Raw genomic sequence first — 57671 nt, 5'->3', positions numbered from 1 at the left:
ACACCAGACGAACCCTTTACTGACGTAAGTGGCAATGGCTATTTGGATGGAACCACCTAGATAACAGAGTTAACTCCTTTGAAGTTAAGTAAAGAACTTACCGCTCCATTTGAGAAATTAGTGACAGACTTTGGAGGAGCGGGCTCAGGCCCTAAAAGGGCTTTCAAACTTGCCAATTACAAATTTGAGGATAGCCTAGCTTCCGGTACAGAATTGGACAATTTTAGTATCCCAGGAGTTACCCCTGGTGCCCACTTTTCTGCCTGGATTAACAATGATATTCCCTCAAATCAATGCAATCCTAACACTGGTTTAAGTCTATCAAGTAGCTCAGGTTATAACATTGCTTACGACGACAATAGCTCTCCTGTAGGAAATGGCTTTGGTTCTGCACTAACGGGTACTGTAGGCAGCAGCGGTACTCTCAATCTAAACGTTAGTTCTGCTAATGGAGGCGCTCGCGGACAAGACAAAGGCAACTACGAAGTTTTTGTCAATGTCTACGACCCAGAAGAATCACCAAGCTTTAGCAATGGAAACAGCGGCGGAGGTGGTGTCAGCAAAGAAATGCGAGGTTTGACTCAACAAAATCCCATCCTTCCTAATACCGCCGAAAATGGTTGGCAAACCTTCAACAAAGTACCAGGTTGCCGATGGTATGACCCCTATACAACCTATGGCTTTGAATTTCAAGCATTAGAAGACACACTATTTACAGAAATACTTGACTTCCCTGTAGGAGAAGATACCGAATTTGCGGTCACAGTTGGAAACGTCTTGTTGGGAAATTTCGGGCCTGGTTCTAGCTTAGACTTTGTTTCCTTACTAGGAAAGCCAGTTTCTAACTTCAAAATTACAGGCATTAGCTCACTAATTGGTTCAACTCCCGAAACAGCATTTCCCATTCAACTAGCTTTCAAGGAACGGGAAGGAAGTTTCAAAATGCGGGCATTTTCTGAAGATGATGCTGAAGCCGTCCCGGAACCTACAACTATATTAGCAGCATTATTAGCAGCGGGCGGATTGGGAACATTCAAAAGATTAAAAAATAGGAAACTCAAACAGCCATGAAGTCTATTTACACTCTCCTATATGCCCTCAGCATCATTTTAATCAACCCTTGGGGAATCAGCAGAGGCGACATCTGGACATCCCCAAAAGTGTTTGTTATTTGGCTAATCATTGGATTCAATATCGCAATTATATCGGAAAAAAGGAAAGCATTAACCATTCCTCAATCCTGGTTTAAATCCATAATGCTATGGGGATTATTCCTCAGTATCGGCGCAATTTCAACTTTAACAAGTCCTTTCCCATTAACATCTTTTCTCGGTCAAGACCAAATGGGAGACGGTTGGCTGTACTGGCTGTTAATCGCTGCCTTCACTCTCAGCAATAGCTTGCTTTTAATCGCGCGCCCGCAACTGATAAATTCGCAATTCCAAGGATTGCTAATTGGTGGCATCATCCTTTCTCTGAGCATCTTTCCTCAAATTATTGACTGGCGGATTGACTACACCGCTACAATGGGTCAACTTATCCGAGATGATGTTCTAGCTAGCAGCATTTTTCAAGGACAGCAACCCATAGGATTGTACTCCCATCGCGGGCACGCATCCATAGTTTTAGCGTTGACGGCGATTACTGCGATTGTCGGTTGGTTTTGGAGATTTACGACTACTAAATTAACTGCAATTACTTTGATTTTAACTGTTCCGGCACTGCTGCTAACTTCTACCCGCAGTGCAATTGTAGCTTTGATTGTTGCCAGTGCTTATTTGCTCGATCGCCCTTATTACAAAATTCTCACCGGCCTAGCCCTGATAGGAGCCCTCGCTGTGGGCATCATGACCGTCAACCGACCCCTCAACTGGCAAAAACCGAGCATCGAACAAGTCATGTCCAGCCGTTCCCCGATGTGGGAACTTGCAGCTAGAGGCATCAAAAAGCGCCCGCTATTTGGATGGGGATTTGACGGATTAGGGATTGCCTATCCCTATCTCAGAAATCCTCAAGTAACTCCTATAGTTGTCAACTTGAACGAGTTTACCTACGACTATATTAACATAAAAGGTGAAATTAGCACCAGAGAAATTCCTACTTATAAAGTTCACAATTTGATTTTGGATACAACGGTTTCACTTGGTGTTTTGGGACTGATTGCTGGCATCGCACTTTGGGGATATTATTTATCTTTAGCGCTCCAATGCTCGATTGACCCGATGGCAGCAGTTGCTATTGCTTATCTGGTTTTTGCTGTGACTTGGTTCGACTGCGCTCAATACGCACATATGGTATGGTGGACGCTCAGTTTTGCTGGAGTTAAACATTTTCGTTTTCCAGATACTGAGAAAAGAAGATTAGATATTTTGCCTAAGTGTTTGCTGGATTGAGAAACCGCAGATATCAGGCAGATAAACACAGATAAACGCAGATGATTGAAGAACTTGAAAGCGATTGAGTGCAAGATATCTAGTCAGGAGAAAGCCGCCAGAAAGCTTGTGCTGTGCAAGGGTAAGATGCGCCCCTGGCACCGGATGAGGTGAGTTGGGGCGCAAGTTTTGTTAGTGTTTTTTAGGATTTTTGGGAAAAGGAATTCCCAATCTTTCGTGAAAAATAAGCTGAGTTTTATAGGTTAAGCGGCGGTTGACTTGTTGGATAATTTTTTCCAAAAGCGCATTGCCGGTTTTTTCTATTAATGGTTGAGACATCGATCGAATAAACTTAGGAAAACAAACTCCCACAGCCAAATCCAGCTTCCAGGTAGCACTGGTAATCGCAGGCGGTAGCTGAGCCCGTTCCGACGCGGGCCAATCGGCGGCAAATTCGTCTGACGGTATCTCTACTAGGTTCATTGCCGATCGAAAATCCACCTCATATCCAGGCGAGGTATAATTCGGAACCGGGATTGTCTTAATCAAATAGCAGCCTTCAGCGTCAGCCGGCAGCAACTCTAAACCGATTCTCGCTTCAACTCGGTAGCCGAAAGCCCCAAAACGCCCGATTAATAGATCGTAGCCGTTTTCGCCGATCGGCTCAGCTTTCATCGGCAAAGCACACTGACAAAACCAACTCTTGTGATTGTTCAAATGCTCAGCCACCGCAGCAGCATCGGCGTACATCTCCATGCTGTCTTCAAAATGGGCGTGAAACCAAATCGGCTCAACTTCCTCTGCTGCATCCGCACTTCCACTTTCGGGCTGTCGGAAACTCGCATCTGGGTAGCAATTTTCGTCAGAAGCTTCAACAGTAGTTTGATATTCAGCGGAATCCTGCTTCATAATATGCTCTCCTGTAATACACGCCAATCGATCGGCTTGGGGATGCGGTAAGGAAGTTTCCTCCCTACAATTGGGAAATAGATTGCAACAAAATTTACCCAAGAACAGCATAACCTGACTTATGAAAGCATTTGTAGCAGGAGCCACAGGCCAGACTGGCCGCCGAATTGTCACAGAATTGGTCAAGCGGGGCATTCCCGTGCGCGCTTTAGTCCGAAATTTGGAGACGGCTAGACAGATTTTACCACCGGAGGCTGAGTTAGTGACCGGGGATGTATTAAATGCGACTTCTCTGGGAGCTGCGATCGGCGATAGTACGGTGTTGCTGTGCGCGACGGGGGCGGCCCCTGGTTTTGACCCGACAGGGCCTTACAAGGTGGATTTTGAGGGTACTAAAAATTTGGTGGAGGCAGCTAAGGCTAAGGGAATTGAGCATTTTGTGCTGGTGACTTCTCTGTGCGTTTCTCAGTTTTTTCACCCGCTGAATCTGTTTTGGCTGATTCTGGTGTGGAAAAAACAGGCGGAGGAGTATTTGCAAAAAAGCGGCTTGACTTATACGATCGTCCGACCGGGCGGTCTCAAAAATGAGGATAATTCAGATGCGATCGTCATGAGGAGTGCGGATACACTGTTTGAGAACAGCATTCCCCGCACTAAGGTAGCTCAAGTCTGCGTGGAGGCGCTGTTTGAGCCGGCTTCTCGCAACAAGATTGTGGAAATTGTGGCGAAGCCGGATGCCCCACAAAAGAGTTTTGAGGAGTTGTTTGCCGGTGTGGTTTGATTGAATTAAGCTTGTTTGGGTTCGGTGCGTCAATCGATTTTAGATTTTAGATTTTAGATTTTAGATTGGGGGATTGAGAGATTGTTCGATTGTTCGATTGTTCGATTGTTCCATCGCTCGATCGATATCTCATATGAGGGGTAGGGTGCGTCAGAGCGACAATAATTTGATTTGAGTCAAAAATTTGGGTTGACGCACCCTACGCCTCTAGTAGAGTGCGTCAGAGCGACAATAATTTGATTTGAGTCAAAAATTTGGGCTGACGCACCCTACGCAAACTAAAATCTCCAATTTAAAATCGACGCTTTGCACCCTGCAGCAATTTTTCGATCGCCAAATCTGACAAAATCTTAATAGTTTTATCATCCGCCGTTGAAATTTCCCTCTCCCAGCATGAAAACTCTCAAGTGGCCAGCTTGGTTCCCCTATCCGATTTCGTGGTTAAGGGCATTTGCTCTCGCCCAGAGTTTTAGTTTTATCCTTCGCAGGGGCATTCCTTTCGCTAGCGATGAAATTGGCTTTCTGACTCTGCTGCTGGCGGCTTGGCTGATTCAGTTACCTTTATTCTTTGTCGCTCACTTTTTCGCCGTCAAAATCTTAAATCCGTTACTAATTATGCTACCTGGCCCCAAGGGGAAAGGACGCAAGTTCAAGCGCGGGCTTACTGGTATGCGATCGCACTTGCGAGAAGGCTTGAATGCTGTTGTAGTGCTTTTTTTTGCGTTTAATCTGGCGCTGTTGCTGCAACTGGCGATTTTTTATTGGCCCGCGCGCGCGATCGATCCGGCTAAATTGTTCGCAGGAATCTCTACTCTGACAAATGTGGCGATTGCGGGTGAATTCGATTTCTGGCTGGTCAAATTGGCGGGGGTTTTATGGAGTTTAACGCTGTTAGCTGCGCCGCTATATCAATACGATTTTCGGGTGCGCCGGAGGCGGCTGGCAAGAAAATTAGCCGAAATTGCGGACATGGAAATGACTTTGCTGGAAGCCCAGAAATGGGGCCGCCGCCAAACTGGTTTGTTGAGGCGATCGGAAATTCAAATCCTCGGATTTATACTTTTAATCGGGGCTGCGATCGGCGGCAGTGTTTTTTTTGTTGCCAATTTGCGGGGAAATTTGCCGTTTTCGCAGTCAGCAAGCGAGGTGAGACAAATGCCACCGCTGGCTATGAAAACTGGCGATCCTTACATTCGAGCTTTGATGCGTACTATTTCTGCTAGCGAGTCAAATGTTTCTCGACCTTATCACGTTATTTACGGCGGCAAATATGTATTGGATTTGAGCCGCCATCCAGACAAATGCGTGAGAATTGTTAACGGCCCGAATCGGGGTAAGTGTACTACGGCGGCGGGCAGATATCAATTTTTGACTACAACTTGGAAGGAGAAAGCGAAGCGCTATCACGCCCGTCGCGCTAATTTTTTATTCTGGGAAGATTACAGTTTTGAACCGGAATATCAGGATGCTGTGGTTTATGCTTGGTTGAGCGATCGCAAGTTTTGGAAAGCTGATATTTCACAGATGCTGCGGCAGGAAAGATTAACTGATGTTTTGCGGATGCTTTCGGGAACTTGGACGAGTTTGGGATACGGCATTGAGAACAATTCTATGAGTTCTAGTTTGCCGAAAGTTTACAAAAAAATGCTGCGGGAAGAATTGGAAAATGCTGGTTCTTAGGTTACATTGACTCGTTCATGATTTTTTTAACTCCGGTAAAAATGCGGTCAGACATTTGTATAATTCTAATCCCGGCCCAGCTTGTAGCGGATAAAGCCGATCGAAATTAATCGGGTTTCCCGGTGCTAATTTCCACTCGGTTTTTTGTGCTGTTTTCGGCGAAATACCGATCGCTACCGTGATGTTCGTAATGCTGTTGTGCTGCGGGATTCCCCGAAAACAGTAGCTTTTTCCGGTGCGTTTGTCGGAGTCGCTACCGGTGATGTATTTATCTCGTTTGCGAAATTGGATTTCTCGAAAAGGTCGATCGAGCGCAAATGAGTCTCGGTAGCGATAGTCTCCATCGGGCAAATTTTGGATGTCGGGTCTGATTTGAGCTATAACGGTGGCTGCACTGAGAGTTAGCATCATTTATCTGAGTTTTTTTTTGCGAAATCAGCGATTTTGGTTCCTGCTGTGGCGCTGCGGGCGATCGGCTTAAACAACTGCAGCCTGTAACAAATTAATAAGAGTTGTTATGCAGTTTAGCTCGATCCCTGTCTATCGTGAATAATTATTTCACGGTTTCATCTCTATTAAAAATTTGCGTAACAATAGAAATATTGAGCAAGCCATGAGAAATCTCACGGGCGCATATCTAGAGATTAATTGAGGATGCTGCTATGTTTAATCTGACGCGAAAAACCAAAAATTTAGGGCCGGCTGAAACCGGAGATTCGGAAATGCGAGGCTCTGTCGCCTCACGGTATCAAAGTATTGGCAGGGCGCGATCGCGAGTTTACAAAGATGAGGCTTTGGTATCTGCCTCCCTGGCCGGACTGCCGGCTCTTTTGGCATCCCTGGAAAGTTTTCGCGAGTAGATTTTGACAATTTTAATTGTGAAAGATCCCGATTTGACTGAGCGAAACTATTGCCACACTCCGGCAAAAATATTCTTGACTGCGATCGCAATTCGACTTAAATCTTCTTTCAGCAGCGGGGGCCAAGAAACTCCTTTGCGGAGTCCGGCTTCAAATTGCTCCAAACTTTCTACTGAGAGTAAATGCAGTGCGGAGATTAATTGCCGGTCGAGCATGGGAGATTCTTGCAGGCCTTCAAACAATATTTTTAAAGCTAATAAAATCGATGTCACCTGTCCGGGTACTGGTGGCTGACCTTGTTTGAGGCGCATCAGGAAGGCATCGGGATTTTTTTTAGTTTGGAGGGCGCTTCCTTGGTCGATCAGAAAACTGCGGGCTGTTTTGTAATCCATTGGATGTGCGATCGATCTCCTGCAATTAATTAGCTGGCATTATATCATCTTTTGTCACGCTCAACTTGGTAATATAGCAGACAGAAGAAAAAAAGCAACTCGTTAAGCGCGCATTGTCATCTACCGTACAGCGCATTGTAACAACGCATTTTCATGGGCCGCACAGCTTTCCGAAGGTGCGCCGCAGCGTACCCTACAGCTACGGTTGGTAGTTATGAATAAGTTTTACAGAACGGAAAAATAAAACAATGGCAAAACAGCAGGGAAATAGCAAAAAATCAAAGATTTATCGCTACTTGTGGCTGCTTTGTTTGTGTCTGAGCTTCCTGTTAGTCCCCCTACTCCCAAAAATAACTGCCGAAACGCCATTTCCCCCGCCCGCTCCTGTGGCAAACAATCCTAATTTGGGAGCCAGGATTCAAAGGACAATGCGGTTGCTTGCCACCAGCACTCCCACAGAACGCCGCCAAGTACGCATTCTATTTTACGGTCAATCCATCACAGAGCAAGATTGGTGGAAAGATGTAGCAAAGGATTTGAAACAGCGATTTCCCTATGCAGATTTGATTGTGGAAAATCGGGCGATCGGAGGATTTGCAGCGCCGATTTTAATCCGTCCCAGCGAACACGATTTGTATCCTTTTTATCCAGATTTGCTAATTTTCCACGTCTACGGAGGCGATGAAGATTACGAAGCGATAATTGCCAATGTCCGCAGCCGCACTGCTAGCGAAATACTCTTGCATTCCGACCACATAAACTGGTTGCCCGCAGGTGACAGCAGCGATAATCCAGAAGAAGTCAAAGGATATGAATGGCACAATACTCATTCTACTAAATGGCTGCCTGAATTGGCCAATAAATACGGCTGCGAAATCGCAGAAATTCGCGAACCTTGGCGCAGGTATTTGCAAGACAATCGCTTGCAACCAAAACAGCTATTGAGCGACAGCATTCACCTCAACGATTGGGGTAATTTTCTCCTAGCTGCTTTGATAAAACCGCACCTGCGGTACAACCCAAGTTCTCCTCAACCGCCGCAGGATTTAGTCAAAACCTATACAGTTGGTACTGATGTTAAATGGCAAGATGGCAAGTTGGTTTTAGAGTTTGAAGGAAATCGGATAGATGCGATCGCCGATAAAACCTTCAACGGCGGCGCGATTTCTGCTAAAATTGCGATCGACGGCAAAAAACCCTCAGAATTTCCCGAACTTTACACCATCACCAGACCCAGCGCTAGTCTGGGAGTCGGTTGGCCCGCAATTCTCCAAATATCCAGTCAAAAACCGCTAATCGTCGAAGATTGGAAAGCAGTAATTACCGAAATTAACAGCGACTCCAGCAAGTTTAAATTTGACGTTACAGGTTCCAAAACAGGTTACGACGGCAGCGGTACAAACGACAAAATGTTCGTTTCAAAATCTGGCCGCATCGCCATTGAACCGAAAAACTGGTGGCTGCAAAATGCCTACGAATACTCGAAAAAGCCTACACCAAAAGGCTTTGAGATTTCCTGGCAAGTTAAGCCGATGTTTGTAGATTCATACATTCCGCCACAAATTGCAGATTCCAACCGCGAATATCCTACAACATTAGCTCAGAATTTGAGCAACTCCAAACACATTCTTGAAATCATTCCTGAAACAGAAGGCACAGTTCCCATTCAAGCAATTCGAGTCTATCGCCCTCCTTATATTCCTGATATTCCTGCGCCATGAATAAAAACTAAAATCCTCACTACTAACTTAATTTCTGTAGTTATTTCCTCAACCCACGCACCCTCCGGGTTTCGTCTGTGGAGACGCCGTTTCAACTGCCGACTCTTCTACCAACAATTACCCGCTTCTCGTAATTCCCAATTCGTGAAACATCAACAGCGATAAAAAGAAATCCGCCACAAAAATAAACACCCAAGAAGTCACCACCGCCGCCGTTGCAGCTTGACCTACCCCTTTCCCACCGCCCGCCGTTGTCAACCCCCAACCGCAACCGACAAGGGCAATAATCAACCCAAAAATAAAACTCTTAATCGCCACAGTTACTAAATCCCAAGGCCCCAAAAAAGTCCGCACCGATTCCAAAAATACCGACGGTTCCAACTCGTAAAAAAAAGCCGCCACAAACAGCCCGCCCAAAATCCCCACTGCTACCGCAAAAATTGTTAAAATCGGTAGCATTATGCAGCAAGCTATCACCCTCGGCACTACTAAATAATCAACTGGATTTGTTCTCAACATATACAGGGCATCTATTTGTTCCGTCACCTGCATTTCTCCAATTTCCGCAGCAAAAGCCGAACCTACTTGTCCCGCCACCACGCCCGCCGTTAAAACCGGTGCTAATTCCCGGCAAAATGCCAGAGCAAAAGCACCTCCCACCGCCCCAACCGCCCCAAACCGAATCAATTCTCTCGCCGACTGAACGGTAAAAATCATGCCCGCAAAAAAGGCTATTAGCAACACTGAACGCAAAGAATCCAGGCCTACTGTTACTAAATGTTCCATGATTTTGCGGCGGTCAATTTTGAATTGCAGGACGCGCAGCAGCACTTGGCCGCCCAGGAACAGCGTCACTAAAAACCGCTGAAACCACCTGTTATTGAAGGTTTCATCTAAATGTCGATCGCGCTTTTCTTGGTATTTTTTAACCAATTATATCAATTCCGGTTGCACCGTCAGGTGACTGTTGACTGTTGACTGTTGACTGGCGGGTCGAAAAACTGAATAGTTGAGTGTTAACTGTTGACTCGATTTTATTATTCCGATGCAACCAGAAACGATATTATTGACAGCTCGCGATTAATTACAAGCAGGGCAAAGCATTGCTAAATAGAGACTTACCCAATTCTACAGCAATTACTGCGCGATTTGTCAACATATTTTTAGTCTGCCAGCCTTGCCGTTGGTAGGTTATACCATTTTAAATTTTAGATTGAGACTGATTAGTTTTGTGGTCATCATCAGTTTTTCCCACTTGTCAACTCTCAAGTCTCAAATCCAAAATCTAAAATTTTATGTCTACTCGGCAAGCAACAAGTCGATAAACTTATCCAAATCTTCGTTATGCTTTTCGGCTTGCTCCTTGCCAATTCTCACCAAATCCAATATCTTCTCTTCCGAAGCATCATCAATCCGCAGCGGTGGTTCGTGGTTCAAATCAGGAGTAATTCTCAAATATTGATTTGGTCTTTCAATCGCATCATAAATTTGGAGCAATTGATAATTTACAGTTTCAGCAACTCCCGTCATCATGATATTAATCAAAGGCTCAACCCACTCAATTTGACCCCAATTTTTCACTTCTTCGTAGGGATATTTTTTCTGAGCTTCTCCCGTCCCCAAAGATAAAATGACCATATCTTTTGCTGTCGGGCCTCTCTCTGGGCGATCGTCGGAAAATGTGAATTTATTTCTCACTTCCGCATAGGCGCAAAGTGCCGGATTGTTTGCGAATACTCCCCCGTCAATTAAAGCGTAGCATTCGTTTGTCAAAGAGTAAATTTTGGGAATTTCAAAGTAAGTGGGAGCGGCAGATGTGGCTCTGGCAACATCTCTGATAAAATAGTCAGCTTCGGGATGTTCTTTCGCATCCATTTGGTTGAAAAAATTAGCTTTTCTTCTTTCCACGTCGTAACTGGAAATTAAACAAGGTTTCAGCAGTTGGCTGAGTTGGCAATCACTAAAGTTTTTCCGAAAGAATTCTTCTAACGGAGGGCTGGGATATTTCTCATCGATCAAACCGTCTATAGAGCGAACTTTTTGCCAAAATGAACTTTTAAAAACGTCGCGGCCGCTGTTGATAGAAAAATTAACAGCGTCTAGGGCAGACCACCGAGGTCTGCTGGGATTTTTGGGATCGGGAAATAAATAGATGCAAGTTAAAATTCCTCCCGCACTCGTGCCGGCGATTAAATCGAAATAGTCAGCTATTCTCGCATCTGGGTTGCCGCTTTTCTGTTGCAGCTTTGACTCGATGCTAACTGCAACTTGTGCGGGGATAATTCCTCTGATTCCGCCTCCGTCTATGGATAAAACTCTGTTATATTTAGACATGATTGTTGTTTCCTTTTTTGGATATTTGCTTGTTGGCTACACTTTTGAAATCAAAAGTGTTTGATACGATACTTAGCGGTAAGGTACACCCGAAACACCCTAGATATATTAGATTTTGCGTTTAGGAATTTCCTAAATTCATATCTAATATTTCAAATCTAAATTTAATTGGCGGGCTGCGATCGTGTATCGAAAAATGTACTCTACAATTTCTACGTAATTGTAGGCGGCGGCTGGGGAGTCTGCCCAGACTGTGATGCCGTGATCGCGAATTAATAAAGCTGGTACAGATGGTGCACAAATGGCAAAGTATTCACAGATTTCCTTGGCTATCTTAGGCACTTCCAAATAATTTGCAAATAGGGGTATCGCCACTTGGGGGTTTTCCTCCCACACGCCCAAACCTTTGAGCATTTCGATCGCGGGTAAAGGCACTGCATCGCCTTCGGTTAGCCGAGAAACTAAATTTGCTTCGATGGAGTGGACGTGATAGCAAGCTTTAGCGTCTGGAAAACTATTGTAAACAGCTAAATGAATGCTGGTTTCGGCGGAAGGGCGGCTGTCGGGAACAGGCTGCTCGACGATCGCGCCCTCGGAGCTCATTCTGATAAAATCTACTTCAGTCAACTGCCCTTTCGCACGACCACTAGCAGTAATCCAAAAACTACCATCTGGTAAGCGGGCCGAAAGATTGCCAGCAGTCCCCACCATCCAACCGCGATCGTAAAAATGTTTGGCTGCTGCAATTAAATCCCGTCTCAAATCGCCACTCATTCTTTGCAAATCCTCAGTTTTTTATCCAGCTTTTACGTTAATCAGAATTGCGCTAGCCTATTTAAATGTAAGATGCACAATGTGCACCTTACCAATACACATACCGCAGAGTGAGGCACGAAGAAAGTAATTCACAATTCCCTTCTACGAACAGGAAACACCAATGCCCAATGCCCTGTTTGCCCAATGCCCAAGAGAATCTAATTCACCTGAGAAAGGCTATAGTTTCAACTCCATTTCTGGGACAAATTTTCCAACACGTCAAAAAAATTATCCCATTTAGTATAAGGCTTTTGCTGTTCGTCTAGATACTCGGCAAGCCGATCGCGCGCAAACACAGACGAAGCCTGCAAAGCCATATTAAAATCCGTCAGCGAATCTCCAATTGCCACCTGTTCCTCTGCCGGGTGCAGCCCCATCACCCGCACCTTAGACACCAATTCTGCATCTCCTTCAAACTCAGAATTGACTTGCAAGCGAGGGCCGCTAGAGTCCAGATCCACGGCGTAAATAGCGATCGCCCGGTGTGCCAAATCACCCATAACCGCCTCTACCATAATCCGCAAACCGCCGGAAACGATCGCAAAAGGCACCTGTTTCTCGTCCAAAAAATCCAGCAATTCCACCAATCCCGGCCGCATCAGTTGTCCCCTAGAAAAATCCACAATTTCCCCGTAACGTTCCGAAGAAATAGACTCTAGTAACTGCCGCACACCCGATCGCAAACTCAGCCTTCTTGCATACATTTCCGGCATTAGTTGAGACGACAATTCCGGTGCAAAATGCTTCAGCATTGCCACAAAAGTTTCTTCAACAGTTATCGTGCCGTCAAAATCGCAGAATACCACCCGTTGCTGATTGTTCGGAATTGGAGAATTTTGCTTGTCATCAGTCATTGTCAGTCGCACCTTTGGAGAACGGGAAAAGTTTACACAATTCATCGTACACCGAAGAAGTCGTTAGTCATTAGTCATTAGTCATTGGTTATTGGTTACTTGCTACGAATTCCCAATTTCCACTTCTCAATTCCTAATAACAAATAACAAATAACAACTAATACCAATTTCAAAAAAGAATGCAACAGTGTTCTTGTCCCCCCCCTTTACAAGGGGGGGCTAAGGGGGGTCGAAGAGTGTTGCACGATTTTAGAAAAATGGTATAACAAATAACAGTCAACAGTCAACAGTCAACAGTCAACAGTCAACAGTCAACAGTCATCAGTCATCAGTAATCAGGAAGAAAGCTCGCTTCGGCTTCCTTCGGCTACACTCTATTAGTTGTTCTTCGGGTAAAAAGATACAACAAGAGAAATGGAAGAAGGAAGAAACAAGACGGAAGAAAGCCTTGAATTTTCGTCGCAAAATAACGCTTTAGTTTAGAACCAAAGCAGAAGCAATCGACGGCATCGGCGTGCAATGCGAGAACAACTTCCCCGCCGTCTGGTGCGGTTGATATAATAGCTAAACGCTGTTTGCTGACATTGGCCCGGAAGATTTTATCAAAAATCTTCGAGCTCGTCTTCGATATCATCTTCGATATCATCTTCGATATCGTCTTCCAGAGAATCTTCGATATCGTCTTCGAGGAATGCTTCTACATCCTGCTTTTGATTTTTACTTTTTTGGGGATTAGCCTTAGTCGGCAAACAAATTAAATTGTCATCCTCAGTATTAATTAAACCTTTCGATCGCAACTTGCCCATCAGTCGCGTCACAGTCACCCGCGTTGAGCCGATAGCGCTGCCAATTTGAGCGTGAGTCAATACCCAAGGCAGCCTGTAGCCCCGAACCACATCCGGTTCTGCCTCACTTACGTAAGGTTCGCCGAACTCTTCGATCAACAAAGTGAGAAAACCCAGCAGTCGGTCGATCGTCCGGCGCTGTCCCAAAGTGCTCAGCCAGAGGAGTTTCCGCTGGTGCTGGTAGCGAAACGCATCCAAAATTTCCCGGCGGAAGTGAGGCCAGTTATCCAAATCGTGCCAATACATCCACACTACGTGAGTTTGATCGGCATGAGCGAAAGCTTGGAGAGTAAACGGAGACTGAGCAACCAGTTCAAAAGGTTGACCCGCGCCGACGAAGCCCAAAAAAGCTTCTTCTGTAGTTTTGCGAGCGGATTTTAGCCCCGGCTTCGCCCCGACGCTAACTTGAGCGCTACCTACGAGCCGCACAGAACCTTTCTGGACTAAATAAAGCAGTCCGGGTCTGGCGGGAATCTTTTCGTCTTTGCTAAAAGTCCGGCAGCGGTAGTGTTCCTGGGCCCAGTCGATAATTCGCTGCCAAGTGATAAAAGGTCGATCGATCGTCTCTAGATGTGTGGAAGTTGATTGCATAAGTGAGGCTCTGGGATATATTTAATTAGTTAGAAAAACAGCTTCTGCCAGCATTGTGATACAAAGTGAGACAACCAACCCCCGATCGAACTTGCACGCTTCTTAACAGTGCTGATTATTTTCAGTTTTACCTAAAATTTAATGTAGCAAAAAATACATGAAAATGGTATAGTTCAGCAAAGAGTTTCACGTAAATTATTGTTATGTAGCCCAAAAATCGCTCAAACGCCGATTAATTGGATGTAGCCGGTCAGGGCGAGCCGATCGCTCATCTGTAATATCAGCAGTTTAACTTACAACAACAGCGTCAGCGGTAACACTCAGAGAGTAATTTTTACCTAATGATGGGCCGATATGGATACACCAAATATGGAGCAGTGCCCCGAAGTTACAGTGAAGTGTTTTTTGCTCTTAAGGTTGCAGGGCGCGATCGCCCAGCAGGAGACACTCGCCCAAATTCCGTTAAATCGGGGTAAAGATAGCGCCGGGGTGCTGTACGTCTGTGCGATCGCCCTGAAATTGGCTAAAACTCGGCAACAGACACCGCAGGCGATCGCCGCCGAGTTGGTCGAAACTCTCAAACCGCTGTGCGAGCCAGATTTTGCCGTTAAAGTTGCACCGGCGGGCATAATTGAGCTGGAGCTGACTGATGCAGGTTTAGCCGTCTGGTTGCAGCGTTTAGCTCAAAATTCCCTCCCACTCCCAGAATCTCGCATATTATCTCCTGTTGTGTCAGCCGATCGGCTGTTTCCGATTCAGTACAGCCACGCCCGCTGCTGTTCCCTGCTGCGAATGGCCCACCGCGATCGCCTAATTTCGATCGCGCAGCCCGATGTCGCTAAAGCACCGCAAATTTGGTCGCTGGCGCAGCCAAATCCCATACCCTGGCTCAACAGCAGCCAACAACTGCGGTTAGTACATCCGGGCGATCGTACTTTAATTTCGCAACTAATCACAGCCCTAGACAATTTATCTCCAGTTTTTCAAAATAATTGTATCCAACAAAAACCAGTCAATTATCTCAAAACAGCTAATAATTTAAGCCAAGCATTTCAGACTTTTTACAGCCAATGTCGGATTTGGGGCGAAGTTAAAACAGAAACACCAAAACTCGCCCAAGCCCGACTGGGTTTAATATTAGCAACTCAATCCTTGCTGCGGTTTATCCTAGAAGAATTATTGAGCGCCGTTGCTCCCGTAGAACTTTGATTGCAGTCACACAATGTTGTATCAGAATAATAACTAATACCAAATCCGAGCTTTCCAACTCCTGTATCTTCTGACTTTTCTATTTCCTCTTCTCTTCGCGTTCTAGCGGTGATATCGTTTCCGCTTGCATCGGAATGGTTTAACCGCAGAGTACACAGAGTACACAGAGTCCGAGAATATATATCTGAATCATTCCGATGAAGAGAGGATTTGATATGACGCGCGGCGAAAGCCTAAAGCGTCTTCGCGGTTCCATCATAAAGGGAGTATGTTACCTAGATTTAGTGTTAGTTGTCAGTTGTCAGTTGCTAGTTGCTATAGCAATCCTAAATCATTTGTAAATTTCTTACTCCCTCCCCTAGAACGGGGAGGGTTGGGGTGGGGTAAAAAGTTTACGACTCATTTAGGATGGCTATAGTTGTTATAGAAAATCCGGGTTTTGTATCTTCTTTACGAACCAGTCGGCGTAGGCAGACATCGTTTGACTTTCTGGCGGTTTCAACCGCCGAATCATCTACTCTTCTTCAATTTTGGCGATCGGCAGCCTTACCGTAAACGTACTCCCGACACCTTCTTCACTGCTCAACACAATTTCGCCACCGTGCAAGTCCACGCATTTTTTAACAATGCTCAGCCCCAGTCCAGTACCAGGAATTATACCCACATTTGTCGCGCGGTAAAACGAATCAAACAGCCGTTCTTGGTCTGCCAAAGGTATGCCAATTCCGGCATCCTGTACCGAAAAAATTACCTCAACCTCAGTAACTCTTAATTCAAAAACTACTTGAGTATTTGGAGGAGAATATTTAATAGCATTTGATAGCAAATTGCTGAGAATGCACCGCAGCAAACTTTCCTCCAAACAAGCCATCGCCGATTGACTGTGATTCACAAAAACCAGCGTCACCGGCTCAATCTGCGGCTTCAACTTCAGGCTGTTCTGAAATTCCGCTACCAACTCATTACAAAACTTTGTTAAGTCTAGCGGTAGCAAGCAAAACGCAATTTTTCCCGACTCAGAGCGGTCTAGCAGCAAAACGTCATCTAATAACCTATCGATGCTTTTTGCTGCTGCTTGAGTTTTGTCTAGCATTTCTTGTGTTTTCTCATCTGTTAATGTCGATTTGTATTTAGTAAGAACTTGCGTAGTGCCGAGGATGAAGTTCAAAGGATTGCGAACGTCGTGAGCAATCATGTGCAACAAAGATGTTTTCATCTCGTTGAGTTCTTGGGCTGTTTGCAGAGTACGGTCGAGTTGGTCGTGAGACAATTTGAGAGTTAAAGACAACTGGCGCGATCGCAGCAAAATTTCCACCCGCGCTTGCAATTCTATTTTCTCGACCGGAGCAATAATTAGATCGTCAATAGTTTGCCAAATAAATTGCGTTGCCATCTTTACATCCGAGCGAGATGTAATCAAAAGAAAAGGCAAACATAGAGGGTATTCTGCCTGTTTTTGCGCTGCCACCCATTGCCAGTGATTTTTCAGAGCCTGACCGTCAATTACCGCCAAATCGAAAGATTGATTTAACCCTAAAAAATCGTCAATATTTTCTTGTGAGTTTGGTAGCAATATTTCATAGTAAACTGCCAGCCATTCTAATAACAAGCGGCGATTTTCTTTCTGTTCTACAAGCAATAAAATTCGACTCACGCAGGTTCTCCTAGCAAGCTGTGAACAACGGATAGCAAATCTCTAACGATCAAAGGTTTTACCAATATACTCCGAGCACCGCGGGAGAAGCTTTCGTGTCCAATGGCCGCGCTTTGTTTGGGCGAAAGTATCAGAAAAGGGATTTCGTGATTTCGCAATTGTTCGCAGCATTCCCAAATCTGGCTATCGAAACCAGAAATATCTACTAAAGCCATCCCGATTTTAGCAGGCTGACCGATCGCTCGCGCCACATCTTCAAAGCTAGAAGCCGCGAGCATCTGGTATCCTTCTTTGTTAAGAAATTGTGCTAAAAGCTCCAAGTTTCGCTGATTGCGGTCAACTGCTAAAATTATTGAATTGCCAGTCATCTGTCAGCTTCCTCGGAATAAGGCTGATGCCGTAGGAGATTTTATACTTAAGTTAGCGTCCGGGTACTTCAGGAAAAATCCCTCTCAATCAACAAGGCCGTCTGTCAACTTAATGCCTAAATTTTCGACCGCCAAACCGCCGATTGAGATCGATCGATCCAGAACCATTTCAACCCCGATTCAATCTTCATCCACTTCCCCCTCAACCCACACCGGCGCAGAGCTCAAAATCCCGCGCAGCCCCCGTATCGGCTTGCTGACTTTGATACCGTAGCGAGTAATATCGAGTTCTCGCAGAGTTTTCTCGAAATTGCTGACTCGTTTTTTAATTACTCCGATCGCCTTGCGGATTTCTGTTCTATTATGCAGTTGGCGTTCCAGATAGCGGATCAACAGAATATTATCCGCCAAATAGCTAATCCCGATCTCGGTCATCCGAAAATCTCCACCAATCTCTTCTACCTCATTAATCAAGATTACGGTAACTCCCATATTCTTGAGATACTTGCACAAAGCGTGCAAATTGTTCACCAAATTTTGCCCCTGCATCGAAAGCTGATAGCCAGAAACACTGTCAATCATCACAATCCGCGTCTTTTCCTGCTCCACTTCTTGGCGTACCATAGCAGCAAACTGATCGGGCGAGTAGAGCAAAGGTTCCACGGGTATCACCGAAAGAGTTCCCCCCGCAATCATCGCGCCAACCGGGATGTTAACGGATTCGCAGCGGTGCAGCAGAGTAGACATTGACTCCTCAAAAATGTAAACTACCGATCGCTCCCCCCTTCCTGCAGCCTCCTTCATAAACTGAATTCCCACCGTCGTTTTACCCGCACCGCTAGGCCCGGTAATCACCGTCACAGTCCCCCGTTCCAGCCCCCCGTGCAACAGTTCGTCCATTTCAGGAATCCCAGCAGAAATCGGTTCAGCCACAAAATCCTGTTGGTAGTTGTCCGGCAGCAGTCGCGGAAATACCTCCATACCAGCCTGAGTCAGGCGCAGCGAATGGCGGCCGTTGCGGAAGTTGGAACCGCGCAGCTTGGTGACAGACAGAGTGCGCCCTTCTGTCAGCAATTCCAAATAAATTACTCCGTCGCTGATGAATTGCAAATCGTCGTCGGGAGCACTTGACGTGCCTTCGGAGGTGAACACCACCGTCGCCCCCCCTTCCACCAAAAACCGCAGAAAAGACAAAACTTGCTTGCGAAACTGAAACTCATCCGCAGCTAAATAGCGAAATTGAGTAATCGCATCCAAAAATACCCGAGCAGGCTTGACAGCTTGGACTCGCTCAATAATCTTTTGTGTAGTGGGTTCTCTCTCTACCTCCGACGGGGAGAAAATGTCGTAGGTTTGAACTTCTGTAAAAAATTCCGAGGAGGGACTCAAATCGAGGAAAGCCATCGATTCGATATCAAAACCGAGAGTTTCGGCATTGGCGCGCAATTGCGCTTCCGGTTCTCCTAAAGTAATAAACAGGGGCTTTTCACCCACAGCCATACCTGCGGTCAAAAAGTGCCAGCCCAGCGTAGTTTTGCCGGTGCCAGGGCCGCCCCGCACCAGATAAGAGCGCTGAGCAATCAGCCCGCCGCCAATCACTTCGTTGAGACCGGTAATTCCTACAGAAAGTCGGTTTTGAGGCATTTGTTGGTTCATGTTTTGAATATCGGGCCCGTATTAATATTTAATGGTTTTAGGCAGTGTTGTAATTATTTTTTTACCGGGCGTTTGATAACCTTCATGAAATCTTTCTCTACCGAAAATTACGTTACCACACAAGAATTAGAAAATATTGTCGGCACTGCTGCCATCTGTTTGTGGCAAGACACAGAGGCAGTTTGGCAAAATCGGGTAGAAAAAGCAATTGCCCCCGGTACTTCAATAGACTGCACTGTTTACCCGCATACTCAGGCAGAACTCGCGGCCGTGATTGCTTGTGCTCGGCAAAATCGCTGGGCCGTCTTGCCGGCAGGGAGTGGCAGCAAACTCGATTGGGGGGGTTTGGTTAAATTAGACCCCCCCAACCCCCCTTACCAAGGGGGGCTTTCAGAACCTCGCTTTAAAAAGGGGGAAGCAGGGCTTTCAGAACCCCCTTTCTTAAGGGGGGCAGGGGGGATCGCGGCAGTCTGTACGGCGCGCCTGAATCGCCTTGTAGAACACGCTGTGGGCGATTTAACGGTGACGGCGGAGGCGGGGATGAAGTTTGCCGATTTGCAGGAAATTTTAGGTAAATCAGGTCAATTTTTGCCGATCGATCCAGCATATCCCCAACAGGCAACTCTGGGCGGGATTGTCGCTACTGCTAGTGCGGGTTCTCTGCGGCACCGCTATCGGGGGGTGCGCGATTTGTTGTTGGGAATCACCTTTGTGCGATCGGACGGTAAAATAGCTGTAGCCGGAGGTCGAGTTGTTAAAAATGTCGCCGGTTACGACTTGATGAAACTGTTTACCGGTGCTTACGGCACCTTGGGCATCATTTCTCAAGTAACTTTCCGAGTTTATCCATTACCTGAATCATCGGGAACTGTAATATTGACTGGGGAAACTAATGCTTTAGCCCAAGCTGCTCAAATCTTATTATCCTCTGCCTTGACTCCGACAGCCGTTGATTTGCTGTCGCCGCAGTTAGTAGAAAAACAGAGTTTGGGTAAAGGTTCCGGATTAATCGTAAGGTTTCAAAGTATCGCCGAAAGCGTTAAACAACAATCAGCCCGCTTGCGGGAAGTTGGCGAAAAGTTGGGCTTGCAAGGTACTAGCTGCGGCGGTAATGATGAGGATCAATTATGGCAAAGATTGTCAGAAACAATGTGGAATTCTGCCAATGATTCAGCAATTATTTGTAAAATAGGCATCAGACCGTCGGAAGCTGTCAAGGCAATTAATGAGTTGCCGGTACAGGACGCTTTGATTCATGCCGGCAGCGGTTTGGGGGTTTTGCGGTTTGAGACGGCGACTCCTGATACGCTGTTGCAGGTACGCAGGGGGTGCGAAGCTAATGGCGGTTTTCTGACTGTTTTGGCAGCGCCGACCAATATCAAGCAAGGGTTAGATGTTTGGGGCTATACTGGAAGTGCGATCGATCTAATGCGCCGCATCAAACAAGAGTTTGACCCGGAAAATATTTTGAGTCCAAATCGCTTTCTATTAAAAGGTTCGCAGTGAAGACTTCACTCCTTCTTAAATCCCTTTCTAAGTCTTTTTTGTACCTGATTTTTTTTAACGAACCGCGAAGGCGCAAAGAGCGCAAAGGAAGAAAAGAGAAGAAAATAAGAGAAGAGTTTGTGTTTAATTGACTGATGTAGACTTCGTATCTAGAAACTTCTCTAAAAGTTAGATTTTTCTTGATTTAGCAAACCCATTATATTACTTCTTCCCTCTTCCTTATTCCCTCTTCCTTATTCCTTCTTCCTTTTTCCGACGGACTTACATCCGTTACATCCGTTACATCCGTTACATCCGTTACATAATCCGTTGCCGAACTTCCCTCTTCCCTCTTCCTTCTTCCTTCTTCCTTCTTCCCTCTTCCTTCAAATATGCAAACTTCAGAAAAATCTCCAACTCCCAGCGACGATTTAAGGCCCGCTAAAGAAAGTAATTTCCTAGCCCAAAATCCCCACTTAGAAACCCTCGAAATTCCAGGTTTCGATGCTAACAATCCGCCGGATCCGAAATTAATCGATACTTGCGTCCACTGCGGCTTTTGTTTGTCAACTTGTCCGAGTTATCGCGTACTCGGCAAAGAAATGGATTCGCCCAGAGGCCGCATTTATTTAATGGATGCAATTAACGAAGGCGATGCACCTTTAAACGAAGCAACTTCGCAGCATTTTGATACTTGTTTGGGCTGTTTGGCCTGCGTGACAACTTGTCCTTCTGGGGTTCAATACGACAAGCTAATTTCTGCAACTCGCCACCAAGTTACTAGAAATCAAGAACGCACTTTTTCTGACAATGTAATTCGTACTCTGATTTTTAATCTCTTTCCCTATCCTCACAGGTTGCGGCTTTTGCTTGTACCGCTGTTTGTTTATCAAAAATTAGGACTGCCAAAACTAATTCGTAAAACAGGTTTGCTGAAAAAAGTATTTCCTCGCTTGGCGGCGATGGAATCTATTTTGCCGGAGGTAACAGTTGATTCTTTTCGGGATAATTTACCTGAAGTTATTCCAGCACAAGGGGAGAAACGCTATCGAGTCGGCGTGATTTTAGGTTGCGTGCAGAGGTTGTTGTTCTCGCCGGTTAATGAGGCTACGGTGCGTGTTTTGACGGCTAACGGCTGCGAGGTTGTAATTCCGAAAAGTCAGGGATGCTGTGCTGCTTTGCCGGAACATCAAGGACAGGCTGAACAGGCGAAATCTTTGGCGCGACAAATGATTGACAGTTTTGAAAATACTAATGTTGATTTTGTCATTATTAATGCTGCTGGCTGCGGTCATACTTTGAAGGAATACGGTCACATTTTAGCTGATGACCCGGAATATCGGGAGAAAGCTGAGAGTTTTGCGGCCAATGTTAAGGACGTGCAGGAGTTTTTGGCAAGTGCGGGCATTACGGCGAAACTCAATCCTTTGATTGAGGGAGATTTGACAATTGTTTATCAGGATGCTTGTCATTTGTTGCACGGACAAAAGATTAGTTTGCAGCCGCGCCAGTTGTTGCAACAAATCCCTGGTGTGAAGCTAAAAGAACCTGTGGATGCTGCTTTGTGTTGCGGTAGCGCGGGGGTTTACAATATGTTGCAGCCGGAAATTGCTGATGAGTTGGGCGTGCAGAAGGTGGAGAATTTGCTGAATACTGGGGCGGAGTTGATTGCTTCTTCTAATCCTGGTTGTTCTATGCAAATTAAGAAGCATTTGGAGTTGCAGGGTAAGGCTGTTACTTTGATGCACCCGATCGAGCTTTTGGATTATTCTATTCGTGGGGTGAAGTTGCAGAGGCGTTAGTTGGCTGGGGCGGGCGGTGTCTGCCCTGTTTTTGATGTTGATTGAGATTTTTTTTTAATGAACCGCAGAGGGCGCTGAGGGCGCGGAGTTAGAGAGGAGAGAGCAAGATGAATAGGCTATTGTATTGAGAAAGATCGCATTTTGGGCTGCTGTCTTAGCGGAAAGACTGCGCTCGATGGGTATTGACCCGGAATAATTGTAGACTGGATTGGGGCAAAGGGCGATCGCACTTTTAAATTTTAACAAAAGTGCGATCGGCACAACAACCAACAACCAACAACCAATGACTAATGACTAATGACTAATGACTAATGACTAATGACTAATAACCAATAACCAATAACCAATAACCAATAACCAATAACTAATGACCAATTCCCTCTTCCAACTTCAAAAAATGCACTTGTCCCGAAGCTTCCGCCGCCACAACTGTCACCCCATCCGGTGCAATAGCGCAAGCTTTCAAAGCACTATCTCCCCTGAAACTAGCAACTATTTTTCGACTCAACAAATCCCAAACTTTCAGAGTATTGTCATCGGAAACCGAAATCACCTTATTTCCCAAAGTCGCCACAGATGTTACCGCATCCCCATGACCGGTCAAAGTAAAAATTTCTTTTCTACTTGACAAATCCCACACTCTCAAATTTGGTTCTCGCCCGCCAGAAATTGCCCATTTACCATCCGTTGTAACTGCCACAGCATTCACAAAACTCTCATGACCTTTGAGAGTGAAAAGTTGATTTTTGACGACTACATTCCACATATTTTTCAAAATATTCTTTTCTTTCCCCAAACTCCAAACTTTCAGAGTTTTGTCGCCGGCCGCCGAAATTACACGTTTTCCGTCGGGAGTAACTGCTACAGCTTTTATCCCGTCAGTATGACCTGAAAATGTAAAAAGTTCGTCTCCTGTTTCTAAACTCCAAACTTTAATAGTCTTGTCTCCAGAACCAGAAATTGCCATCGTTCCGTCAGGCGTAACAGCTACAGAATTTACCCAGTCTGTATGGCCCCTGAAAGTCAAGATTTCGGTTCCGGTTTCTAGATCCCAAAGTTTCACGGTTTTGTCGCCGGAACCCGAAATTATTCGCTGGCTATCTGCTGTGATTGCGATCGCTTTTACCCAATCTTGATGTCCCCCAATAGTAAAAATTTCTTGCCCATTTTTGAGATTCCAGACTTTAATTCTGTTGTCTCCTGAACCAGAAATCGCTTTAGTACCGTCCGCCGTCACTGCTACAGCATTTACCCAGTCATCGTGACTTGCAGGTGATAAATTTTCTTTGCCTGTTTCTAAGCGCCAAACTTTCAGGGTTTTGTCCGATGAACCAGAAACTATCTGCTTCCCGTCGGGGGTAACAGCGACAGCATTCACGGGCGCGATGTGATTGGTAAAAGTAAAAAGTTCTGCTTTTGTTTCTAAATTCCAAACTTTCAGGGTTTTGTCGCCGGCTGCCGAAATTACTTGTTTTCCATCGGGAGTGACTGCTACTGCTTGGACGAAACTGCTGTGTTCTCCTAAAGTAAAAAGTAGCTTTTCTTCTAACAAACTCCACACTTTGATAGTGCCATCATAACTGCCGGAAATTATTTGTTTACCGTCGGGAGTTACTGCTACTGATTTCACCCAATCTGTATGTCCGGTGAGGGTAAAAAGTTCTTGTCCTTTTTCTAGGTTCCAGACTTTAATACTGTTGTCTCCCGAACCGGAAATTAACTGTTTGCTATCAGGAGTTACTGCTACGGACTGGACAAAACTGCTGTGACCTTTCAGGTTGAAAATCACTGTCCCTGTTGACAAATCCCAAACTTGTATGCTGCCGTCCCAGGAACCGGAAATTATTCGCTTGCCGTCAGGAGTTACTGCTACTGCTTCTACTGCAAAAGTATCGCCGGCTAATGTTAATATTTCTGTTCCTGTTGCTAAATCCCAAATTTTAATCTTGTTGTCCCAAGAACCGGAAATGACTTTGGTGCCGTCTGGGGTGACAGCTACAGCATTGACGTAGGTAAGATGACCTTTGAGGGTGAAAAGTTCTTCTCCTGTTTGTAAGTGCCAAACTTTGAGATTGTGGTCTGAGGATGCAGAAATTACCCGCTTGCCGTCGGGGGTAACAGCTACAGCTTGTACCCAGTCTGTATGTCCGGTGAGGGTACGCAGCAATCTGCCGCCCGGAGGGGTAAAGCTGGGCGTTAGGGGTCGCAACCAGGGGTTTTTCTGCTGTTTTGCTTGGGTTAGGAGTTTGTTAATTTCGGGGGTTTCAAAGCGCATTAAGCGGGCAATTAGTTGCGCTGCTAGTTGGCTTTTGTCTTTGGCTAAAATGTGGGCAGAAAGTCTGATTGCTTCTTGAATTAACTTGAGATTTGCGTTTTTTTGATCTGTAATAGTATCAGAATTTGTTGCTAAATCATAATCTTCTATTAGGGCTTGTACTCCTGATGCTGACAGCTTGGATTCAATAAATTTGTAATCTGTTAGTAAGCTGTATAATTTTTCTGAGTCTGAAGTCGCTGCTAGCTGATTTGGCAGCTTTTCCAGACAGTGTGTCTGTTCTGCAGACTGCATTGTGTCCAGCCCTTCCGTAAACTCGCTCATAAATTTGGTGATGTCTTTTTTTTAAATGTATACGATCGCTAGCTGCACGTTGCTGGAAACTCTATCGAGAATCTTTTCTCGTTTATTTAGGATGACATATTTGAAGGCTATTTGCTACCGGGCTACTGCCCTTGATGAGGCTGATGGTTCAATGAATCGCGGGTGTTTGAGTCCGTGTCTGCTTTGAGAATTTTTAATGAGTGCGATTACTATCAACCGCAGCCCGTAAAAATTCAACTCTGCAGCGCCAAATCTACCGATCGACAAAACCTGACATATATCGTTGTTTTTCTTAATATAGCTGGTATGGGAATGATGATTGTCGATCGGCTAACACTCTCAAAGCTCAATTTTTTAAGGTACCACAATCCTATTGGATACGCGAATAAGACTTTTTTAGCGCAATACGATGCCGAATCTAATTTTCTGTCAACTCGGCTGCATCAGCCTGCTGTCGCCCGGTGGGGTTTCGTACCTCAACCAAACCTGCAATCTGCTTGGCCCAAATCCCGGAAAGTTTTGCAGGCGCGCCCTATTCCTTTAAAATATAGAGTGGCGCTTGCACTCTTAAACCTGGTCGATCGGCTAAAATCATTGGTTTAACCGCTAGGTACGCAGGCAGAAACCGGGTTTCTGAGTTTATAGCACGCCCGTGGCGATCGAAAATAAAGAAGTATTTAAGTTTAGAGACAAGTTTTATGGATGTTATCGAGTTTTTTGAGTTAAGTGCAGGTAAATGGTTTTCCCAGCGTACCGTACACAATCTTCAGTCTGGCGAATTGCAGGCTGGTAAATCTGACCTCAAAATAGAAATGGTGACAGCTAGCGATGCAGCAGTTGTCAAACTTTGCCAACAACACTCGATTAACCCTACCTCAACTCAGCTAAAGGGCGTTCGGATTTCTTGGGACGGTATTCCCGATCGCAACCAAGCTAAACAAATTGGTTCTACAATATTAGCGATCGTCCCCAATCCCGACAATCCTAGGGAAGGTCAAGTGTTGCAAGAGAAGGGAAACGCCCGCTACGTGATGGGCGATGACGATGTGCTGACATTGATTACAGAATCAGATACTGTCCGCGCCGAAGAAAGGCTGTGGTATCTCATGCCCAATCTGCGGCTGCGGACTAGCGTTGTTAAGCAAGCTAACGGTACCCAACAGGCATCTTTTTGTTCGGAAATTCGGATGGGAGTAAGTGCGAAAAGTTAACTTTCGGTCGATTGAACAATTGAACAATTGAATAATTGAGGAATCAGAGATTTACCCCACTGATGAATCTGCTATAGCGGTTCTCAAGCGTAGTGATATCGTTTCCGCTTGTATCGTCAGGTGATTTAACCTTATTAGAACACAGAGTACACAGAGTCCGAGAATATATATCTGAATCATTCCGATGCTACCGGATTTGATATGAGGTATGCCCCATGCCCAATGCCCAATGCCCCATGCCCAATGCCCAAAATTTACACTTTCTTTCTGCTTTCTCGCTTTTTGATTGGGCCTTTGAGGGCAATGGCTTTTAACTTGGTGTGAAAATCAGTGTGTTTGACAACTGGGAATGATTTTGTCACAGGTTTGTCGGGTAAAAAGCGATCGACCTCGGCTTTATCGGCGAGGGCGGTAAGGGCTAGGTCTTCATATACTACAACTTCTTGATTTTCTTTTGTACGATCGCGATCGGGTAATTTTTCTGTTTCCTGTACTTCTATGTTCGGGACTTCTGCATCTGGCGCGCGATCGATTTCGGGCTCTGACGGCGCAAGCAAATCTAACTCTGCGACACTGACTGCCGGTGCGGGGATCGATAAAACTCTACCGTCCTGCGGCAGTTTAGGCTCTTTTTCAAAGTTTAAATCTTGAGGAAAATTGTTGCAGACTAAGCGTTCAAACTCGCGATTAAAATGATAGAGCGGTTCTCCTATCCGGTGCCACATACTCAATAGCTGATCGACAGAAACAGCTTTGTAGCGCCCTTGATAAAGCGCTTCAACCACTGCTAAACGCAGCCAGTAGCCGGGGTACTTGGTCAGCCATTCACCCGCCAATTTTTCGGCTTTTTTGCCACCTAGGTCAAAGCCGTAGTGAACCAGCAGAGCCGCTGCTTGTGCAGATATTGCCGTCACTTCTATCATTTGTTATTGGTTCGTTGTCTGTTGTCTGTTGACTGTTGACTGTTGACTGTTGACTGTTGACTGTTGTCTGTTAACTGTTAACTGTTGACTGTTGACTGTTGTCTGTTAACTGTTGACTGTTGTCTGTTGACTGTTGACTGTTGGTTTCAAATACCCTGTTTGACCAATTCCCAATTATCCAATTGAATTAATCGGATAAACGGACGCCTCCTTCTACTGTTTTCACGTCTCCAGAAAAAGGTTGGGGAGTGCCGTTCCAATTGAAGTCGCTAATTCTAAAAGTCAGGCTGCCGACTTGACGTTCAGGATTAAAACGCAAAATAATTGCGTAGCTGCGACGACTGTATTCTAAAGTGTAGTTCGTACTGATTGCTTCCTTGCTCTCTAAATTAATAGCTGTTTGAAAGCCAACTCGAAATCCTCCGTAAACTTGCTGGACAAGTCCAAAAGATAGGACTTTCAAATCTACTAGCCGATCGAACAAATAAGGCGATATGCCGTCCCGCGCTACCTGAGTGTAAGTCACGTTAAATCCAGTGTAGTCGAGGAAAGGGCGGGAGAAATGGCCGAACTGCCCTTGAATGCCGACGCTGCTGGCGATCGAGTTTTGTGTGTCGCCGCTGCTGTAATAAGTGCCAACTCCCCGGACTCCCAAGGCTAGTTGCAAGAAAGGAACCACTGGGTTGCGCGTGTACTTCAAACCTTGGGTGGGAGTGCGGGGTAGCGGTTTACCCTCCCACAGGTTGAAGCCGCGGCTCAAGGCGAAGCTGGCTTGGGCGCGGCCTAAATCGATGCGGTTGTTTTCGCGCACTGGTTCGAGCAAATCTGGTCGATCGGTGTCAGCATTGATAAATTGATACCCGGCTTGATAGCTGAGATTGATGCCTGTGCTGCCGAGTGCGATGACGGGGGAAGTGAGGACTGCCCCGAGGCTGCTCTGCACGGTTTGATAGCCCAGAGAGCCGTTAAACAGTCGATCGCGATAACTGTATTCTGCCGCTAGAGAGTGAGTGCCGATCGCCTGCCGCAGGCGCACATTGCCCCGAAAGCTGTCTTCTGGCAAATTCGGGAAATCCTCGAAACTCAGAAATATCGCCGAGGCTTCGATATTGGTACGAGGGCCTAGCCTAGAGGTCAACTTCGCTTTGAGTCCGTAGCTGTCGGGAAAAAACGGATTGCCGCCGTGATCTGCCACGACCCGCTGAAGGTATATTTGGGGTGTCAGGGTGAGCCGCACCGGCCCGTTTTGCAACACCTGAAAACCGCACTCGGCGTACAAACCGCCCCTGTCTCCGGCGTCGTAGCCAAAGGTCAAACAAGGGCCGTTCTGCTGTCGGCTGTCAAACACTTGTCTGCGGGGATACACGGGTATTTTGATGCGGTTGTCAAATACTAAGCGGGGCGAATTTGTGACTAATTCCTCAGCCGTGGGCGAAATGCTTCTAATCGTCGCCCTCCGCGCCCTGTATTCAAATTCTGGCGGGGAAAACGGGTCGTTAGTAATCCGAATGTTAGTTGCGACTCTGGCGCCGTTGGGCAGAAGTTCGAGGCGTTCTGCTTCAAAGCGGATGCGGTTGACTGCGCCGACAACTTGGGGGGCTGCTAGCTGTCCGCCGCCGCCGATGGTGACGCTGGCCGCTCCTGGGGATTTGACTTGGCGCAGGGGCTGCTGGCTGGTAATTCGATCGCTCAGAGGCTGTTCGAGAATGGTTCCGGCGCTAATATCTGTGGGTAGTGTGGGCGTTAATTCGCTACCTGCTGCGGGGAGGAATATTTCGCCGCTTGCTTGTTCGACTGCGCCGGAGTTGAGGCCGAGATTGAACTCCATCTGCTGGCCGCGGACTACTTGTTGGCCGCGGGTATAGGCGACGTTGCCTGATGCTACCACTTGGCGGGTGACTAGGTTGACGATCGCGCGATCGGCATCTATCACAGTTTGCCGGAACCGCACCACAACATTACCAACCGCCGTGACAATTTGCTGCTTGTCGTCAAATTCTTGGCGGTCGGCCTTAATTTCGATGGTATCGGCCGGACTCACCGGAAAAGGCACCGTCCGCTGAGATGGTGCGGTGCGGACTCCCGGCGCGGCTGGTTTGGGCTTTGGTTTGGGCTCTGTTGTTGCGGGTTTGGGGGAGGTTCTTGGTGCGGGGGCGGTTCCTGGTGTGGGAATCTCGAACTGTTGCTGCTCGGTGGGAGGCTGTTCTGGCGCGGGTTCTGGAACGGGAATCTCTGTTGGTACGGGAGCGTTCTCTTCTAACTGTCGGCCTTGGGCCCGATACCAACTTTCTTGCGGTTTTAGCGCATTCTTATCCTCTTTTCTCTGCTCCCCTACTATTTTTTGGCGATTTCGAGCTGCCACAGCATTTTCTACCGAACCTAGCTGGTAAGCAGTAAATGAGGAATCTTGCTTAGCTGCTGGAGTTTCGGGTTTTTCCGCAGCAACCGGGTGCCCAAATCCCGCTACTGCTTCGTCGCTTTCGACTGTGGCTGGAGGGTGTGCGATTTCTGGAGGCTGTTGGTTGGTGGCTGGGGCGGTATCGAGGACTGCTGCTTCTTCTACTTGGGCCGGTTGCTGGGGTGGCTGAACGATTTCTGAACTTGGTTCCGGTGTTTCTACGGAGTTGCTGGGGGTGTCTCCATCACTGGCTGCGACAGTTAGGGCTGCTTTCTTTGGTTTCGCGATGTAGATGATGGCAGGTGGTTCGGGCGGCGGTACCGGATATGGCATAGTTACAAGAGGTGAGTCATCCGATTTTAGATTTTAGATTTTAGATTTTAGATTTTAGAGGTTTTTTATAGCTGAGAATCGATCGTCCAAATTTTCGCACTTAACAGGCAGCGTTTCAAAGTTAAGCTAAATTTTTTTGCTGCGCGGAGTTGTTAGCTGGCTCATCTTTATAAACTTGGTTGCTTGCTAGATGTTTCGCGGGAATCAGCGAATATTTCCTAGCAAACGGGTTTGTTTTGCCACAAGATAACCTCGCTGGTGGTGCGAGGTCAAGTTTTGATTGAGTCATTTTTGTGGCTTCGTGCCCTGGTTCGGGGGCTGCGGTGTCGGGCCCCCGAACTAGCGGCCCAGATAGCTGGCTTATTCCATGTCTCTGCGGTTGGGGTTCCGGGCTGGGTCATTGGACAAAAATCCAAATATGAACAGGGAAACAAAAAATAGGACAACTACATTAACTACGATTTTGAGGGTTAGCACTGTGGGAGCCTCCAAAGATGGTTTAATACTGAGCTGATTGCTGCGAGTGCAACTTTTTTTATCATAGGCTAAAGATTACTCAATTTTATCTTTGGTTTGGAGGATTGTTGGCCAATTGGTTTTTGCCCAGTTCCAGAGTTGCTCTAGGATGTTTTCTAGTCGCACCATGAGTAGGTCTATCCATTCGAGCACTTGTTCTAGCGGGTGTTTAATGTAACCCATTGATTGGGATTTTGTTTCTAAGTATTCGTCTGCGGGCGGGACGGTGGCGCTGCGATTTGTTGGTTTGGCCGCTGTGGCTGTTGGGGTATATTTGCTGGTTTGCTGGGTGATTGCTGCTGGGGATTGGCTGTTTGGCGCGGTGTTGGGGTTGGTGTATTTTGGCACTTGAGTTTCCTGTTTCCCCCCAGGGGTTGATGGTGTTGCGGGTGCAGGGCTATTTTTTTGAGTTACTGCTAAATTTGAGGCTTTTTGGGGTTGACTTTTTGACTCTGGTGCTAGCAAGCTCTGCTTGAGTCCGGCGAGCAGGCGGTGAATTGATTTGGGGTAGGGCGACATTGAGACGGCGGTCGATCGACCTTCTGCCATTTCCTCCTTGACTTTTGAGCTGTTTTGTGATATTGAGATTTCATCTGTTGCGCCGTCGGGTTCGGAACTACCCTCGATCGACTGCGGAGGCCCTGGTTCCCCGAATAAGTCTTGCCAATTCAACCAAGGTCGATCGACCTCCTGGCTGTTTTCGGTTTTCTCTAGCTGTCCTGGCTGTTGCAAATAATACCTAATTGCTACGGATTTCTCCGTGCTATCGCTGGCTGCTGTTTCTTTTCCCAGTAGGTGGTCTACTGATGACCAAATCATTTTTTCGATGTTTTGAGCGTATTTTTCCAGGATTTCGCGGGCGGTAAGACCTAAATTGGTTGGCGCAACTGACGTATCAAGTTTTACCTCTGGATTGGCGGCGGTGGTTTTGGCGGCTGGGGGGACGGTAAATTCTTCGAGGTTGAGGGCGGCGCGATCGAGTAAGGTAACAAAGGAGAGAGGATTGGGCGATCGATCGAGCTTGTTGTTAAAATAAGTTTCTAATTTTGGCCTATTGTCATCGGTGGAATGTGATTGAGCAATCGACTGCTGCAGTGCGGTTGTCGCAGCAGCCACCTGCGCTGTGGCTTTTTGGAGTAAAATAGCGTTGCGGTCGATCGATTTTTTGACTGCGAAAATTGATTCTCCAAACTGATTTCTTTTCACCGCAACCGGACTTGTCTGCAGCCAAGCCATCAATTCCCAAAAACGACGCACCGGCGCTAACTGAGATTTTTTAGCAGCCAACTCCAAACCGAGATTAAATTTTAATTCTTTTTGGGCAATGTGCCGCCGTTCCGGCCCGCTGTTGGCGACTTCCCAAGTTATCCGATTTTCCAGCAGTTCCTGCTGTTGGGGTGTCAAAATATCTAAAACCTGATTTTCTCTTCCCACCAAAACTAAAGTGCGCGCCGGAATGAAAGTCGCGATGGCGCTAACTTTTGGTTTGCTGTCTAATTGAGTTTTGGCCAGCGGATGTTCTAAGGCGGAAGTTGTTTGATGCTTGGTGGTTTTTCCACTAAAAAAATTGATGGCTGGAAGCAAACCCCTAGCAGGTTTCTCCGTTGCTGGATTTGTCTGATTTATTAACAGCGGAGCACTGGCTAAAGTTTTGGCAGTTTGTGACGGATTTAGAAGATTTTCGGCTAAGTGCAGGATTTTGCCGATCGAACTTTCCGACGTTTCTCCCTCATCCCAATTTTGTAGCAAATCGGGATTTTCATCCCCAACATCTTTTTGCAATTCGGGTAAATCTACCTTGGGACTTGATTCCCGCAACTGTCTGGTCAACATTCGGGAACTTTGCACCAGCAAGTAAGCTGGATAAAGTAGAATTTGGGTACTGCTGAGGGTTGTTTGTTTAATTTGTCGCCAAGTGCGATCGCAATTATCGGCGACTTGACGGGACTGTTTGGATATAAAATTTAATATTCGGCTTTGGTATGGGCCGTAGTAACCGTCGGACATAAGTTTAATTCTTGAATGGCTGACTATAATTTCGCGCCGGAATTAGTTAATTTTTCTGGTAAAATCAAACCCGGATATTAATCGCAGTTTCAAACCCTCTGAAACCCTTATTTCTTCGCGTTCTTTGCGCCTGCGCGGTTCGATTCCGATCCTGATTCCTACGCAATTCCTATTTTAGCTAAAAATGAACGCTTCTGTGACACCCGCTAGCAATAATATTTCTGAAGTTGTAGAGAATTTGCGCCGCCTCAGTCAAGTGGAGGTTCAGTCTGGCTGGAGGTACTGCGATTGTGACGCGGTGGCGGCGGGTTCGGTAGGTATTTGTAACGGGCCGGTTGCCGAACTGAACGGGAAAGGACATATTGCTTGGCCATCTGGGAAGCAAGTTGTTTATTTAGGGCAGAAATTTGTCATTCCTAACAATTTGCACGGCTATCCTGTGGCTGGTTTGCGGTTGCTGCTGGGCTTGACTTGGTGGGCGGAAGATGCTCAGATTTTTGTCGGTGGTGAGTTGGTCGGACAAGGTGATTTGTTCGATTGTGCCGATCGAGTTTTGTTGAGTGCGTCGGTCAATCCTGGGGATGAATTTTTAGTTGTTTTGCGGTTGGTAAGTCCGGTGCACGATAGCGGTGCTTTAGTGCGATCGATTTGCTTGTACGAAGCGGCAGATTCTGCTTGTTTCGATCCGGGTTTTGTGGCCGACGAATTAGAGATTTTGCAAAAATCTTTGGCCGGTAATTTAGAAAATAAAAATTTCCAATACCTCCCCACCAAAAATATAGCAAATCATCCCTTGTTTGTCAAGGGGAATTTGCTAAAATCTGAGATTGATTTGGCGGTTAATTTGATTGATTGGTCGGCTTTGCCGAATCGCGCTAAGTTCGATCGCTCTCTGTCGGTTTTGCGGCACAATTTACTTGGGTATCTGCAGGCTTTTTCTGGGGAGTTGGATGATTTAACCGCAGAGGCCACAGAGAACGCAGAGGGAAGAATAGATCGAGTTTTTGAGGTTGGAGAAAATGGCGAGAGGATATCTTTTTCTGGGGAGTTGGATGATGTCACCGCAGAGGCCACAGAGAACACAGAGGGAAGAATAGATCGAGTTTTTGAGGTTGGAGAAAATCAGTACAGTACATCTATATATATAGGTGAAAATCTCAACATTAAATCTTTTTCTGGGGAGTTAGATGATTTAACCGCAGAGGCCACAGAGAACACAGAGGGAGGAGGAAGAAGTCGGCTTTCTTTGGTGGCAGAAGCTGACAAAATTACATCTATATATACAAGTAAAATCTATTTGGTCGGTCACGCTCATTTAGACTTAGCTTGGCTGTGGCCTGTACCGGAAACTTGGGAAGCGGCAGAGCGAACTTTTGAGTCTGTATTGAAATTGCAATCAAAGTTTCCCGATTTGATTTTCTGTCATTCAACTCCGGCGCTTTATGCTTGGCTGGAAGAACACCGCCCGGACTTGTTTGCTGCGATTCAAAAACAGGTGGCTGTCGGACGTTGGGAAGTTGTCGGCGGGATGTGGGTTGAACCGGATTTAAACTTGATTTCTGCTGAGTCAATGGTGCGACAAGTTGTTTACGGACAGCGTTATGCAAAGGAAAAGTTTGGGGAATTGATGCGGGTGGCTTGGCTACCGGATACTTTTGGTTTTGGATGGCAATTACCTCAGATTTTGCGACAAGGCGGAGTTGATTATTTTGTGACTCAGAAGTTGCGCTGGAATGATTCGACCCAGTTTCCCTACGGTGCGTTTTGGTGGGAAGGGTTGGATGGTACTAAAATATTTAGCATGATGTCTGCTCCCATTGGTGAAAGTATAGAATCTGTAAAAATGGCAAGTTATGCTTTTGATTGGCAAGTTAAAACTAATTTGCCAGATGCTCTTTGGTTGCCGGGAGTTGGCGACCACGGCGGCGGCCCGACTCGCGATATGCTAGAGGTGGCGAAACGCTGGAAATTGTCGCCTTTTTTCCCCAGGTTGGAGTTTGCCAAGGCGGTTGATTATTTGGCTTTGATTGAGTCTCGGTTTTTGCCGGAAGTTGCGGCAACTTTGCCCGAAAATGATGTTCCAGAATCGGACAATCAGGAGAATTTGCAAGTTGGCGAAACTGTCGGGAATTTGCGGGCGCTAGAATTTGCCAATTTGTCGAGAATTTCGGATGCAAATCCTTCTAGCTCACAACTCGAAAATCTCGGCAGTTTGCCGATTTGGAAGGATGAACTTTACCTGGAATTCCACCGGGGCTGTTACACGACTCGCGCTGACCAAAAACGCCAAAACCGCCGCTGTGAAGAATTGCTCTATCAAGCGGAGTTGCTTTCTTCGCTGGCCACGATTTGCACGGGTGCGGTTTATCCGAAATCTGAGTTAGAATCGGCTTGGAAACAAGTGTTGTTTAACCAGTTTCACGATATTTTGCCCGGTTCGGCGATCGCCCGAGTCTACGCGGGTGCTAATCTAGCCTTTGCCGAGGCCGATCGCGCGTCGCGCCAAATTTTGCTACAATCTTTAGATGCGATCGCCGCTCAAATTTCTCTGCCTTCTCCCCCGCAGCCGGACGCTCAACCGATTCTGATTTTTAATACTCTCAATTGGTCGCGCTCTGAGGTTGTCAGTCTACCGCTTCCCGATTCTGCTGGTTTAGCTTGGCAAATTTACGATTTGTCGGGACAGAGGCTGGTTTCGCAGGTTGTTAAGGCCGATCGACCGCCATCGCAATTTACCATGTTATTTTGTGCAGAGGATGTTCCGGCGATCGGCTACCGCGTGTTTTGGCTGTGCCGCGAAGACTCTCAAACTGCGGGTAATGCGGGCGCGAGTCCAGCCACCGAAAACAAGACAGATTTATCGAAACTTACATACGGTATAGCACAAAAAAACGCACTTTGTCAAGAAACGCATTTTCCCGCCCTAGAAACGGTCTTGGAAAATGAACTTATTCGGGCAAGAATAGACGAAAAAACTGGCAGTTTATCCAGCATTTGGGATAAAGTCAATCGCAGAGAAGTGTTGAATGCAGCCGGAGGAAATCAACTGCAAGCCTTTCAAGATAGCGGTCAATATTGGGATGCTTGGAATATCGATCCGAATTATCAAAAACATCAATTGCCCGCGCCGGTACTCAAAGAGATTTCTTGGGTAGACCGGGGAGAAGTGCGGCAGAGTTTGCGGGTAGTTCTGCAAATTGGTAAATCGGAGTTTTGCCAAGATTACACGCTAGAAAAAGGTTCGCCGCTGCTGAAAATTAAGACGGTTGCAGATTGGCAAGAAACTCACGTTTTGGTTAAAGCAGCTTTTGGGTTAAATGTAGAAGCAGATTTTGTAACTTGCGAAATTCCCGGCGGGGCGATCGATCGCACAACTAAACCGCAAACACCCGCCGAAAAAGCCAAGTGGGAAGTACCGATTTTGCGCTGGACTGATATCAGCAATGACGGTTTTGGAGTGAGTTTGCTCAACGATTGTAAATACGGTTGCGACATTCAACCAAATCAAATCCGGCTGACTTTACTCCGGGGTTCGACTTGGCCGGACGAACAAGCAGATCGAGGAGTTTCGGAATTTACTTGTGCAGTCTATCCCCACGCTGGAAATTGGCAAGATGCCGGTACAGTTCGGCGCGGCTGCGAGTTGAATTTGCCGCTGCTGGTAAAGGTATTCCCGCAGTTAGGGGAAAACCGAAACAAGAGTTTACCCGCAGTTGGCAAGTTTTTGGATTTGTCTGCCCAAAATTTAGCGCTGATGGCGTTTAAACAGTCGGAAGATGATGCTAATGTTTGGATTTTGCGGTGTTGCGAATCGGAGGGGAAAGAGGCTGTGCTAGAATTGGATAGCGATTTAAAATTGGAGATTGTAGAGTCAGTGGATTTGTTAGAAAGACCTGCAAATTTGTCTGAGAAGTTGTCTCAAGGGCGAGGTTTTAAGATAGAGCCTTGGAAAATTGCAAGTTTTACTGTTGTAACGAACCGCGAAGACGCAAAGGACGCAAAGGAAGAAGGGGAAGGGAAGAGATGAGGGGATTGTTGGCTGGTTAATTGCTAATTTTAGGCTGGTGCTGTTCTGCAAGTTAGATCCAAAAATAAGCTATTCCCAAGGTAACAAAAGTTAGCGGCAGCCCGAACTTTAAATGCTCCTTAAAAGTCAATCTATCGCCTGCTTTTTCTGCAATTTCAGCTACAATTAAATTAGCTACAGAACCTAACAGAGTTAAATTCCCTGCCAGGGTAGAACCCGCGGCCAACAACAGCCAAGCTTGTGTATCTGTTTTCGGAATCAGCGATTGCAGAACTAACACGGCCGGTACGTTGGAAATTAAGTTAGAAAGAATTACTGTTATTCCCAACAAACTCAGTGGCGTACCAGTCAAATTAGTTAAATTATCCAACAAACCGAGTTGTTGAACGGCCTTGGTCACAATAAACAATCCCGCAAACATCACTAGCAAATTCCAATCCACGCGCTGCAAAATGCGATCGGACTTGACGCGCCTCGTAATCAACAATATACTGGCAGCTATCCAGGCAGATTCGGCTAAAGGTGCTCCGGCTAAAAAAGCTACCAAAAGTCCTGCTGTTACCAACAAACTTTTCGCTAGTAAAGGCTTGAATAAGCGATACCGAACTTGAGAAACCGCAGGCAAAGATTTGCAAGAGCGCACTTCGGGATAAAGCCACCACAACCAAATTACTTGAACCAGTAAACAAATTAAAGCTACCGGTGCGAGAGATCGGGAAAATTCCCAATAGCTAATTCCTGAAAAAGAGCCGACGAGAATGTTTTGTGGATTCCCGCTGATTGTTGCTACCGAACCTAAATTAGTGCCTCCTGCTAAAGCCAAAAGATAAGGGAGAGGATTGAGGGATAATGAGCGAGTTAGAGTGAGTGTTAATGGGGCGAGCAACATAGCAGTAGTGTCGTTGAGAAAAAATGCTGATAAAATACCGCTGCCAAAAGTAACAGCTACTAAAATGCCGAAGGGAGAACGAGTAAAGCGAGTTAAAAACTCTAAAGCTAGTTGAAAAAAACCCGATGCTTCCAAGGCAGAATTAATCACCATCATTCCTAGCAAAAAAACGATCGTACTGGGGTCGATCGCCTCCCAAGCAGTTTTGAGGTCGAGTATCCCCAAAGCTACGGCAAAAGCTGACCCGACAATTGCGATCGCAGCCCGGTTCATCCGTAGCCCCGGCAAATATCCCAAACCGAAACCCAAGTAGGTCAGCCCCAAGATTAGATAGTTGAGTGTTATCATAGATACTTAAAATCCTTGAGTGTCGGTTTGTTCCATTGTCGGGGATACTACAAGTACAGACGCGGTAATTGCAACTCAACCTGCTAGCACCGCAACTAGCGGGAAATATCGCCAACAGACAATCTACCAACTACGAACAAACAGAGGATTTGCGTCGGGAATCAAAAACCAGCGCCCCGGGCAAGTTACAGCTTTGTTACAATTTGTAACTTTTTTTTCAAATAACAGGTTTAATTTAGTTTCACAAGAAAGTTCAATTCCAGAAAGTAAAATTAATTACAGTCGAGTTAAGCTAAAAGTGTTTGCTAAAAAAATTCATTCAAGCAACGCAGAAAACCACAATTCTCACTTGGGCGGTACGGGCGGCGATCTCGCTGCAGCGAACATTTCGTGCAACAAACAAGTTGAACAGGATTGGTATCGAACTCTCTACGACAATTTTCCGGGCATTTACTTCGTTTTAGACGCTTTGGGAAGAGTTTTTTCAATCAATCAATTCGGCGAGACGAGACTCGGCTACAGGTCGCAGGAATTAATTTATCATTCAATTTTTAACATATTTTACTGTCAAGATCAAGAGAAAATGCAGACCGAATTTGCGGCACTAACACAGGCAAAAAATGGTAAGCTGGCTGCTGGAGTTGCCTATTGGGAAGGTCGCTTGACTTGCAAAGATGGTAGGGTTATCTGGGTCAAAGCAACGGCGCGCGCTTTGGCTGGGGTAGACTGGAAAATAGAGGACAATAATGGCGATCGCTCAATTGTCAATTTCCAGCGACCGAGTGTACTGTTAGTTTGTGAAGAAATTAAGGCGGCTTCGCCCCTAGCAGCGTCGCCAAACCTGAGAAAAAATTGGCGCAGTCCAACTTTGGCGATCGCCAAATTAGCCAAAATTCAAATTATAGAACGCAACAATATAGAACAATTCATCCGCGAAGTCACAGAAGCCGCTATCAGTATCGTCAACTGCGATCGAGCCAGCATTTGGCTGTACGACGAAGACAAAACTCAGCTTCACTGCATCGACTTTTACGAAGAAAATACTAAACTTCATTCAGTACAAATAATCGTCACAGCAGCCGACTGTCCGGCATATTTTCAAGCCTTAAAATTAGCAACTACCATCGCCACTGTGGCTGCAGAAGATGACCCGAGAACGCAAGAACTTGCCAATCTTTATTTTGCCGATCGCGGTCAGACTGCTTTGTTAAACGTACCGATTGTGCTAGCAGGTCAAATGGTAGGAATAATCAGCGCCGAACGTGAAAGTTTCGGGAGTCAGTGGACGGAAGAAGAACAGGAATTAACCAAAATATTAGCAGATTTTGTATCTTCAAGTTTGTTAGCTAGCGAAAATGCTAAATCAGAAACAATGCGGCGCGAACAGCAACAAAACTTGCTGAGCAAATACTACGACCGACTAGAAGAAAGAGTAGAAAAACGCACGGCAGAACTCAAAAAAGCTAACACAAAACTACAACAAGAAATAATTAGAAGAAAACAAGCAGAAGCAGAAATGCGCCGGGAACACCAAGAACAACAAATTATTTTTGATTCTGTGCCGGCAATGATTTGGTACAAAGATCGGGAAAGCCGCCTGCTGCGAATTAACAAAGCTGCCGCTGCATCGAGAGGTTTGCCAGCAAATCAATTGGTAGGAAAATCTTTTTATGAAATCTATCCAGACGAAGCAGAGCAATATTATTTAGAAGATTTGGAAGTTATGAATTCGGGGGTTCCCAAGCTGGGAAAAATCGAACTTCTGCCCACAGTTTCCGGTCAAAAATGCTGGGTGCGAATAGATAGGATACCTTACCGAGATGAAACAGGTCAAATTGCGGGCGCGATCGTGTTTGCAGTAGATATTACAGATTTAATTAAAGTAGAAAGGGAACTGCGAAGATATCGCGATCGCCTCACGGAAAAAGTTGAAAAACGTACTGCTATGTATCGGCAAGCAATGGCAGCTTTGTATTCGGCAAATACGCAACTACAACAGCTAATTAATAGCAGTTATACTGTGGGAAATGGCAGCAATACAGCAGTACAATTGCTCGAAAGCGAAGCTTATTTTGAAGCAGTGGCGATCGCCGACCGCGACACAATTTTGAGCGTCAACAGCGATTTTGCCGAAATGTTCGGTTACAATCCAGAGGAAATGGTGGGAATGAGCTTGCTGGAACTGCTGTCGCCAAAATCTTATAAAGTAGCGCCACAAATGATTTCCGCCAGCACCAATACAGTCTGCGAAGCAATTTTTCTCAAGCGGGACGGGACTGCTTTTCCTGCTGACGTGCGGAGTAAATTCGTCGTTTGCGACGGTCGTTTAGTGCAGGTAAAAGCAGTGCGAAACCTCACGGAACGCAAATTAATAGCATCGGAATTAGAACGAGCGCGCTCTTTGCTGCACGCTACTATGGAAGCAACGACCGATGGCATTCTTGCCGTTAGTACCGCCGGAGAACTGATTAGTTTTAACGAAAAGTTAGTTTTAATGTGGGGGATTCATGAAGAAGTTAGAAACTCGATGGATAGAACGGTGCGGCTGACATTTCTCACCAAGCACGTTAGAGACCCAAGAGCTTTTTTGCATAAAATTAAAGAAATTTATAGCGATGCGGAGTCCGAAGGCTGCGATATTCTCGATTTTAAAGACGGTCGGACTTTTGAGCGCTACACGCAGCCGATTCGAGTCGGACAAGATATTATTGGCAGGGTGTGGCGCTTCCGCGATATTACTTCTCGCGAAAAGGTGACGGCAATGTTGGGAGATTCTCAACGGCGCTTTCGAGCAATTTTTGATTCTTCGTTTCAATTTGTCAGCTTATTGAAACCGGACGGCACTCTGCTGGAAGCTAACCAAACTTCTCTAGATTTCGCGGGAATTAAGCTGCGGGATGTGGCAAACCGCCCGTTTTGGGAGGGGCCGTGGTGGGGAAGTTCTGAGGAAGTTCGGGAACAGTTACAAGAGGCAATTTCTCGATCGGCAAAGGGCGAATTTGTTCGCTATGAAGTGGAAGTTCAAGGCGCACATGAAACGGCAACAGTTGATTTTTCTCTCAAACCTGTCGAGGATGAAACTGGCAAAATAGTATTGCTGCTGCCGGAAGGTAGGGACATTACTCAAAGCAAGCAAGCGCAAGTCGCGCTGCGGCAGCAGGTAGAACGGGAACGTCTGATCGCGCAGATTCAATCGCGCATCCGTTCTTCTCTGGATATCGAAGATATTCTCAACACTACAGTAGCGGAAGTGCGGGAATTTTTGGCAACCGATCGCGTGATTATTTTCCGCTTCCGACCCGATTGGAACGGAGATGTGGTGGTGGAGTCGGTTGGGGAAGAATGGATGCCGCTGATGGGTATGGGTGTACAGGATTGCTGTTTCGCGAATACTTATGTCGGACAGTATTTGAAGAACAGAATTCGAGCGGTCGAGGACATTCACACTTCTAATTTTGCTGAGTGCCACGTCAATTTTTTGGCAGGGTGTCAGGTGAAAGCGAATTTAGTTGTGCCCATCGTGCAGCAGGGAATCGAAAATCGCAACGGTAATCCTACTTGTCAATTACCTAAGTTGTGGGGTTTGCTGATTGCCCACCACTGTTCTGCCCCCCGCCAGTGGCAGCAGTTTGACATGGATTTGCTCAGTCAGTTGGCTACTCAAGTGGCGATCGCGATCGAACAATCTTTACTGTACCAGCAGCTAGCAGCAGCTAACCAGCGGTTGGACGGGTTGGCGAATTTGGACAGTCTGACTCAGTTAGCTAACCGCCGCCGGTTTGACGAGGTGCTCAACCGGGAATGGGAGCTCTCGAGCATTTCTGAACCGCTGTCTTTGATTATGTGCGACATTGACTGTTTTAAACTTTACAACGACAATTACGGCCACCAGGCTGGGGATGCTTGTTTGCAGCAAGTCGCGCGGGCGATCGGGGATAGTTGCACGAACGCACCCGCAGAACGCCTTTATTTAGCTGCTAGGTACGGTGGCGAGGAATTTGGGGTGATTTTGCCAAATACCGACATCGCGACCGCACAGGCTGTTGCTGAGGGAATCCGCCAGCGCGTCAAAGCTTTAGCAATTCCCCACGCCAAGTCTGTTGTCACCGATTGCGTGACTCTCAGCATGGGGGTGGCGACGATTTCTGAAAATCAAAATTCGCCGAAGATGTTGATTGAAACTGCTGATAAGGCGCTTTATCGGGCTAAGTCGGGCGGGCGCGATCGAGTGGCTAGTTGACGGTTGTCAGTTGACGGTTGTCAGTTGACGGTTGTCAGTAGTCAGTTGTCAGCTTAGTAAAAAAAAGCGATCGCCCCAACTGGCATAAAGTTAGGGCGATCGCCGTACTATGAATCAGCATTTATATATCAGGCTTGGCGCGGGATTTTTACGCATTTTCACGAAACTTGTTACAAAACTTTACTCGGCGTTGCGTAAAAATATCCAGAAATCGCTTTTCTGTACCTGATATCTCTTTTTTTTGAACCGCAGAGGGCGCAGAGGGCGCAGAGGAAGAGAAGAGAGAAACAGAAGAGAGAAACAAAGAAGTTCACAACTGATGAGGGATTGCTATAGCAGCAATGCCCTGCGCGGGCCAATGCCCTGCGCGGGCCAATTCTCCGCCTATTTAGCTAACAGTTTTTGAAACACTTCATACATATCCTCAGCCAACTTTTTAGGATTCCACAAAGGTGCGAGATGTTCTGGCTGCTTAGATTTTATTAAATGCTGTTTCACCGCATTTCTCAAACCAGCATCTCGCCCAAACTTAACTCCCCACTGCGTGTATTCTTCCCAACTCCAAGCCGCACCGACATCGAGATTTGCACTTTTGAGAAAAGCGTAACCCATCCGCGAAAGATATTGGTCGCCGGATCGAGTTACTACTGGCAAATTCGCCCACAAAGCCTCTAAATTGTGAGTCCCGCCGTTGTAAGGATAGGAATCTAACAGCACGTCAGCTACATAATAAATAGCGCGGTGTTCTTCCTCGGTTCTGGTTTGCCCGATAAACTTAATTCGAGCAAAATCTACTCCTTGAATATCGCATTCTTCGCGGTAAGTGCTGTGAATAACATCTGGATCGCCTTGGCCCTTGCGAATCAATAAACTATCTGGTACTTGTTTGAGAATTCTAACTTGAGCTTGTACCATTTCGGGATTTGTTTTTCTCCCTGGCGCAACGCACAAATAAGCCATTTGATTTAACCCAATCCCCAGAGCATTTCTAATCGCATCTCGATTTACATCAATGCTTTGCAGTTGGCTAATTGCTACCGAACAACTAGGCAATCTAACTAACTGTTCTAAGTAATGTTCTTCAACGCCTGGGGGGTGAGTGTGTTCGTCGCAGAGAAAATAGTGATTTTCCGAAATGTAGGGCGCATCGAATCCCAGCCAAGAAACGCAAATTCCCGCAGGATATTGATACAGCACTTCGACATTTGTCGGCACTGTCATCGAGTCTAAATCTATTAAAACATCCAAATCGTCTTGCACTATTTCTGCGAGGATTTCGCCGCCGTCAGCAAAGCCGTTGGGATATTTTTTCGGCCAGTAAAACTTGCCGGCCATTTCTTCAAATCGTTCGGTAACTTCATCTCGGTTGAGTTTGCCGGTGACGTAAAGATGAACGTGGGGAGTGATGCGGCTTAATTCGCGGATTAAAGCTTCGCTGCACCAGCCTACTGAGTGGCGGCGGAAGTGTTTGGAAAGGAAGCCGATTTTTAAGGGCTGTTGTTTTGTGAGGAAATTTGCTGATTTGATACGGTTGATTTGCTGCCGCTGCATGACGGCTTTTTTGTAGTATTCCTTGGCAACTAATCGGTAGAAATTGGCATTTTTTTGGCGGTTGTCTCGTAGGTGGGAAACTGCAAATAGAAAGATTTCGTAAAGCAGTTTTAGTTCGATGACGCTAAAGGTTTCGACTTTTTCGTAGCAGAGTTTTTCGATTTCTTCGAGTTTCTGAATTGCCTGTTTGCTGACACCTGATTGCAGGTAGGAAAAGACGTAGGCTGTGGCTGACATGACTGGGGCATTGTCGCCGCAAAATTCGCAGTATTTGTCGGCGACGCTGCGGGCTCTGGCGAGGTTGGTGGAGTGGCTTAGCAAGTCGCAGAGTTGTTGGTGGGCTTCGCTGAATTTGGGGCTGCATTCGATCGCCTTTTCAAAATGTGCGATCGCCTCTAGGGGCTTATCTTGTTTTTGAATGTGTCCCATCCGGCAGTAAACCTCTGCCCAATCCGGTTTTAGTGTCAAAGCTTGCTGATAGCTGGCTAAGGCTTCTTCCAGCCGCCCCAGCATGGAAAAACAACTGCCGAGGTTAGCGTGAACTTCCGGCCAATCTGGCTTGATTTTGAGGGTATTTTGGTAATTAGTAATTGCTTCTTCGTACCTGCATAGCTGTAAGAATGAGTTGCCTAAGTTGAAGTGCAGAACTTCTAATTCTGGTTTGAAACTTACAGCTTTTTGATAGTAAGCGATGGCAGCATCGAGATTGCCTTGTTGCGATCGCGCGCTGCCGATGTTAGCATAGGCTTCGGCCCAATCGGGTTTAATGGCGATCGCCTTTTCGTAGCTTTCGACGGCTTCGTCGCGCTTTCCTTGACTGAAAAGTCGATTTCCCAGGTTAAAGTGGAAGTCGGCACCGACAAGCTGCGGGTTGAGCTCGGATGTTCTTTTAAAACAGGCGATCGCTGCTTCGACGTTGCCGTGTTTGTGATATACTTTCCCTAAATTCCAGTGAGCGCCCGCTAAATCGGGACTTAGGGCAATGGCTTGCTGGTAATTGGCGATCGCCTCTTCCAAACGTCCCATTTTAAAGTACATACTGCCAATATTTGCCCGCACTTCCGCAAAGTTTGGCTGCAATTCTAAGGCTTGAGAATAGGATCGAATAGCAGCTTCAATTTTGCCTCCAGCTTGCAAAGCATTGCCTAAAGTGACGTAAGCGTGGATGTAATCAGGGCGAATTTTTAGGGCTTGCTGGCACGCTGCGATCGCCTCTTTAATTTTACCTTGAACTAAACAGTTTTCTGCCAGTTTTTTGTAGGGTTCTACTTCTTGATAATTGGCAACTTGTCTGTTTTCTGGAACCTTCAGGGAGGTAACTTGTTCGGAAACTGCGGCGGGATTGGTAAACGGAGTATTTAAATTTTCTACAGCAGGCGCAGGCGGCAAATTGATGCTAGAAGGCTGCAAGCCGTAGCCTTCATCTTTATTGACAGATATTGGTTGCGCTGCGTCTGATTCTGTTTCTAATTCGATGACTTGGCTGCCAGTTTCTTGCTGTTTTTGTTGAGTCAAACTCGATATTTTTTCCGCAGCGCTAGCATTCCCTGGTTGCAGTTGCAGCACTTTTTGACAGCAAGCAATTGCTGCATCTAACTTTCCTTGTTGCTGCAAAACGCCTGCCAGCATCAAATTTACAGAACACAAATTGGGATTAAGGGCAAGAGCTTTTTGGTAACAATTTGCCGCCTGTTCCAATTGCCCTAACTTGTAATACATACTGCCGAGATTCGCGCTAGCTTCGGCAAATTCCGGCTGAATTTCTAAAGCTTGCAAATAAGCTTTAATTGCCATTTCCAGCTTGTCTTCAGCCTGCAGGGCATTACCCAGCGTCAAGTAAGCGGCAGCAAAATTCGGTTGGAATTTAAGGGCGAGATTGCATTGGGCGATCGCCCCAGCAAATTCTCCTTGCAAAATATAAACTTCCGCCAACTTTTTATGAACTTCCGCCTCGGCTGGATTCAACTCTAAAGCTTGCTGATAATTTTCAATAGCGCCATCGAAATTGCCTGCATCTTTCAGCCGATTGCCCTTTAGGAAATAACTTTTAACTGCCTTGAAATCTACCAAAGAATCCGCGATCATTTTCTCTGCCACTCTTACAGGTTTTACACTAATACTATTCAACCATTCTACCCACTCTCCGGCACGCACAGACCAAGTACACCCTCGATTTATATATTCTACCTGCCGTCTCAGATGATTTTCAGCAGTGGCGCGGCCGGCCCCCGCAAACTCTTTTAAAACTGAGACTGTCGCCTCAACAAACCGCCTTGTATATCCCTCCCAATCCGGTTTTCCGGCACGGTTCCAATTAGTTACCGATGCCAAATTTTCTGTCCCCGACATAGAAACTAGACGCGCAAATCCAGCCGTTGTTTCCGGCAAAGCCGCCAAATCACTCGTCACAATCCGGCAACCGCTGGCCATCGCCTCCATCACCGCAATAGATGACGTTTCCAAATAGGTATTAGGGTAAGCTAAAACCGCGACAGAACGCAGTTGCCGGACGAGTTCGGGTTGCGGTATCGAACCAATGTACTCAACGCCTGCTGTTGCCTGACACTGTTCGTAAATCTCACCGAAAAACAGGTTATTATCATTGTCGTCTATTTGGTGTACTTTCATGCTAGAAAATACTTTTAATCTAGTTCCGGGGACAGCTTCACGAATTTCGGGAAAGACTTTTAATAAAATATCGAGTCCGCGAAAGGGAGTGCTAGTGTAAGCTATAATTGGCGGCAGAGATTTTTGAGATAGGATTGAAATATTATCGGAGAAAATGTTAGCAAAACAAGGTGCGATCGCATTTCTTAAAACATAACTGCGATTCGAGTCAAGCCCAAAACGAGCGTGAAATTGCTCGCGCTGCCAGTCGCTGACAAACACAAACGCATCGCAAGCATTAACTTCTTGAAAATTATTAAAATCTTCAAGAAAGACAAAGCCTGGTTCGTTATGAATCCACAAAATTAACTTAGTATGTTGGCCCAAAAGCGGCTTAATTTCCAGCGCTTTGCCGACTATATTGACTATAACTAAAAAATCGAGCGATCGCAGCAATTCTAAATTAGCTTTATTCCCTACGCGCTGCCTGCAATCAACACCGCGCGACATCCCCGACTCGGAAGTATTGTTGAGTAAAAATACCTCGTTTCCCAGCGCAGCCAACGCCTCAGCCAAATAACAAATAGCTGACTGAGTGCCGCCCAAAGGTTCGCGGTAAGGAGTGTCAATATTGTAATCCCAAGTGTAGGTATCCAGAAATCCGATTTTCATTATGGCAATTATCCGCCGATTTGTGAACTAGATTTTTTTTGTTTAACCGCAGAGGGCGCAGAGGGCGCAGAGAAGAAAGAGAGAAGTTTCCACTTGAAATAATTTGCAATTCTCCTCTGTTCTTCTTTTTCCTCTCAGCGTTTTCTGCGCTCTCTGCGGTTAAATAAATCCATAATAAATGGTATAATCTTAAAACTATTGAGGAGTACCGAACATGACCACAGAACAAGATCCCGTAAAATTGATGAAACAGCAAGTCGGCTTTGCTGCCGCCGATCGCGTAAAATCTGGTATGATTGTCGGACTAGGCACGGGGTCAACTACAGCTTATACTATTCAAGCATTGGGCGATCGCATAAAATCAGGACAACTCAAAGATATCAAAGGAGTCCCGACATCTTTTCAATCAGAAGTATTGGCCAAACAATACGGAGTGCCGCTGACAACATTAGATGAGATTGACAGAATTGACGTAGCTATAGACGGCGCTGATGAAGTCGATCCCCACCTCAACTTAATTAAAGGTGGCGGCGCAGCGCACACCCGCGAAAAAGTTGTCGATTACCTCGCAACTCAGTTTATTGTAGTAGTTGACAGTTCCAAAATGGTAGATAAATTGGGTTCTACTTTTCGCGTACCCATCGAAGTAATACCGATGGCAATCACCCCCGTTACTCGCGCCATCGAAAAATTGGGCGGCAAACCAGAACTCCGCATGGGAATCAAAAAAGCCGGCCCAGTAATTACCGACCAAGGTAACATGGTAATTGATGTCAAATTTGATGACATTCCTAACCCCGGAGAAATGGAAAAAACATTGAATAACATTCCCGGTGTGTTAGAAAATGGCTTATTTGTAGGCTGTACTGATTTAGTTTTAGTAGGCGAAATCAAAGACGGTAAACCCGCAGTTCGCGAGATTTCTAAATAGTCAAAACTTACCCGCGGCTTGCCAAAAATCTTTTGTGGAACAGGCATCTTGCCTGTTCTAAAAAAAACCTGAAATGTAAACTACAGCCTGCAAATAAAGAAAAAGCTTGCTTAATTAACTTATATTAACCACCAACAACCAACAACTAATAACTCACAACCCATAACTAATAACTAACAACCAACAACCAACAACCAACAACTAACAACCAATAACTAATAACCAATAACCAATAACTAATAACTAATAACTAATAACTAATAACTTATGATGCAATATCGCAGATTCGGCCGCACAGAATTATCCATGCCCGTCTTTTCCTGTGGCGGTATGAGATATCACCACAAATGGCAAGACGTGCCAGTAAATGAGATTCCACCAGACAATCAACAAAATGTAGAAGCCACAATTCGTTATTCTATCGAATGCGGCATCAATCACATAGAAACTGCTCGCGGTTACGGCACTTCCGAGATGCAGTTAGGCTTGATTTTGCCGCAGTTTCCTCGCGAAAAATTGATAGTTCAAACAAAAGTAAATCCCCAAGCCAACTCCCAGGAGTTTCGCGAAGAATTTAATAAATCCTTAGCTTATTTGCAACTAGAATACGTCGATTTATTTTCCCTGCACGGCATTAATACGTGGGAATTGCTAGAGGAATCTATGCGTCCCGGCGGCTGCATGGATGTTGCTAAACAATTGCAAGCAGAAGGCAAAGTTCGGTTTATTGGTTTTGCAACTCACGGGCCGACGGATGTGATTGTTAAAACCATTGAAACCAATCAATTTGATTATATTAACTTGCACTGGTACTACATCAATCAAATTAATTGGCCCGCAATTGAAGCCGCAAAACGTCACGACATGGGCGTTTTTATTATCAGCCCTTCCGACAAAGGCGGTCAACTTTACAACCCATCGCAAAAATTGGTTGATTTGTGCTATCCCCTGAGTCCGATGGTGTTTAACGATTTGTTTTGTTTGTCGCACCCGCAAGTACATACTTTGAGTTTGGGTGCTGCCAAACCTGAAGATTTTAACGAGCATCTGAAGGCTGTAGAATTGTTAGATAGAGCCGATGAATTGTTGCCGCCGATATTAGCAAGGTTGGAAAAGGCAGCGATTGATAAATTAGGAGAAGATTGGTTTAAGACTTGGGATGTCGGTTTACCTACTGTCGAAAATACTCCCGGAGAGGTTAACATTCGTGTGATTTTGTGGCTGTGGAATTTGGCGAATGCTTACGATGCGATCGACTATTGCAAGATGCGCTACAACCTCTTAGGTAACGCCAGCCACTGGTTTCCCGGCAAAAAAGCCGATCGCCTCAATGAATTGGACTTGCGCCGCTGTCTCGCCCACAGCCCCCACGCTGCTAAAATCCCCGGTATTTTGCAAGCAGCCGATCGGCTTTTTGGAGGCGAATCCGTACAGCGTCTTTCCCAAGAATAATCAAAAAAAACCCGGTTTCAACATAGAAACCGGGTTAGTTAACCGGAACACATGAGTTTTACTCAAGCGCACACAATTAGCGTATACTCAAAAAACTCTCACAACCATCACCCATCCGTCTCATCCATTCGGGCGATATAACTTTTTTTTCCCAACTCGCTTCCATTTTGCTTTAATCTGAGATCGAACAGTTAATAATCCACTTAAGTATCTTTTATGACTCTCAAACGCCGAGACTTCTTGTATTTGCTAACAGCTAGCGTCGGAGCTCTTACCGCAGGTGCTTGCCAAGCGTCAGGAAATAGTGTAGTCCAATCAACTGCCATTGCAGAAAGCCCAAAAGTAGCCCAAACTCCCGGCCCTTTTACACTGCCGCCTCTGCCTTACGAATACAACGCTTTAGAACCGCACATCGACGCGCGGACAATGCAGTTTCACCACGACAAACATCACGCTGCTTACGTTAAAAACCTCAACGAGGCTGTCAGCAAACACCCGCAACTAAAAAATATTAGTGCCGAAAATATGCTCAAAGATTTGAGCAAAGTGCCGGAAGATATTCGCACAACCGTGCGTAATAACGGCGGCGGACACCTTAATCACACTATGTTTTGGGAAATCATGAGTCCCAAAGGCGGCGGCGAACCCACAGGGGCAATTGCCACAGCAATTAAGCAAAATTTCGGCAGTGTTAGCGATTTTCAAGCCAAATTTAACGAAGCCGGTACTAAGCGTTTTGGCAGCGGTTGGGTTTGGCTGGTTCGCAATAAAGCAGGCAAATTAGAAATTGCAACTACTGCCAATCAAGACAGCCCTTTCATGGAAGGAAATTATCCAATCATGGGCAATGATGTTTGGGAACACGCTTATTATCTCAAGTATCAAAACCTGCGTGCTGACTACTTAAAAGCTTGGTGGAATGTTGTTAATTGGACGGAAGTTAACAAGCGCTACGAAAAGGCGATCGGTTAGTTTCAAAAATAGTGTAGCTGCGATCGAGCTACACTATTTGTTATCTCTAAAATACAAAGATCGCTTGATATCAATCCCGCCAATAGAAACGTTCTCTAGCTAACGAATCGGGCGATCGAACTGCTGTACAGTTTTCCGCAAGTAAACGCAGTGGCGCGCGCCCTGACTTGTCGGCGTGGTGAATGATTCGACTGACTCAAGTGTGCCGCCCAAACGCTCGATCGCACTTTGCAAATCCGTCTCTTCCTCCGCCGTCCAATTCCCCCGGTAAAGCACAGCCAAACCGCCGTTTTTCAGGAAAGGTAGCGCGTATTTAGCACACGCAGAAGCGGCTCCAACAGCCCTCAGAAGAGCTAAATCGTAAGCTTGTTTGTGCGGCAACTGTCGGGCAATTTCATCGGATCTGCCCAGCAAAGTCACAGCATTTGCGATCCCTAAAGAGGGCAAAACAGTATCCAAGAAAGTAATTTTCTTGCGAGTAGAATCGAGCAAGGTGACAGATAAATCCGGCAGGGCGATCGCGATCGGCAACCCCGGAAAACCGCCACCAGTCCCGATATCAATCGCTTTCAACGGGTGCTTTGCGGGAGAATCGTTATTTTCCGCCAAATTTTGATTAGGTGGCAGCAGTCTCGCAATTCCCCGCAGAGAATCCCACAAATGTTTTTCCCAAAACTCAACAGGCTCAGTAATTCGAGTTAAATTCAAGGAACGATTTCCCTCAACAATCAACTCGTAAAGCCGCTGAAATTGTTGCTGCTGCGACTCATCCGGCTGCCAATTCAGCGTTTGTTGCCACAATTCATTCATTTCCGGCAACACAGGCACTGTCATCTGATTCATCTTCTATTCCTACTATTTCGTAAACTCTGCAAATTCTCTCCGCTCCAAAATACCTAAAAATGCTTCACAGATACTAGATTCGGGCAACATATCCCTTGGATGATTCGGCGGTTGAAACCGCCATAAAGTCAAACAATGTCGGCAGAAGGCCCACTGGCTAATAAAGGGGATACCAAACCCGGATTTGGCATGACTAATAACCAATAACCAATAACCAATAACCAATAACCAATGACCAATAACCAATGACTACTGACTACTGACTACTGACTACTGACTACTGACTACTGACTACTGACTACTGCTTTCCTGCCAACTGCTTTCCTGTCAACTACCGACTGACTACTGACTGACTACTGACTAACAAAACTCGTTTCCTTAGCTTCTAATTTACCCCGATCGACCTCCTGCAAATCCCCGTGGTCTAAAGTCCAAAATTTATCAGCAACGCTCAACAAATCGCTAGCATCGTGAGTGACAATCAACAAAGTCCAGTGACTTTTCAACTTACCCAACAAGCTTACCAACTGTCGGCGCATCGACCAATCCAAACCCGCCGTCGGTTCGTCCAAAAGCAGTAAATGCGGCTGGCGAATTAGTTGCACCGCTAGGGCTACCCGGCGCTGTTGTCCGCCACTCAAAGCGTGGGGAGAACTACGCAGCGGCAAATGTCCGAGTCCCACCTCTATCATTGCTGAGTTAATTTGTTCTTGTCCCAATTCAGGATGTCCCAGTCGCAATTCTTCTAAAATTGTGCCTCCGCAAAAATGCCTTTCGGGAAACTGGAATACTAAACCTCCTAACTGTTGCAAGTGTTCCGGTGTTAATTCTTGTTCGCGCCAGCGGATGTCGCCGCTAGTTTTTTCTGCTAAACCTGCTAATATTTCTAATAGCGTACTTTTGCCGGAACCGCTGCGGCCTACAATCAGCCCCATTTGCTGCGATGGCAGTTCTAAGTTGATATTTTTCAGAATAGCATTCGGACAGGCTGTAGGATGATAAACTAAGTTTTTTAGATATAGCATTAATGGCAGTTGGCAGTTGTTAGTTGGCAGTTGTTAGGAAAGCAGTTGGCAGGGGAACATCTCATATTTGTAAAAACACTTCTTTTGACTCCTTCTTTCTTCTTCTTTCCTCCTGTCTCCTGTCTCCTGTATCCAATTTATAGCTTGGCTGCAAAAGTGAGATGCTCCCGTTGGCAGTTACTATTAATAGTGGAGACGGTTTTTTTGCTGATACCGATCGCACACAATTATTTTACATAAATCTTTACAAAAATCGACCTTTTTTTTTAAGCTTTCCCCCTTGATTTTGAGATTATTTAATGCTATTATTTAACAATGAGAGTACGTGCAAAAATTTTATGAATGCTCACACTCCCATTATTAAAGTATACAGCAATAGCCAGGAAAAATCAAGATTATCCGATCGATTTTTGAGTCGCGGCCCGGAAGTCTGAACTTTCAATTTTCAGATTCCCAGTTTACAATCAATTGCTTTTTGAGAATTGACGATGATGAAAACTATTTTAGCGTCCATTGGCAAGCAGATGTTGAGTTCCAAAAAGACTGTGGGGGCGATCGCCCTTGGAGCAAGTGCGATCGTCCTCGGCCTCTGCATTAACTCCGCAGTAGCGGGGGATCCCTTTCGCAGCAGCAACCCACAGGCGATCGGGCCCAACACCGAAGCAGCCTTCAAAACAATGTTTGAACAAGGAAACTACAAACAAGCAAAAGTCCAAGTTCAACAAGCACTATTAGCCGAACCAAACGAGCCGCTAGCCTATGCAATGGCAGCCTCCCTATCCTACATCGAGCAAGACTTCGACTCGATGAATTCCTACGCGCAAAAAACCCGCGAAGTAGGCGAACAATTGACCAAAACTAACCCATTACGCGGCAACCTATACACAGCAGTCGGTCACTTTCTAGAAGGAGCAAATGCCATAGCCAAAGAAGGAACAGCCAAAGGCGCGCCCCAAGCACTCAACAAACTGCGAGTAGTATTTCAATACCTAGATGCAGCCGAAAAAATAGCTCCCAACGACCCAGAACTCAACCTGCTTAAAGGCTACATGGACTTAATGCTAGCCACGAACCTGCCCTTTTCCAACCCCAGCGAAGCCATTAAACGACTGGAAGAAAAAGCTTCTCCGCGCTACTTAGCTTATCGCGGCATGGCAGTAGGCTATCGAGACTTAAAAAAATACGATCGCGCCCTAGAATTTGCAAACAAATCCCTAGCAGAAACACCAAACAATCCAGAAATTCTTTATCTCAAAGCACAAATCTTGTTTTCCCAAGCCAGGGGAAAAGACATCAACAAAACCCTACTAGAAGAAGCCCGCCAAAACTTCGACGCAGCCTTAGTCAAACCAGACCAACTACCGCGCAGCCTAGTAGCCGAAATCTTCTTTCAGCAGTGCAAAACGCGCAACCGTCTCGACAGCAAATCTCGTAACTGCGACCCAATGCGCGATAAAATCAGAGATGCAGGTGGCATCTGGGGGCCGACGGCTTTACCACCACTATAAAAATACCAAAAAACCATGAAAGTACAGTTTCGCGAGTTTAACCCCTTTGACCTCTGGATTTGGCTGAAGTTTAGCAACGTGCCTTCAAACGGTGAAAAACAGTATGTTGAAGAAGTATTTGACTCTTGGTTTTTCTTGGGAAAACTAGGGGGATTTAATGCCGAAAATTTGCAAGTTCAAGATGAAGGCTTAGATATTAGTGACATGGATTACGATGTTAATCTAGCCGACCAAAGCATGATGGCTTTGATGCACAATATGGGAGAAATGGAGTATCAAGGTTCTTGGGCTCGCTGTTGGTTTGATTTAGGGACGAGCGACGCTATCGGCATCGATATTTTAATTAATGTTTTCCAGCAACTAAGCAAAGAATTCGTGACGATTGAAGAATTGATTATCGGTGGAGAACATCCAGACTGGCCTGTGGAAAATAGTCGCAGTCGAGACGCTTTTGTCCCTGACAATTACTCATCATAGGTTATTAGTCATTAGTCATTGGTCATGGGTCATTAGTCATTAGTCATTAGTCATATCGTTTCCGGTTGCATCGGAATGATTTAACCGCAGAGAACACAGAGGACACAGAGAGAGAGAATAGAGATATGAATACAGGACGATGCTACCGGATTTGATATCATTGGTCATTAGGGGCGGGTTTTGCCGGGGATATTTGCTATAGCTAACAACACAGATCAACCCGCCCCTTTCGCGTTACTTTCTCTATCTACCGTACACTTGGTAGCGTACCCAACACCTGATATAGCAAAGAGTTAATAAAACCCAGTGCTACAGCGCCCAACAAAGCACTCCAAATTCCCCACCGCAAGCGAAATCCTTCAACTAGCCAAGCCGCCAATCCAAAGATAGCAGCGTTGATAACAATCATAAACAAACCAAAAGTTAGCAACAAAGCTGGAAAAGTAAACAACATAAAAATCGGTCGCACTAAGGCATTCAGCAATCCAAAAACTGCAGCCGAAACCATCGCTTTTCCAAAAGTGTCAATATCTACCCCGATGGGCAACTTGGAAAGAATAAAAAAGCTCACCGAAGTTACCAACCAAGCAATTGCCAGCGAAACGATATCCATTTGCTTATCTCCTGAAAAAAACTAAACATTAAATCTGAACAACAGCACATCCCCCTCTTGTACAACATACTCTTTTCCTTCACTGCGAACTAAGCCTTTTTCCTTAGCTGCATTCATCGCGCCCGTAGCTACCAAATCTTCATACGCTACAGTTTCGGCCCGGATGAAACCCCGCTCAAAGTCCGAGTGAATCACCCCTGCAGCTTGCGGTGCTAACATTCCCGCGATAATAGTCCAAGCGCGAGTTTCTTTTGGCCCGCTAGTAAAATAAGTCCGCAAACCCAATAATTCGTAAGTAGCTCGAATCAACGATTTTAAGCCTCCTTCAGTCACGCCGAGAGATTCTAGAAAATCTGCCCGTTCTTCTTCTGGCAACTCTACCAATTCTGACTCGACTTGCGCCGAAACTATGACAACTTTAGCATTTTCTGCTTCTGCTATTTCCCGCACTTGTTCGACATAGCTATTTCCAGTTCCCAAATCGTCTTCAGACACGTTGGCTGCATAGATAATCGGCTTGTTTGTTAACAATTCTAAACCTTTAACTAATTCAGCTTCTTCGTCAGTTAAACTGCACTGGCGCACTGGTTTTTCTGCATTCAAAACCACTAGCAACTTTTCGAGCACGTCTACTTCTGCTTGAGCTTCCTTGTTGTTGCGGGCTTGTTTGCGAGTGCGATCGAGCCGGCGTTCAATTTGAGCCAAATCTGCTAAAATTAATTCGAGATTGATAATGTCAATATCTCGCTGGGGATCGACAGAACCCGCAACGTGAATGATATCATCATTGTCAAAACAGCGGACAACGTGGACGATCGCATCCACGGCCCGAATGTGAGACAAAAACTGATTTCCCAGTCCTTCCCCCTGACTCGCCCCCTTCACCAAACCCGCAATATCCACAAACTCCATCCGCGTCGGCACAGTTTGCACGGATTTGGAAATATTGCTCAGCACCTTCAACCGTTCGTCTGGTACTGCCACGATACCCGTATTTGGCTCGATCGTACAGAAAGGAAAATTAGCAGCAGTCGCCTTGGCATTAGCAACCAAAGCATTAAACAAAGTAGATTTGCCAACATTAGGCAGTCCGACAATTCCGGCGGTAAGCATAGCTATTTAGAAACATATCACTGTATCAAAGTATCATAAGTATCGGCAATATATCAGACCGGCCGCCCCAAAATCAAAACCTCCGATCGCTTAAATGTCTAACTTTAGGTAGATGGCTCCACGGTTCACAAGTTGTCGCACAGAAAATCGATCGCCCACAACCTGTTCCTGTCCCCGATTCATCAACTAAATTGGGACGGATGCAAAAAACCCGGTTTGGGCGATCGACCTCACAAATAATGTTAAACTTCCCGAAGCACTAAAACATAATTTAGATTGGTTCAGGGATTGTCTGAGGAATAGGCCCCGGAACTGTTTGAGGAATCGGAGAGGGTACAGGTTCCCGTACAGGTGCCGGAATTGGCTCCGGCACCGGTGCGGGAATGGGTTCAGGAACCGGGCCGGGAATCGGTTCGGGTACGGGGCCCGGCACCGGTGGCGACGCAGGAATTTCCGGCAGCCCCGGTTCAGTAGTGGGAATCTGCGGGCCTGGAAACGGAGTGGGGTTGGGAGAAATCATGTTAATTTTTTGCTCAGCTAATAGAGATGTTTCTCAAACATTTTGTTGCCACTTTCAGCCATTTTTTTAAATAAAAATAACTAATGTGTGACCTTGTTTAATTACCGTAAAATTCAATTGCAACCATTGCAATTAAATTTTTGAATTTATCTGCGTTCATCTGTGTTTATCTGCCAACATCTGCGGTTGCAATGTCAATCAAATATTTAGGCGATCGTTGTACAATTATGCTAAATTAAAAATAAGTTACACATCTATCTAAAGAGCGATAATTGACTGTTGAAGCCGCATAAAACCAAGCCTTTGGTATTAAAGTAAATATCAAATACAACAAATAAAATTAAGCGTGTCAGCACCCAACCCTCAACAACAAACACCGCTATTAGATGCCCTGCGCGATCGCACAAATCATCCGCACGCCCCATTCTACGCCCCCGGACATAAACGCGGACAAGGAATCTCAGGGCCCTTAATTGACTTATTCGGTGCAACAGTATTTCGATCGGATTTGCCCGAATTGCCGGAGTTAGACAATCTCTTTAACCCAGAAGGTGCAATTGCCGAAGCTCAAGAATTAGCCGCCCAAGCATTTGGAGCCCAATCAACTCGGTTTTTGGCAAACGGTTCAACTTGCGGAATTATCGCCGCCATCTTAGCAACTTGCGGCCCCGGCGATAAAATTATCCTACCTCGAAATATCCACTCCTCGGCGATTTCAGGTTTGATTTTATCCGGTGCAATTCCAATTTTTGTCAGTCCAGAGTACAACCCGGATTGGGATATTGCCAACAGCATCACCCCAGAAGCCACAGCAGCAGCCCTAGAACAACATCCCGATGCGAAAGCAGTAATGGTCGTCTACCCAACCTATCACGGCGTTTGCGGGGATTTGCGGGCGATCGCCCAAATTACCCATCAATACAACATCCCGTTATTAGCAGACGAAGCTCACGGCGCGCACTTTAACTTTCACCCAAACTTGCCAGAACCAGCACTATCAGCCGGTGCGGATTTAACAGTACAATCAATCCACAAAACCCTCGGTGCAATGACACAAGCATCGATGCTGCACCTCAAGGGCGATCGTATAAATATCCAAAAATTAAATAAAGCATTGCAGTTAGTACAATCCACCAGTCCGAGTTATATACTGTTAGCATCCTTAGATGCAGCCCGCCAACAAATCGCACTCCGCGGCAAAGAGTTAATGGCGCAAACTTTACAGCTAGCAGAAACAGCTCGATCGCGCATCAGTCAAATTCCCGGTTTATCAGTTTTAGAACCGTTAAATACACCCGGTTTTGCAGCATTAGACCGCACCAGGCTAACAGTAAAAGTATCAGATTTAGGAATCACAGGATTTGCAGCAGATGAAATTATGCACTCTCAACTCGGTGTCACGGCAGAATTACCAATGCTGCAACATCTAACATTTATTATCAGCTTGGGAAATACAGAATCAGATATTGACAATTTAGTAAAAGCTTGTACTTTTTTAGAGGGAAGAAGGAAGAAGGAAGAAGGAAGAAGGCAAAAGGAAGATTTTTCCCATCCCCCACTCCCCCTC

Annotated in this window: 44 protein-coding genes (1 of these 44 running past the window's edge); 20 read left to right on the top strand and 24 right to left on the bottom strand. The window is 45.9% G+C overall.

The window, feature by feature from the left end; genetic code table 11:
* From AACV78_RS10950 to AACV78_RS10940, 3 genes are all read left to right on the top strand, one after another.
* On the top strand, positions 1-60 hold the final stretch of the coding sequence (locus AACV78_RS10950; RefSeq protein ID WP_194009168.1) for a hypothetical protein. It extends 822 nt beyond the left edge of the window; 60 of the gene's 882 nt are visible here — the last part of the coding sequence; its start codon lies off the left edge, out of view; it ends in the stop codon at positions 58-60.
* Positions 61-120: 60 nt separating this feature from the next.
* Complete coding sequence (locus AACV78_RS10945) at positions 121-1071, top strand: PEP-CTERM sorting domain-containing protein (RefSeq protein WP_228052074.1); 951 nt, start codon at positions 121-123, stop codon at positions 1069-1071.
* 185 nt (positions 1072-1256) lie between these two features.
* Entirely contained in the window at positions 1257-2393 is a 1137-nt protein-coding gene (locus AACV78_RS10940; RefSeq protein WP_228052073.1) for an O-antigen ligase family protein, read from the top strand.
* A gap of 171 nt (positions 2394-2564) precedes the next feature.
* Here the strand turns inward: AACV78_RS10940 and AACV78_RS10935 are convergent, their stop codons facing one another.
* Entirely contained in the window at positions 2565-3281 is a 717-nt protein-coding gene (locus AACV78_RS10935) for a DUF1997 domain-containing protein (protein ID WP_194009166.1), read from the bottom strand.
* 121 nt (positions 3282-3402) lie between these two features.
* On the opposite strand from AACV78_RS10935, the gene AACV78_RS10930 reads away from it, so the two are divergent.
* On the top strand, positions 3403-4062 hold the full coding sequence (locus AACV78_RS10930) for an NAD(P)H-binding protein (protein ID WP_194009165.1): 660 nt from the start codon (positions 3403-3405) through the stop codon (positions 4060-4062).
* 969 nt (positions 4063-5031) lie between these two features.
* Positions 5032-5742 (top strand): glycoside hydrolase family 24 protein, encoded by a 711-nt coding sequence (locus AACV78_RS28720; protein WP_370528829.1) that lies wholly within the window; start codon positions 5032-5034, stop codon positions 5740-5742.
* A gap of 15 nt (positions 5743-5757) precedes the next feature.
* Here the strand turns inward: AACV78_RS28720 and AACV78_RS10920 are convergent, their stop codons facing one another.
* Complete coding sequence (locus tag AACV78_RS10920) at positions 5758-6153, bottom strand: hypothetical protein (RefSeq protein WP_194009164.1); 396 nt, start codon at positions 6151-6153, stop codon at positions 5758-5760.
* A 251-nt stretch (positions 6154-6404) separates the two neighbouring features.
* Here AACV78_RS10920 and AACV78_RS10915 point away from each other — a divergent pair, with 251 nt between their 5' ends.
* Positions 6405-6602, top strand: a complete 198-nt coding sequence (locus AACV78_RS10915; protein WP_194009163.1) for a hypothetical protein — start codon at positions 6405-6407, stop codon at positions 6600-6602.
* Positions 6603-6649: 47 nt separating this feature from the next.
* Here AACV78_RS10915 and AACV78_RS10910 read toward each other — a convergent pair whose 3' ends face one another.
* Positions 6650-6994: a Dethiobiotin synthetase gene (locus AACV78_RS10910; protein ID WP_194009162.1), complete on the bottom strand. Its 345-nt coding sequence runs from the start codon at positions 6992-6994 to the stop codon at positions 6650-6652.
* Between the two features lie 248 nt (positions 6995-7242).
* Between AACV78_RS10910 and AACV78_RS10905 the strand changes: the two genes are divergently transcribed.
* Positions 7243-8715, top strand: a complete 1473-nt coding sequence (locus AACV78_RS10905; RefSeq protein WP_194009161.1) for an SGNH/GDSL hydrolase family protein — start codon at positions 7243-7245, stop codon at positions 8713-8715.
* Between the two features lie 117 nt (positions 8716-8832).
* Here the strand turns inward: AACV78_RS10905 and AACV78_RS10900 are convergent, their stop codons facing one another.
* From AACV78_RS10900 to AACV78_RS10880, 5 genes are all read right to left on the bottom strand, one after another.
* Positions 8833-9648, bottom strand: a complete 816-nt coding sequence (locus AACV78_RS10900) for an MlaE family lipid ABC transporter permease subunit (protein ID WP_194009160.1) — start codon at positions 9646-9648, stop codon at positions 8833-8835.
* 366 nt (positions 9649-10014) lie between these two features.
* A complete protein-coding gene (locus AACV78_RS10895; protein ID WP_194009159.1) occupies positions 10015-11049 on the bottom strand; it encodes a patatin-like phospholipase family protein in 1035 nt (344 codons plus the stop codon).
* A 144-nt stretch (positions 11050-11193) separates the two neighbouring features.
* Positions 11194-11823: a methylthioribulose 1-phosphate dehydratase gene (gene mtnB / locus AACV78_RS10890; RefSeq protein ID WP_194009158.1), complete on the bottom strand. Its 630-nt coding sequence runs from the start codon at positions 11821-11823 to the stop codon at positions 11194-11196.
* Positions 11824-12050: 227 nt separating this feature from the next.
* Positions 12051-12719 carry an HAD-IB family phosphatase gene (locus tag AACV78_RS10885; protein WP_194009157.1) on the bottom strand — a complete coding sequence of 223 codons (669 nt, stop codon included), beginning with the start codon at positions 12717-12719 and terminating at the stop codon, positions 12051-12053.
* Between the two features lie 602 nt (positions 12720-13321).
* Positions 13322-14155, bottom strand: a complete 834-nt coding sequence (locus AACV78_RS10880; protein ID WP_194009156.1) for a Crp/Fnr family transcriptional regulator — start codon at positions 14153-14155, stop codon at positions 13322-13324.
* Positions 14156-14509: 354 nt separating this feature from the next.
* Between AACV78_RS10880 and AACV78_RS10875 the strand changes: the two genes are divergently transcribed.
* Positions 14510-15364 carry a DALR anticodon-binding domain-containing protein gene (locus AACV78_RS10875; RefSeq protein WP_194009155.1) on the top strand — a complete coding sequence of 285 codons (855 nt, stop codon included), beginning with the start codon at positions 14510-14512 and terminating at the stop codon, positions 15362-15364.
* A 514-nt stretch (positions 15365-15878) separates the two neighbouring features.
* On the opposite strand, the gene AACV78_RS10870 is transcribed toward AACV78_RS10875, so the two are convergent.
* The 3 genes from AACV78_RS10870 to AACV78_RS10860 form a co-directional block, all read right to left on the bottom strand.
* A complete protein-coding gene (locus AACV78_RS10870; protein ID WP_194009967.1) occupies positions 15879-17018 on the bottom strand; it encodes an ATP-binding protein in 1140 nt (379 codons plus the stop codon).
* The gene (locus AACV78_RS10865; RefSeq protein ID WP_194009968.1) at positions 17015-17386 is read right to left on the bottom strand and encodes a response regulator; all 372 of its coding nucleotides are present in this window, start codon (positions 17384-17386) and stop codon (positions 17015-17017) included. The genes AACV78_RS10870 and AACV78_RS10865 overlap by 4 nt, the downstream gene beginning before the upstream one ends.
* Positions 17387-17566: 180 nt before the next feature.
* Positions 17567-19042, bottom strand: a complete 1476-nt coding sequence (locus AACV78_RS10860; RefSeq protein ID WP_194009969.1) for an ATPase domain-containing protein — start codon at positions 19040-19042, stop codon at positions 17567-17569.
* Positions 19043-19126: 84 nt separating this feature from the next.
* Between AACV78_RS10860 and AACV78_RS10855 the strand changes: the two genes are divergently transcribed.
* Positions 19127-20548 carry an FAD-binding oxidoreductase gene (locus AACV78_RS10855; protein WP_194009970.1) on the top strand — a complete coding sequence of 474 codons (1422 nt, stop codon included), beginning with the start codon at positions 19127-19129 and terminating at the stop codon, positions 20546-20548.
* Positions 20549-20744: 196 nt separating this feature from the next.
* Here AACV78_RS10855 and AACV78_RS10850 read toward each other — a convergent pair whose 3' ends face one another.
* Positions 20745-21041 carry a hypothetical protein gene (locus AACV78_RS10850; RefSeq protein WP_339383582.1) on the bottom strand — a complete coding sequence of 99 codons (297 nt, stop codon included), beginning with the start codon at positions 21039-21041 and terminating at the stop codon, positions 20745-20747.
* Between AACV78_RS10850 and AACV78_RS10845 the strand changes: the two genes are divergently transcribed.
* Complete coding sequence (locus AACV78_RS10845) at positions 21019-22329, top strand: (Fe-S)-binding protein (protein WP_339383581.1); 1311 nt, start codon at positions 21019-21021, stop codon at positions 22327-22329. The two genes, AACV78_RS10850 and AACV78_RS10845, sit on opposite strands and share 23 nt — an antisense overlap.
* Positions 22330-22693: 364 nt before the next feature.
* On the opposite strand, the gene AACV78_RS10840 is transcribed toward AACV78_RS10845, so the two are convergent.
* A complete protein-coding gene (locus AACV78_RS10840) occupies positions 22694-24928 on the bottom strand; it encodes a hypothetical protein (RefSeq protein WP_194009972.1) in 2235 nt (744 codons plus the stop codon).
* A gap of 174 nt (positions 24929-25102) precedes the next feature.
* Between AACV78_RS10840 and AACV78_RS10835 the strand changes: the two genes are divergently transcribed.
* Entirely contained in the window at positions 25103-25531 is a 429-nt protein-coding gene (locus AACV78_RS10835; protein WP_194009973.1) for a hypothetical protein, read from the top strand.
* A gap of 95 nt (positions 25532-25626) precedes the next feature.
* Positions 25627-26139, top strand: a complete 513-nt coding sequence (locus AACV78_RS10830; protein WP_194009974.1) for a phycobiliprotein lyase — start codon at positions 25627-25629, stop codon at positions 26137-26139.
* A gap of 254 nt (positions 26140-26393) precedes the next feature.
* Here AACV78_RS10830 and AACV78_RS10825 read toward each other — a convergent pair whose 3' ends face one another.
* The 4 genes from AACV78_RS10825 to AACV78_RS10810 form a co-directional block, all read right to left on the bottom strand.
* Positions 26394-27062 carry a hypothetical protein gene (locus tag AACV78_RS10825; protein ID WP_194009975.1) on the bottom strand — a complete coding sequence of 223 codons (669 nt, stop codon included), beginning with the start codon at positions 27060-27062 and terminating at the stop codon, positions 26394-26396.
* Between the two features lie 187 nt (positions 27063-27249).
* Positions 27250-29793, bottom strand: a complete 2544-nt coding sequence (locus AACV78_RS10820; protein WP_194009976.1) for a DUF3769 domain-containing protein — start codon at positions 29791-29793, stop codon at positions 27250-27252.
* A 360-nt stretch (positions 29794-30153) separates the two neighbouring features.
* The gene (locus tag AACV78_RS10815; protein ID WP_039887172.1) at positions 30154-30270 is read right to left on the bottom strand and encodes a photosystem II reaction center protein I; all 117 of its coding nucleotides are present in this window, start codon (positions 30268-30270) and stop codon (positions 30154-30156) included.
* A 75-nt stretch (positions 30271-30345) separates the two neighbouring features.
* Positions 30346-32316 carry a hypothetical protein gene (locus AACV78_RS10810; protein WP_194009977.1) on the bottom strand — a complete coding sequence of 657 codons (1971 nt, stop codon included), beginning with the start codon at positions 32314-32316 and terminating at the stop codon, positions 30346-30348.
* 184 nt (positions 32317-32500) lie between these two features.
* Here AACV78_RS10810 and AACV78_RS10805 point away from each other — a divergent pair, with 184 nt between their 5' ends.
* Positions 32501-36343, top strand: a complete 3843-nt coding sequence (locus AACV78_RS10805; protein ID WP_194009978.1) for an alpha-mannosidase — start codon at positions 32501-32503, stop codon at positions 36341-36343.
* 52 nt (positions 36344-36395) lie between these two features.
* On the opposite strand, the gene AACV78_RS10800 is transcribed toward AACV78_RS10805, so the two are convergent.
* Complete coding sequence (locus AACV78_RS10800; protein ID WP_194009979.1) at positions 36396-37580, bottom strand: anion transporter; 1185 nt, start codon at positions 37578-37580, stop codon at positions 36396-36398.
* 19 nt (positions 37581-37599) lie between these two features.
* Between AACV78_RS10800 and AACV78_RS10795 the strand changes: the two genes are divergently transcribed.
* Positions 37600-41820, top strand: a complete 4221-nt coding sequence (locus AACV78_RS10795) for a PAS domain S-box protein (protein WP_339383578.1) — start codon at positions 37600-37602, stop codon at positions 41818-41820.
* Positions 41821-42204: 384 nt separating this feature from the next.
* Here AACV78_RS10795 and AACV78_RS10790 read toward each other — a convergent pair whose 3' ends face one another.
* Positions 42205-46650 (bottom strand): tetratricopeptide repeat protein, encoded by a 4446-nt coding sequence (locus AACV78_RS10790; protein WP_194009980.1) that lies wholly within the window; start codon positions 46648-46650, stop codon positions 42205-42207.
* A gap of 214 nt (positions 46651-46864) precedes the next feature.
* Between AACV78_RS10790 and rpiA the strand changes: the two genes are divergently transcribed.
* From rpiA to AACV78_RS10775, 3 genes are all read left to right on the top strand, one after another.
* The gene (gene rpiA, locus AACV78_RS10785; protein ID WP_194009981.1) at positions 46865-47581 is read left to right on the top strand and encodes a ribose-5-phosphate isomerase RpiA; all 717 of its coding nucleotides are present in this window, start codon (positions 46865-46867) and stop codon (positions 47579-47581) included.
* 267 nt (positions 47582-47848) lie between these two features.
* Positions 47849-49033: an aldo/keto reductase gene (locus AACV78_RS10780; protein ID WP_228042167.1), complete on the top strand. Its 1185-nt coding sequence runs from the start codon at positions 47849-47851 to the stop codon at positions 49031-49033.
* A 216-nt stretch (positions 49034-49249) separates the two neighbouring features.
* Complete coding sequence (locus AACV78_RS10775) at positions 49250-50005, top strand: Fe-Mn family superoxide dismutase (RefSeq protein ID WP_194009982.1); 756 nt, start codon at positions 49250-49252, stop codon at positions 50003-50005.
* Positions 50006-50104: 99 nt separating this feature from the next.
* On the opposite strand, the gene rsmG is transcribed toward AACV78_RS10775, so the two are convergent.
* A complete protein-coding gene (gene rsmG / locus AACV78_RS10770; protein WP_194009983.1) occupies positions 50105-50848 on the bottom strand; it encodes a 16S rRNA (guanine(527)-N(7))-methyltransferase RsmG in 744 nt (247 codons plus the stop codon).
* A 353-nt stretch (positions 50849-51201) separates the two neighbouring features.
* Positions 51202-51873: an ABC transporter ATP-binding protein gene (locus tag AACV78_RS10765; protein ID WP_194009984.1), complete on the bottom strand. Its 672-nt coding sequence runs from the start codon at positions 51871-51873 to the stop codon at positions 51202-51204.
* 488 nt (positions 51874-52361) lie between these two features.
* Here AACV78_RS10765 and AACV78_RS10760 point away from each other — a divergent pair, with 488 nt between their 5' ends.
* Positions 52362-53381 carry a Sll0314/Alr1548 family TPR repeat-containing protein gene (locus AACV78_RS10760; RefSeq protein ID WP_194009985.1) on the top strand — a complete coding sequence of 340 codons (1020 nt, stop codon included), beginning with the start codon at positions 52362-52364 and terminating at the stop codon, positions 53379-53381.
* A gap of 15 nt (positions 53382-53396) precedes the next feature.
* Positions 53397-53858, top strand: coding sequence for a DUF3531 family protein (locus tag AACV78_RS10755; protein WP_194009986.1), 462 nt, complete (start codon positions 53397-53399; stop codon positions 53856-53858).
* Between the two features lie 247 nt (positions 53859-54105).
* Here AACV78_RS10755 and AACV78_RS10750 read toward each other — a convergent pair whose 3' ends face one another.
* The 3 genes from AACV78_RS10750 to AACV78_RS10740 form a co-directional block, all read right to left on the bottom strand.
* The gene (locus AACV78_RS10750; protein ID WP_194009987.1) at positions 54106-54471 is read right to left on the bottom strand and encodes a phage holin family protein; all 366 of its coding nucleotides are present in this window, start codon (positions 54469-54471) and stop codon (positions 54106-54108) included.
* Positions 54472-54492: 21 nt separating this feature from the next.
* A complete protein-coding gene (gene ychF, locus AACV78_RS10745) occupies positions 54493-55584 on the bottom strand; it encodes a redox-regulated ATPase YchF (protein ID WP_194009988.1) in 1092 nt (363 codons plus the stop codon).
* A 271-nt stretch (positions 55585-55855) separates the two neighbouring features.
* Positions 55856-56104, bottom strand: a complete 249-nt coding sequence (locus tag AACV78_RS10740) for a gamma-aminobutyric acid A receptor, epsilon-like protein (protein WP_194009989.1) — start codon at positions 56102-56104, stop codon at positions 55856-55858.
* A gap of 346 nt (positions 56105-56450) precedes the next feature.
* Here AACV78_RS10740 and AACV78_RS10735 point away from each other — a divergent pair.
* A partial coding sequence (locus AACV78_RS10735) for an aminotransferase class I/II-fold pyridoxal phosphate-dependent enzyme (protein ID WP_339383577.1) occupies positions 56451-57671 on the top strand: 1221 nt, incomplete at its 3' end.

The sequence above is a fragment of the Tychonema sp. LEGE 07196 genome (genome assembly GCF_963890365.1).
Classification (GTDB): Bacteria; Cyanobacteriota; Cyanobacteriia; order Cyanobacteriales; family Microcoleaceae; genus Microcoleus.
This window is presented reverse-complemented; position numbering and strand designations above follow the sequence as displayed.

What these genes read in the sequence shown, in the direction of transcription:
- rsmG (WP_194009983.1), bottom strand. Translation starts at nt 50,848, where the DNA reads ATGAATCAGATGACAGTGCCTGTGTTGCCGGAAATGAATGAATTGTGG.
- AACV78_RS10860 (WP_194009969.1), bottom strand. Translation starts at nt 19,042, where the DNA reads ATGAACCAACAAATGCCTCAAAACCGACTTTCTGTAGGAATTACCGGT.
- AACV78_RS10765 (WP_194009984.1), bottom strand. Translation starts at nt 51,873, where the DNA reads ATGCTATATCTAAAAAACTTAGTTTATCATCCTACAGCCTGTCCGAAT.
- AACV78_RS10920 (WP_194009164.1), bottom strand. Translation starts at nt 6,153, where the DNA reads ATGATGCTAACTCTCAGTGCAGCCACCGTTATAGCTCAAATCAGACCC.
- AACV78_RS10810 (WP_194009977.1), bottom strand. Translation starts at nt 32,316, where the DNA reads ATGTCCGACGGTTACTACGGCCCATACCAAAGCCGAATATTAAATTTT.
- AACV78_RS10805 (WP_194009978.1), top strand. Translation starts at nt 32,501, where the DNA reads ATGAACGCTTCTGTGACACCCGCTAGCAATAATATTTCTGAAGTTGTA.
- mtnB (WP_194009158.1), bottom strand. Translation starts at nt 11,823, where the DNA reads ATGAGTGGCGATTTGAGACGGGATTTAATTGCAGCAGCCAAACATTTT.
- AACV78_RS10825 (WP_194009975.1), bottom strand. Translation starts at nt 27,062, where the DNA reads ATGATAGAAGTGACGGCAATATCTGCACAAGCAGCGGCTCTGCTGGTT.
- AACV78_RS10750 (WP_194009987.1), bottom strand. Translation starts at nt 54,471, where the DNA reads ATGGATATCGTTTCGCTGGCAATTGCTTGGTTGGTAACTTCGGTGAGC.
- AACV78_RS10910 (WP_194009162.1), bottom strand. Translation starts at nt 6,994, where the DNA reads ATGGATTACAAAACAGCCCGCAGTTTTCTGATCGACCAAGGAAGCGCC.
- AACV78_RS10840 (WP_194009972.1), bottom strand. Translation starts at nt 24,928, where the DNA reads ATGAGCGAGTTTACGGAAGGGCTGGACACAATGCAGTCTGCAGAACAG.
- AACV78_RS10865 (WP_194009968.1), bottom strand. Translation starts at nt 17,386, where the DNA reads ATGACTGGCAATTCAATAATTTTAGCAGTTGACCGCAATCAGCGAAAC.
- AACV78_RS10760 (WP_194009985.1), top strand. Translation starts at nt 52,362, where the DNA reads ATGATGAAAACTATTTTAGCGTCCATTGGCAAGCAGATGTTGAGTTCC.
- AACV78_RS10780 (WP_228042167.1), top strand. Translation starts at nt 47,849, where the DNA reads ATGATGCAATATCGCAGATTCGGCCGCACAGAATTATCCATGCCCGTC.
- AACV78_RS10885 (WP_194009157.1), bottom strand. Translation starts at nt 12,719, where the DNA reads ATGACTGATGACAAGCAAAATTCTCCAATTCCGAACAATCAGCAACGG.
- ychF (WP_194009988.1), bottom strand. Translation starts at nt 55,584, where the DNA reads ATGCTTACCGCCGGAATTGTCGGACTGCCTAATGTTGGCAAATCTACT.
- AACV78_RS10800 (WP_194009979.1), bottom strand. Translation starts at nt 37,580, where the DNA reads ATGATAACACTCAACTATCTAATCTTGGGGCTGACCTACTTGGGTTTC.
- AACV78_RS10790 (WP_194009980.1), bottom strand. Translation starts at nt 46,650, where the DNA reads ATGAAAATCGGATTTCTGGATACCTACACTTGGGATTACAATATTGAC.
- AACV78_RS10940 (WP_228052073.1), top strand. Translation starts at nt 1,257, where the DNA reads ATGCTATGGGGATTATTCCTCAGTATCGGCGCAATTTCAACTTTAACA.
- AACV78_RS10875 (WP_194009155.1), top strand. Translation starts at nt 14,510, where the DNA reads ATGGATACACCAAATATGGAGCAGTGCCCCGAAGTTACAGTGAAGTGT.
- AACV78_RS10935 (WP_194009166.1), bottom strand. Translation starts at nt 3,281, where the DNA reads ATGAAGCAGGATTCCGCTGAATATCAAACTACTGTTGAAGCTTCTGAC.
- AACV78_RS10880 (WP_194009156.1), bottom strand. Translation starts at nt 14,155, where the DNA reads ATGCAATCAACTTCCACACATCTAGAGACGATCGATCGACCTTTTATC.
- AACV78_RS10930 (WP_194009165.1), top strand. Translation starts at nt 3,403, where the DNA reads ATGAAAGCATTTGTAGCAGGAGCCACAGGCCAGACTGGCCGCCGAATT.
- rpiA (WP_194009981.1), top strand. Translation starts at nt 46,865, where the DNA reads ATGACCACAGAACAAGATCCCGTAAAATTGATGAAACAGCAAGTCGGC.
- AACV78_RS10775 (WP_194009982.1), top strand. Translation starts at nt 49,250, where the DNA reads ATGACTCTCAAACGCCGAGACTTCTTGTATTTGCTAACAGCTAGCGTC.
- AACV78_RS10905 (WP_194009161.1), top strand. Translation starts at nt 7,243, where the DNA reads ATGGCAAAACAGCAGGGAAATAGCAAAAAATCAAAGATTTATCGCTAC.
- AACV78_RS10915 (WP_194009163.1), top strand. Translation starts at nt 6,405, where the DNA reads ATGTTTAATCTGACGCGAAAAACCAAAAATTTAGGGCCGGCTGAAACC.
- AACV78_RS10740 (WP_194009989.1), bottom strand. Translation starts at nt 56,104, where the DNA reads ATGATTTCTCCCAACCCCACTCCGTTTCCAGGCCCGCAGATTCCCACT.
- AACV78_RS10755 (WP_194009986.1), top strand. Translation starts at nt 53,397, where the DNA reads ATGAAAGTACAGTTTCGCGAGTTTAACCCCTTTGACCTCTGGATTTGG.
- AACV78_RS28720 (WP_370528829.1), top strand. Translation starts at nt 5,032, where the DNA reads ATGGAAATGACTTTGCTGGAAGCCCAGAAATGGGGCCGCCGCCAAACT.
- AACV78_RS10830 (WP_194009974.1), top strand. Translation starts at nt 25,627, where the DNA reads ATGGATGTTATCGAGTTTTTTGAGTTAAGTGCAGGTAAATGGTTTTCC.
- AACV78_RS10855 (WP_194009970.1), top strand. Translation starts at nt 19,127, where the DNA reads ATGAAATCTTTCTCTACCGAAAATTACGTTACCACACAAGAATTAGAA.
- AACV78_RS10895 (WP_194009159.1), bottom strand. Translation starts at nt 11,049, where the DNA reads ATGTCTAAATATAACAGAGTTTTATCCATAGACGGAGGCGGAATCAGA.
- AACV78_RS10820 (WP_194009976.1), bottom strand. Translation starts at nt 29,793, where the DNA reads ATGCCATATCCGGTACCGCCGCCCGAACCACCTGCCATCATCTACATC.